Below are 57440 nucleotides of genomic sequence, written 5' to 3' on the forward strand. Positions count from 1 at the left end.
CGAGCCGGATGCCGGCCGCGAGATGTGCCTCGGACTGCTGCGCCAGTACCGGAACGCCGACCTCGTCCACGAGACATTCCCCCTGCTGAACCTCGCCCATATGCTCGTCGCGGGCCTCGTCCCCCGTCTGACCGCCGCTCCCCGGGCCGAGGGACGGCCGTCCGCCGGCCTGCCCGGCATCGGCAGCTACCTCAAGTCGACGTCTGTGGTGCAGGGTTCGTTCGCCGCGCCGGTCGTGCTCTCACCCGGCCCGGACGACCTGCTCTCGGCCACCGGCGTGCGCCTCGTGGGCCGGGCGCCCGGCGCGGTCCGGGTGAGCCTGTGGGAGAACGGTACGTACCTGGCGTCGGCGCCCGTGACGCAGGACGGCGACTGGAGCTGGACACGTCGGACGTGGACGCCGGGCGAGCACAACGTACGCCTCTTCGCCGTCGATGCGCTCGGCTATCAGTCCCCGCGCGCCGACGCGCAGTTCACCGTGTCCGACCACCTCACGCCGGAAGTCGTTCCCACGCGGCCCGGCGCGGCCCCGCCGGTCGTGCAGCGGCCGGAGCCCTACCTCCAAGTGCCGGGAGCCCGGGTCGGGTTCACCGGTTTCGCCACGGGGGCGGCCCGGGTCGGCATCCGGGAGAACGGCGCCGTCCTGGGGGAGTGCGCGGTCGCTCCCGACGGAGCGTGGTCCTGGGCACCGGAAGGCCCCTGGGCCGGGGGACCACACACCGTCGAAGTCTTCTCCATCGGCGCCGCCGACACCGAGTCCCGGCCCGTCGCCGTCACCTTCACCGCCGAATCCTGAGCCCCGACCGCAGCACACCACAGAGCGGAACCCCTCACATGTCCCCAGCAGCACCCGCCGGGCGCAAGCAGCACACCGGCATCGAGTCCTCCGGGACCTTCCCGGTCGAGTACAGGTTCGCGCCCGCCACCAAGGGCAACCGGCACCTCGTCGTCGTCTTCGCCAACTTCGCCGCGCCCCAGGACTACGGCTGGTCCAACGGGGTCTTCGACAAACTGCGCGCCAACGTCCTCTGGATTCGCGACAAGTTCGACGACAACCGCAGTTACTACCTGTGCAGGGGCATGGACTTCTCCCTGGAGCGGTCCGTCCTGGGGCTGATCTCCAATGTCATGCGCGCCCTTGACCTCACCCCCGACCGCGTGACGCTGTGGGGGAGTTCCAAGGGCGGCAGCGCGGCCCTGCACTTCGGTCTGAAGTACGGGTTCCGCAACATCGTCGCCATCGCCCCCCAGTTCGCCATCGGCACCTACGTCCGGGACGTCCACCCCGGCGTCGCCCGGTTCATGCTCGGTGAGGACGTGCCGGAGGAGAACGTGCGGGCCCTGGACGCCCTGATCCCCGACCTGCTGCGCGCCGGCGCGAACCACACGGCCAACATCTATGTCGTGTCCGCCGCCCAGGACGACCAGTACCCCACCCAGATCGAGCCCTACCTGGGCCTGCTCCGCAACTACACCAACTTCAACCTGATCTTCAGCGACTCCCCTCACATCGCCGACCACACCCGGGTCGCGGGGCGCAACGTCCCGCTCCTCATGGGCCTGGCCAACTTCCTGATCGACGGCATCGCCCCCCGCCTGGGCCTGGTGCGCAACGGTTTCGAGGAGCCCGACCGCGACACCTCGGTGCTCTCCTCCTACCTCTCGGCGACCGCGCTCGTGCGCGGCGCGGAGTTCCCCCCGCCCGTGGTGCTCGCCCCCGCCGCGGACGCCCGACTGCACCAGGACGCCGTACGCTTCAGCGGCCACGCCCCCGGTGCGGTACGGGTGAGTGTCTGGGAGCACGGCAAGTACGTCGGCCAGTGCGACGTCGGGCCGGACGGAAGCTGGTCCTGGGAACGGGGACGGCCCTGGAGCCTGGGCAAGCACCCGGTGAAGCTCTACGCGGTCGACGCCTACGGCTACCAGTCGGAGCGGATCGAGCTGACGTTCACCGCGATCGGCGGCCCCGCCCCGGCGCGCGCCGCCGCGCCGGTGATGGACGGCGGGCCCCCGTCGGCGACGACGGCAGCGGCCGCGCCGATGGTGCTGCAGCCCATCGCGCATGAGCAGGTCATGGACGTGCGGGTGGTCTTCACCGGCCTCGCGGCCGGCGCGTCGCGCGTCGGGTTCCGGCTCGACGGCATGCCGTTGGGCGTCACCGAGGTCGACAGGGACGGTGGCTGGACCTGGGACGCGGGCTGGGCATGGGACACGGGCACCCATGTCGTCGATGTCGTCGCCATCGATCCGGCCGGTGTGGAGTCCCCGGCCACCACGGTCCCCTTCACCGTCGCGCCCGCCACGGCCCCCGCCGCCCACCACGGCGGAACCTACTGACCGCCTTCGCGCAGGAGAGGCAGAGAGGTACAACGGAGGAGGGCCCCCGCGCCGCAGCGCCGGGGCCCTCCTGCGTACAGCCGGCCGGTGTTACGCCGGCACGCTTGCCACACCCTGCTCGAGGAACCGCTTGCCGTTCACCCGCTCGGAGACACCCTCGCGGTCCAGGTACGGCGTGATGCCGCCCAGGTGGAAGGGCCAGCCGGCGCCGGTGATGAGGCACAGGTCGATGTCCTGCGCCTCGGCGACGACGCCCTCGTCCAGCATGAGGCCGATCTCCTGGGCCACGGCGTCTAGGACGCGGTCGCGGACCTGCTCCTCGGTGAGGACGGAGTCGCCCTGCTTGAGCAGCGCGGCGACCTCGGGGTCCAGCTCCGGCTTGCCGCTGCCGTAGACGTAGAAGCCGCGCTTGCCCGCCTCGACGACCGCCTTCAGGTTCGGGGAGACCGTAAAGCGGTCCGGGAAGGCCCGGTTGAGGGTCTCCGAGACGTGCAGGCCGATCGCCGGGCCGACCAGCTCCAGCAGCACCAGCGGGGACATCGGCAGGCCGAGCGGCTCGACGGCCTTCTCCGCGACCTCGACCGGGGTGCCCTCATCGATGACGTTCTGGATCTCGCCCATGAAGCGGGTCAGGATGCGGTTGACGACGAACGCCGGGGCGTCCTTCACCAGCACCGCGGTCTTCTTCAGCTTCTTGGCCACGCCGAACGCCGTCGCCAGCGCGGCGTCGTCGGTCTGCTCGCCGCGCACGATCTCCAGCAGCGGCAGGATCGCGACGGGGTTGAAGAAGTGGAAGCCGACGACCCGCTCGGGGTGCTTCAGCTTCGACGCCATCTCCGACACCGACAGCGAGGAGGTGTTGGTGGCGAGGATCGCGTGCGCCGGGGCGACCGCCTCGACCTCGGCGAACACCTTCTGCTTGACGCCCATCTCCTCGAACACGGCTTCGATGATGAAGTCGGCGTCCGCGAAGCCCTCGGCCTTGTCCAGGACACCGGTGACCAGCGCCTTGAGGCGGTTGGCCTTGTCCTGGTTGATCCGGCCCTTGCCGAGCAGCTTGTCGATCTCGGCGTGGACGTAGCCCACACCCTTGTCGACGCGCTCCTGGTCGATGTCGGTCAGCACGACCGGCACCTCCAGGCGACGCAGGAAGAGCAGCGCGAGCTGGGAGGCCATGAGACCGGCGCCGACGACGCCGACCTTGGTGACCGGACGCGCCAGCGACTTGTCGGGGGCGCCCGCAGGACGCTTGCCGCGCTTCTGCACCAGGTTGAACGCGTAGATGCCGGACCGCAGTTCGCCGCCCATGATCAGGTCGGCGAGGGCCTGGTCCTCGGCATCGAAGCCCTTCTGGAGGTCGCCGTCCTTGGCACCCTCGATGATCTCCAGCGCGCGGTAGGCGGCCGGGGCCGCGCCGTGCACCTTGGAGTCCGCGACGAAGCGGCCCTTGGCGACGGCCTGGTCCCACGCCTCGCCCCGGTCGATCGCCGGACGCTCGACGGTGATGTCGCCCTTGAGGACCTGCGCGGTCCACAGCAGCGACTGCTCCAGGAAGTCGGCACCCTCGAACAGCGCGTCGGCGATGCCGAGTTCGAAGACCTGCTTGCCCTTGAGCTGGCGGTTCTGGTTGAGGCTGTTCTCGATGATGACCTGGACGGCCTTCTCGGGACCGATCAGGTTCGGCAGCAGGGCGCAGCCGCCCCAGCCGGGCACCAGGCCGAGGAAGACCTCGGGCAGCGAGAACGCCGGGATCGCCTTGGAGACGGTCCGGTAGGAGCAGTGCAGGCCGACCTCGACACCGCCGCCCATCGCCGCGCCGTTGTAGTAGGCGAAGGTCGGGACCGCGAGGCCGGAGAGGCGCTTGAAGACCTCGTGGCCGCCCTTGCCGATGGCGAGCGCGTCCTCGTGCCGCTTCAGCAGCTCGACACCCTTGAGGTCGGCGCCGACCGCGAAGATGAACGGCTTGCCGGTGATGCCGACACCGACGATGTCACCGTCCGCGGCCTCCTTCTCGACCTGGTCGATCGCGGCGTTCAGGTTCGCCAGCGAGGCCGGGCCGAAGGTGGTCGGCTTGGTGTGGTCGAAGCCGTTGTCCAGCGTGATCAGCGCGAACCTGCCCGCGTTGAAAGGCAGTTCGAAGTGCCGTACGTGGGCCTGGGTGACGACCTCGCCGGGGAACAGCTCGGCAGCACCCTTCAGCAGCTCGGTGGTGTTGCTCACTTGTCCCCCTCGAAGTTCGGGTTCTCCCAGATGACCGTCGCGCCCATGCCGAAGCCGACGCACATGGTGGTCAGGCCGTAGCGGACGTCCGGGTTCTCCTCGAACTGGCGGGCGAGCTGCGTCATGAGCCGCACACCGGAGGAGGCCAGCGGGTGGCCGAACGCGATGGCGCCGCCGTACTGGTTGACGCGGCTGTCGTCGTCGGCGATGCCGTAGTGCTCCAGGAACGCGAGGACCTGGACGGCGAACGCCTCGTTGATCTCGAACAGGCCGATGTCGGAGATCGACAGGCCGGCCTGGGCGAGGGCCTTCTCGGTGGCCGGGATCGGGCCGTAGCCCATCACCTCGGGCTCCACGCCCGCGAAGGCGTAGGAGACCAGGCGCATCTTGACCGGCAGGCCGTTCTCGCGGGCGAAGTCCTCGGACGCGATGAGGGAGGCGGTGGCGCCGTCGTTCAGACCGGCCGCGTTGCCCGCGGTGACCCGGCCGTGCACGCGGAACGGCGTCTTGAGACCGCTCAGGTTCTCCAGCGTGGTGCCGGGGCGCATCGGCTCGTCGGCGGTGACCAGGCCCCAGCCCGTCTCACCGGCCTCTTCGTTGGTGCGGCGCACCGAGATCGGCACCAGGTCCTGCTGGATCTTGCCGTTGGCGTACGCCTTGGCGGCCTTCTCCTGCGAGCGGACCGCGTACTCGTCGGCGCGCTGCTTGGTGATGGTCGGGTACCGGTCGTGCAGGTTCTCGGCGGTCATGCCCATGAACAGCGCCGACTCGTCGACCAGCTTCTCGGAGACGAAGCGCGGGTTGGGGTCCACGCCCTCGCCCATCGGGTGCCGGCCCATGTGCTCGACACCGCCCGCGATGGCGATGTCGTACGCGCCGAAGGCGACCGAGCCGGACACCGAGGTGACGGCGGTCAGCGCGCCCGCGCACATGCGGTCGATGGAATAGCCGGGCACCGACTGCGGCAGGCCCGCGAGGATGCCCGCGGTACGGCCGAGGGTGAGGCCCTGGTCACCGATCTGGGTGGTCGCGGCGATGGCGACCTCGTCGATCTTCTTCGGGTCCAGACCGGGGTTGCGGCGCAGCAGCTCCCGGATCGCCTTCACGACGAGGTCGTCGGCGCGAGTCTCGTGATAGATGCCCTTCGGGCCCGCCTTGCCGAACGGGGTGCGGACGCCGTCGACGAAGACGACGTCCCTGACGGTACGAGGCACGATGGCTCTCCTCCAGGGTGCGGGACGCTGAGCGCTTGCTCAACCTCATGCTACTTATGAGTAACGTAGCTGCACAGTCCCACCCCGGCTAGCGGTGAACGTCACACCGCGACCCCGCCCGGCCGGACGGATCGTGGCGGGAGAACCGCCTACTCCGGGGTGGCGGACAGTACCGCGACCAGCACCGGGGTCACCTGCTCCACCTGCCAGGACCGGGCGCCGTGGCCGGTGAGGGCGGCGGCCACGGTCCGCTCGTCGACGGGGACCGGGGGCTCCCAGCAGATCCGGCGCACGGTGTCGGGGGAGATCAGGTTCTCCTGCGGCATCTCCAGCCGCTCGGCCAGCGCCGACACCCCGGCGCGGGCGGCCGACAGCCGGGCCGCGGCGGCCGGGTCCTTGTCCGACCAGGCACGCGGCGGCGGCGGACCGGTCACCTGCTGGCCCTGCTGGGGCAGCGCCGACTCCGGCAACGCCTTCGCCCGGTCGACCGCGGCCTGCCACTGTTCGAGCTGACGGCGGCCGACACGATGGCCGAAACCGTTCAGCGCGGCCAGCGCGTGCACATTGGCCGGCACCGCGAGCGCGGCCTCCACGATCGCCGAGTCACCGAGCACCTTGCCGGGGGAGACGTCCCGGCGCCGCGCGATCCGGTCCCGCGTCTCCCACAGCTCCTTGACCACCGCGAGCTGCCGCCGCCTGCGCACCTTGTGCATCCCGGAGGTCCGGCGCCAGGGGTCCTTGCGGGGCTCGGCGGGCGGCGCCGCCGCGATGGCGGCGAACTCCTCCAGCGCCCACTCCAGCTTGCCCTGCCGCTCCAGCTCCTTCTCCAGGGCGTCACGCAGGTCGACCAGCAGCTCCACGTCCAGCGCCGCGTAGCGCAGCCACGGCTCGGGCAGCGGGCGGGTGGACCAGTCGACGGCGGAGTGGCCCTTCTCCAGTACGAAGCCGAGCACGTTCTCCACCATCGCGCCGAGGCCGACGCGGGGGAATCCGGCGAGCCGCCCGGCCAGCTCGGTGTCGAACAGGCGGGTGGGCACCATGCCTATCTCGCGCAGGCAGGGGAGGTCCTGGGTGGCGGCGTGCAGCACCCACTCGACCCCGGACAGCGCGGCGCCCAGCTCGGAGAGGTCGGGGCAGGCGACCGGGTCGATCAGCGCGGAGCCCGCGCCCTCGCGCCGCAACTGCACCAGATAGGCCCGCTGGCCGTACCGGTAACCGGAAGCGCGTTCGGCGTCCACGGCCACCGGGCCGGTGCCGGCGGCGAACGCGGCGACGACCTCGGCGAGCGCGGCGGCGTCCGCGACGACCGGCGGAATCCCCTCGCGGGGTTCGAGCAGGGGGGTGGGCGCCGCCGCCTCAGCAGGCCCCGCGTCGGGGGGCGTACCCCCGTTGATGCGCCGGGAACTGTCTGCTGCGGTCTCTTGGGCGTCCGTCACATGCCAAGGGTATCCGCATGGCCGCGCCGCTGGCCTGCACGTTCGACCGACACCCACGCTGACCGGCCAAAATGCGCCGCGCGCGGGCACACACCGCGCGCCGTACGGCGCACCCCGCCCGGCGCGCACGCCGGTGCCCGCCGACGGAACGTTCCGCCGACGGGCACCGGGGGTGAACAGGGCGCGGAGTGGAGGACAGGAAAGGGGGTCAGTGGATGATTCCGGTGCGCAGGGCCACCGCGACCATGCCGGCGCGGTCGCCCGTGCCGAGCTTGCGCGCGATGCGGGCCAGGTGGCTCTTGACGGTCAGCGCGGACAGGCCCATGGAGACGCCGATCGCCTTGTTCGACTGGCCCTCCGCGACGAGGCGGAGCACCTCGACCTCGCGGCCGGACAGCTCGCGGTAACCGCCGGGGTGGCTCGGGGCGCCCGGCGGACGCCGGTGCCCCATTCTGGCCGCGGCGGAGCCGATGGGGGCGGCGCCGGGGCGGGTGGGCAGGCCGATGTTGGTACGGGTGCCGGTGACGACGTAGCCCTTCACGCCCCCGGCGAGGGCGTTGCGGACGGCGCCGATGTCGTCGGCGGCGGACAGGGCGAGGCCGTTGGGCCAGCCCGCGGCACGGGTCTCGGACAGCAGGGTGAGGCCGGAACCGTCGGGCAGGTGGACGTCTGCGACACAGATGTCGCGCGGGTTGCCGATGCGGGGACGAGCCTCCGCGACGGACGAGGCCTCGATCACGTCGCGCACACCGAGGGCCCACAGATGGCGGGTGACGGTGGAACGGACGCGGGGGTCGGCCACGACCACCATGGCGGTCGGCTTGTTCGGGCGGTAGGCGACCAGGCTTGCGGGCTGCTCGAGGAGAACGGACACCAGGCCTCCTGGCTGGGGGGACGGGGCCGGCTTGTGGGGAAGAAGCCGGGAGGAACCGTGCTTTCAAGGTCACAGTCGTCTTCGGCAGCAAACCCGTCCGCCTTTAGAGAATGATCACGATCTAGTGAGTCACAATCTGTGCAATTCGGACACGCGATCGATCATCCGAAGATCGAATCGGCTCCGGGGTGAGGCGATTCGAGTACGGAAAGTGGCCGTATCGACAAAGTGATGGTTCGGGAAGTGATCACAAAGCAACGCCCCGCCGATCCCGGCGGGGCGCTGAGAAGATGATCAGCCTGAGGGCGGCCTAACGGGGCTGCGGACCCCTGCGCTGCGGCAGGGTCACCACCGAGCCGTCGCCCGGCGCGGCCGGGGGCAGCCCGCCGACCTGGGCCAGCAGATCGCACCACGAGGCGAGGTGCGCGGCGGTGTCCGGAACGCCGCCCAGTCCTTCGAGCGGTGTCCAGGAGGCGCGGATCTCGATCTGCGAGGCGGGCGGCCGCTCCGACAGGCCGCCGAAGTAGTGGGAACTCGCGCGGGTGACGGTGCCGCTCGGCTCGCCGTAGGTGAGTCCGCGCGACTGCAGAGCGCCGGTCAGCCAGGACCAGCACACCTCCGGCAGCAGCGGGTCGGCCGCCATCTCGGGCTCCAGCTCCGCGCGTACCAGGGTCACCAGGCGGAAGGTGCCGTGCCAGGCGTCGTGGCCGGCGGGGTCGTGCAGCAGGACCAGCCGGCCGTCCGCCAGCTCCTGCTCACCGTCGAGCACGACGGCCTCCAGCGCGTGCGCGTACGGCGCCAGCCGCTGCGGGGCGGGCGTCGGCTCCACCTCCACCTGCGGCCGCAGCCGCGCGTTCAGCAGCGCCTCCACCGCGCTGCTGAAGGCAGAGGGGACCTCTGGCACCCCGGCTCCCCCTCTCTCCTCCGCCTGCGTGTCCTTCACGTCGTCCATTCCGCCGGTGCCGTCCGACGATCGTCCCTGAGCCGCAGCCATGCGGGGAAGAGTAAGGGGAAGCGGGCCTTCGTGCAGGGCATGACACCCCCCGAGGGCGGCGGCACTTCTGCCGCGCGGACCGTGCGAGACTTGCCGACGTGAGTGCCAACGCGATCCCCACGGGCCAGCAGCCCACAGCGACGTACGACAGCGCCTTCCTCAAGGCGTGCAGGCGTGAGCCCGTGCCGCACACTCCGGTGTGGTTCATGCGCCAGGCCGGCCGGTCCCTGCCGGAGTACCGCAAGGTGCGCGAGGGCATCCCGATGCTGGAGTCCTGCACGCGGCCGGAGCTGGTCACCGAGATCACGCTCCAGCCGGTGCGCCGGCACGACGTGGACGCGGCGGTCTTCTACAGCGACATCGTCGTCCCGCTCAAGGCCATCGGCATCGACCTCGACATCAAGCCCGGCGTCGGCCCGGTCGTCGCCGAGCCGGTGCGCACCCGCGCCGACCTCGACCGGCTGCGCGACCTCACGCCGGAGGACGTGTCCTACGTCACCGAGGCGGTCGGCATGCTCACCCGTGAGCTGGGGTCCACCCCGCTGATCGGCTTCGCGGGCGCTCCCTTCACCCTCGCCAGCTACCTGGTCGAGGGCGGCCCGTCGCGCACGTACGAGAACGCCAAGGCGATGATGTACGGCGACCCCGAGCTGTGGGCCGACCTGCTGGACCGCCTCGCGGACATCACGGCCGCGTTCCTGAAGGTGCAGATCGAGGCCGGTGCCTCGGCGGTGCAGGTCTTCGACTCCTGGGCGGGCGCGCTGGCCCCCGCCGACTACCGCGCGTCGGTGATGCCCGCCTCCGCGAAGGTCTTCGACGCCGTCGCCGGGTACGGCGTCCCGCGCATCCACTTCGGTGTCGGCACCGGCGAGCTGCTGAAGCTCATGGGCGACGCGGGCGCGGACGTCGTCGGCGTCGACTGGCGGGTCTCGCTGGACGAGGCCGCGCGCCGGGTCGGCCCCGGCAAGGCCTTGCAGGGCAACCTCGATCCGACGGTGCTGTTCACCGACCGCAAGACGGTCGAGGCCAAGGCGCAGGAGGTGCTGGACGCGGCCGCCCACCTGGAGGGTCACGTCTTCAACCTGGGCCACGGCGTCATGCCCAACATCGAGCCGGACGCGCTGACCCACCTGGTCGACTACGTCCATCAGGCGAGCGCCCGCTGATCTCTTCCGCTCACCACGCCTGACGGTGCCGCGCCCGCCTGCCGAACAGCAGGCGGCCCGGCTCCGGCGGGGGCGGGGTGCCGGCCTTCAGCGGCCAGGCGAGCAGCATCCCGGCCACGAAGCCGACGACGTGTGCCGCGTACGCCACCGTGCCGGTGCCGGCCTCGACGCCGCGCCCGGAGGAGTACACGGCCTGGAGGCCGAACCAGAAGCCCAGCACGATCCAGGCGGGCAGCCGGAGCGGCAGGAAGACCAGGAACGGGACCAGCACCCACACCCTGGCCTTCGGATACAGCACCAGATACGCGCCGAGCACCCCCGCGATCGCGCCGGACGCGCCGATCAGCGGGTCACCGGAGTCGGCGTTCAGCAGGGCGAAGCCGTAGCTCGCCGCGTAGCCGCAGGCGAGGTAGAAGAGCGCGAAGCGGACGTGGCCCATGCGGTCCTCGACGTTGTTGCCGAAGATCAGCAGGAACAGCATGTTGCCCAGCAGGTGCAGCCAGCCGCCGTGCAGGAACATCGCCGTCACCACCGACAGCGCCGGCGACTTGTCGTACCCCGGCACCCCCATCACACACCCCGGTCCGGCCGCCCCGGCCCCCACCTGCCCGGTCGGCACCAGCTTGGGCAACTGATGGTGGATCATCTCCCGCGGAATGGCCGCGTAGTGGTCCATGAACGCGTGCAACTGACACAGCTGCGCCACATGACTCTCCCCGCCCGCCGCCCCGGCCGCACCGGGCGTCAGCAGAAACACCAGCACACTGGCGGCGATGAGCGCATACGTCACATACGGCGTACGACGCGCGGGATTGACGTCATGGACGGGTATGACCACACAGAAGTAGTGCCCCGGTTGAAGCACGTGAACCCGTGAACAGCACGGGGGCGGCCTGCCGGACAGCGCGCGGTACGTTACCGCCATGTGCATCTCGACCGGCGCCGCCGACTTCTCCGGGACGATCGTGCACTGCGGGCGCCGGGAGCACCCCGAACACGGCCTGATCCATGTGCTCGGCTACCAGAACACTGCCGTGAACCTGGCGCAGGGGCCGAACGCCATGGTGCTGCACCTGCCCGCCGCCGGGCGCCTCACGGAGCGGCACTTCCTCTCGGCCGGGCGCACCGGGGACGTGCTGCAACGGATGGTCGACGCGGTCGGGTCCGCCGCTGTCCGGGACGACGGGATCGCGTGGATGGGCGCGGAGGCGGAGGCCGTTCAGGTCTTCGAACACGACGTGTACACGGTCCTGCTCGCGGACGACCCGGCCGCCGTGCCGGCCGCGCTGGGACGGGTGCCCGCGCATCGGCGGCCCCGGCTCGAACCGGAGCTGCTGCGGTTCTACGCCGAGTACTTTCCCGGTCACACCTTTGTCGTGTGCTGCTTCGACAACGCCGACGCGCAGCGGGCCAAGCCGCTGTTGCTCTGGTATCCGCCTCTCGATCCGGACCGGCTGACCGTCCCCGCCCTGGACTGTCACACCGGCGGGGCGCCGGACCTGGACGCGGACGTGCCGGTGGATCACTGGGTGCTGTTCTCCAGTGATCAGGCGCCCGACGGGTGGGGGGTGCCCGTCGAGTACCCGGCGAGCATGCGGCACCGGCTGCGGACGTTTCTGCCCGGCGCCGTGATGGGCCGGCGGTACGGGGACGGGACGGCGTTGCCGAACGGGGACTTCTCCATCGGGCACCGGGACCTGCTCGACGGCGACCTCGATCACGTCGAGCGGGTGCGGCCGGGGCCGCGCTAGCGGGTCTCGCGTACCTTGCGTACCGCCTTGCGGGCCGCTACCAGGACCGGGTCCCAGACGGGGGAGAAGGGCGGGGCGTAACCGAGGTCCAGGGCGGTCATCTGTTCCACCGTCATGGCGGCGGTCAGGGCCACCGCCGCGATGTCGACGCGTTTGCCCGCGCCCTCGCCGCCGATGATCTGGACGCCGAGGAGGCGGCCGGTGTTGCGTTCGGCGATCATCTTCACGGTCATGGGGGAGGCGTCGGGGTAGTAGCCGGCGCGGCTGGTCGACTCGATGACGACCGCCTCGTACTGGAGGCCGGCCCGGCGGGCGTCGCGTTCGCGCAGGCCGGTGCGGGCGATCTCCAGCTCGCAGACCTTGCTGACAGCGGTGCCCACGACACCGGGGAAGGTGGCGTAACCGCCGCCCACGTTGGTGCCGATGACCTGCCCGTGCTTGTTGGCGTGGGTGCCGAGCGGGATGTACTGCTCCTGCCCGGAGACCAGGTTCAGCACCTCCACGCAGTCACCGCCCGCCCAGATGTCCTCGTGTCCGCGCACCCGCATGGCGAGGTCGGTGAGGAGTCCGCCGTGCGCGCCCAGCGGGAGCCCCGCCTGGCGGGCGAGGTCGGTCACGGGCTCCACGCCGATGCCCAGGACGACCACGTCGGCCGGGTACTCCGCGTCCTTCGTGACCACCGCGCGCACCCGGCCGTCCTCGCCGCTGCGCAGGCCGGTCACCTCGGTGTCGTCGACCATGGTGATGCCCATGCCCTCCATGGCCCGCCGCACCAGCCGGGCCATGTCGGGATCGAGCGTCGCCATCGGCTCCGCGCCCCGGTTGACCACGGTCACCTCGAAGCCCCGGCGGAGCAGCGCCTCGGCCATCTCGACGCCGATGTAACCCGCGCCGACGACGACCGCGCGCCGGCCCTCGGTACGGGTCAGCGTGTCGATCAGCGACTGCCCGTCGTCCAGGGTCTGCACCCCGTGCACCCCGGCCGCGTCCACCCCCGGCATGTCCGGCCGGATCGGCCGCGCCCCGGTGGCGATGACCAGCTTGTCGTACGAGGTCCAGTACTCGTTGCCGGTCTCCAGGTCGTGCGCCCGCACCCGGCGCCCCGACACGTCGATCTCCGTCACCTCCGTGCGCAGCCGGAGGTCGATGTGCCGCTCCCAGTGCTCCTCCGGAGTACGCGCGACGAGCTGGTCGCGGTCCTGGACGTCGCCGCCGACCCAGTAGGGGATGCCGCACGCCGAGTAGGAGGTGAAGTGGGTGCGCTCGAACGCCACGATCTCCAGCTCGTCCGGTTTCCGCAGCCGGCGGGCCTGCGACGCCGCGGCCATTCCCGCGGCGTCGCCGCCGATCACGACCAGCCGCTGAGGCCCTTCACGCATGTCCATGAGAACAAGCTACGGGGCGAGCGGTGCTGACGCGTCGTCACTTGTGCTCGCCGGAGGCCGCCGCGCCGTCCTCCGACACCGGACGCGCCTGCGGCAGCGAGCCCGGAACGGGCGTCGGCGCCGGACGGCGCGGGAGCCGGGGGCGGACCACCCGACGCCACAGGAACACCAGCAGCGCGAGCAGCGCCGCGAACGGCAGCACCGCGCCCACCACCAGCGCGATCCAGCGCAGCATCGTCAGAAACGCGTGCCAGCCGCCCGACAGCGCGTCCAGGAAGCCGGGTGTGTCGTCCCCGGCACTCGGGTGCGCGCCCCTCCCGGCCAGCGACAGGGTGACGGTCGCCAGGCCCGTACGGTCCTTCAGCGACGCCTGCTGGGCCAGCAGCGCCTCCAGGTCGGCCTCCCGGCTGCTCAGCTCGCCCTCCAGCGCGACCACGTCGGTCAGCTTGTCCGCCCGGTCCATCAGCTCCCGGACCCGCGCGACGCTGGCCCGCTGCGACTTGATCCGGCTGTCCACGTCCACCACCTGATCGGTGACGTCCTGCGCCCGCGCGGTGCGCCGCAGCAGCTTGCCGGTGCCCTGGAGCGAGCCGAGCACCTCCTCGTACCGCTCGGAGGGGACCCTCAGGACGACACGGGTGCGCTCGCTGCCGTCGTCGTCCCGCTCGGTGCTCTCCTCGCCGACGTAGCCGCCCGCGTCCTCGGTGACCCGGCGCGCCTTGGCCAGGGCGCCGGGCACGTCCCGCACCTCGACCTCCAGGGAGGCGGTGCGGATGACGCTCGGCGCGAGCCGCGGCGAGCGGCGGGCGGACTTGCCGTCCTCGGCCGCGCCCCGGCCCGCGCCGGGAGCGGCGGTCGGGGCGTCGGCGTAGGAGGACTTGGAGTCGCCGCCCGACTCGCTGCACCCGGCGAGCGCGAGTGAGGCGGTGAGCAGGACCCCGGCCAGGACCCGGACCTGTGTACGCATGTCTGTTACCCCCCGATGAGACGCGGTGCTGTCCCCCCTTAGACGGCCCGGCCTGCGGGAACGATCGCGTTTTCCGGTCGCGATGCGGTCACGGTCCGGTGACGTACCGGGCACCGGGACGCCCCGCGCGGTCTGAGAGAGTGGGGGCATGAGCGCAGCGAGCAAGGGCCATGTCGTCGTCATCGGAGCCGGTGTCGCCGGACTGGCCGCCGCCCACCGGGCGCTCGCGCGCGGCGCGCGGGTGACGGTGCTGGAGGCCACCGACCGGGTCGGCGGCAAACTGCTGCCCGGCGAGATCGCGGGCCTGAGGGTCGACCTCGGCGCCGAGTCCATGCTCGCCCGCCGCCCCGAGGCGGTGGGCCTCGCCCGCGAGGTGGGCCTCGGCGACCGCCTCCAGCCCCCGTCCACCGCGACCGCCTCGATCTGGACCCGGGACGCGCTGCGCCCCATGCCCAAGGGCCATGTCATGGGCGTACCCGGCACCGCCGCCGCCCTGTCCGGCCTGCTCTCCGCCGAGGGCCTGACCCGGATCGAGCGGGACGCCGAACTGCCGCCCACGGAGGTCGGCGACGACGTGGCCGTGGGCGAGTACGTGGCCGCCCGGATGGGCCGTGAGGTCGTGGACCGGCTGGTGGAACCCCTGCTCGGCGGGGTGTACGCGGGCGACGCCTACCGTCTCTCCCTGCGCTCGGCCGTCCCCCAGCTCTACCAGGCCGCCCGCACCCACGACACCCTCGCCGCCGCCGTGCGGTCCCTCCAGGCCAAGGCCGCCGAGGCGGGGCAGACCGGTCCGGTCTTCCTCGGCATCGAGGGCGGCGTCGGCACCCTCCCGCTGGCTGTCGCCGACTCGGTGCGGGCGCGCGGCGGCGAGATCCTCACCCGCACTCCGGTGAGCGAGCTGCGCCGGGACGGCACGGGCTGGCGCGTCACGGCCGGGGACCGCACGCTGCACGCGGACGCGGTCGTGGTCGCCGTACCCGCCCCCGCCGCCTCGGCGCTGCTGCGCGCCGAGGTCCCGGCGGCCGCCGCCGAGCTGGCCGCCGTGGAGTACGCCTCCATGGCGCTGGTCACCCTCGCCTACCGCCGCGCCGACGCGGCCCTGCCCGAGGGCAGTGGGTTCCTGGTGCCGCCGGTGGACGGCCGCACGATCAAGGCCGCGACCTTCGCCTCCCAGAAGTGGGGCTGGGTCGGCGCCGAGGACCCGGACCTCCTGGTGGTGCGCACCTCGGTCGGCCGCCACCACGAGACCGAGATCCTCCAGCGCGACGACGCCGAACTCGTCGGGGTCGCCCGGCACGACCTGCGCGCCGCGACCGGACTGGACGCCGGACCCGTCGCCACCCGCGTCACCCGCTGGACCGACGGCCTGCCGCAGTACCCGGTCGGCCACCACGCGCGCGTGGCCCGCGTGCGCGAGCACATCGCGAAGCTGCCCGGCCTCGTGGTGTGCGGCGCGCAGTACGACGGCGTGGGCATCCCCGCCTGCGTCGCCAGTGCCTACGCGGCCGTCGACCAGCTCGGCGGCGACCTCGCCGGTGTGCGCGAACTGACGGCCAACCCGGTGCAGAGCCTGCACGGCGGAGCGGGAGAATAGGGGGCATGAGTGACGACGCCCCCACCACCCAGCCGGCCCGCATCCCGAACAAGGGCAAGCTGGCCAAGGACCTCAACGAGGTCATCCGCTACACCCTGTGGTCCGTCTTCAAACTGAAGGACGTGCTGCCGGAGGACCGCGCGGGCTACGCCGACGAGGTCCAGGAGCTGTTCGACCAGCTCGCCGCGAAGGACGTCACGGTCCGCGGCACCTACGACGTCTCCGGCCTCCGCGCCGACGCCGACCTGATGATCTGGTGGCACGCCGAGACCGCCGACCAGCTCCAGGAGGCGTACAACCTCTTCCGCCGCACCAGGCTGGGCCGCGCGCTCGAGCCCGTGTGGTCGAACATGGCGCTGCACCGCCCGGCCGAGTTCAACCGCTCGCACATCCCGGCGTTCCTCGCCGACGAGACGCCCCGCAACTACGTCAGCGTCTACCCCTTCGTGCGCTCCTACGACTGGTACCTGCTGCCCGACGAGGACCGCCGCCGCATGCTCGCCGACCACGGCAAGATGGCCCGCGGCTACCCCGACGTGCGCGCCAACACGGTCGCCTCCTTCTCGCTGGGCGACTACGAGTGGCTGCTCGCCTTCGAGGCCGACGAGCTGTACCGCATCGTCGACCTCATGCGTCACCTGCGCGCCTCCGAGGCCCGGATGCACGTCCGCGAAGAGGTGCCGTTCTACACCGGCCGCCGCAAGTCCGTGGCGGAACTGGTGGCGGGGCTCGCCTAGGCGCGCCTGCCCCTGAGCGCGTCCCGGTCCGGGGTGCCGCGCCCGGCCGGCTCGGTGGGGCGCGGCTCCGGGCGCGGGGCGCAGGCGGCGCGGCGGCCCGGCAGACGGCCTTCGAGCAGGTAGGCGTCCAGGTGGGCGTTGACACACCGGTTGGGGCCGCCGCCGATGCCGTGCGTGCCCGCGTCCCGCTCGGTGACCAGCGTGGACCCGGCCAACCGCCGGTTCAGCTCCAGCGCCCCGTCGTACGGGGTGGCCGCGTCCCGCTCGGCCGCGAGGATCAGCACCGGCGGGGTCTCGCCGCGGCCGGTGCGCACGTCGAGCGGAACCTGACGGCGCGCGGGCCAGTACGCGCACGGCAGGTTCGTCCAGGCGTTGTCCCAGGTCTCGAAGGGGGCGGTGCGGGCGAGGCGGGTGTTGTCGCGGTCCCAGACCCGGAAGTCGGCCGGCCAGGGGGCGTCGTTGCACTCCACGGCCGTGTACACCGCGCTGCCGTTCTCCGCCTCGGCGGCCGTCTCCGGGCTGGGCGCGCCCAGCCGGACCAGCGGTTCGGCGTCACCCTTGAGAAAGGCGGCGAGGGCGGCGGCCCGGCTCGGCCAGTAGTCGTCGTAGTACCCGGCCATCAGGAACGTGTTCTGCAGTTGGCCGGGGCCGACCTTGCCGTCCGCCGGGTGCGCCCGGAGCCGGTCGCTCGCGGTGTCGTAGGAGCGCTGGACGGCGGCCGGGGTCGCGCCGAGGCCGTACACGTCGTCGTGGCGGGCCACCCAGGCGCGGAAGTCGGCCCACCGGTCCTCGAACGCGGCCGACTGGTCCAGGTTCTCGCGGTACCAGACCTTCGCCGGGTCCGGGTCCACCGCCGAGTCCAGCACCATCCGCCGTACGTGACCGGGAAAGAGAGCGGCGTACAGGGCACCCACATAGGTGCCGTACGAGGCGCCCATGAAGGTCAGCCGGGACTCGCCGAGCGCGGCCCGCAGGACGTCCAGATCACGGGCGTTGTTGAGCGAGGTGTAGAACTCCAGCCCGCTGCCCGACCGTTCGGCGCAGCCGCGCGCGTATGCCTTCGCCCGCGCGATCCGCTCCCGCTTGTACGCCTCGGTGGGGTGGACCGGGGCGAGCGAGGGCGCCTTGTAGAACTCCTCCGGCTTCTCGCAGGACAGCGGGGCCGAGGGCGCGACCCCGCGCGGGGCGTACCCGACCAGGTCGTAGGCGGAGGCGATGCGCTGCCACTCGGGGATCACGCCGATCATCGGGAAGTTCAGGCCGGAGGCGCCGGGGCCGCCGGGGTTGTAGACGAGGGCGCCCTGCCGGGGCACCTTGCGCTTGCTGTTGGCCGGGTCGCGCTGGGTGGCCGGCATCCGGCTGACGGTCAGCTCGATCTGCCGGCCGCCGGGGCGGGCGTAGTCCAGCGGGACGCGTACGGTGGCGCAGCGCATCCCGGCCGGGGACTCGCCGGGGCAGGCGCCGAAGCCGAGGCCGGCCGCGCGGGCCCGGGCGGCGGCGACGGCGGTGCCGCGCAGCTCGGCCGCGTCCGCCGCGCCGGGGGCGCCGTTGGCCGGGGTCACGGCGAGCCCGGTCAGCAGCAAGGAACCGGCGGCCGAGTACAGGGCGGCAGCTCTCATCGGACATCCCTTCGGTGCGCGGCGGCGATGGCACGGCTGCCATGGCCCGGCGGCGACAGAAGGGATGTTTCGGAAGGGGCCTCGGGAAAGGCAAGTACCGGCACGCGGGTGTCGGCGTCAGTGCTCCCTGTGCGCCCCCGGCGCGTCGCGGTGGGTGAACGCGGCCCGCAGTTCGGGCTCGTTCAGCGCGCGCACGCCCCGCATCGCGAGCCGTATGAGGAAGGAACCCTCGTCGCCGTCCCCGGCCGGACGCCGGGCCACCTCGCCGAGGAGCCGCTGTCCGGCGGGGGAGGCCCAGCGCGGGTACGGGTGCACCTCGACGCGGGCGATGGCCAGGCAGCTCAGGGTGAGGACCAGGGGCAGCGCGAACCACATCGCCATCTGGAAACGCGGCAGGTCAACCGGGGTCGGCATGAGCAGCGCGGTCGTGCCCAGCGCGAGCACCGCCACGGCGGCGGCCCGCACCTGACGCACCCCGGCGGCCACGGTCGTCCCGGTGTCGAAGGGGACCGCCAGCCCGGCCGCGATCAGCCGGTCGGCGAGCCGCTGCACGGCCTCCGTACCGGCCGCGGCCGCCCGCACCGGAGCGATCCGGGACTGTCCCTGCGGGCCGATCGCGCCGATGACGGAACGTTCCATCTCGTCCCGCCCACGCGGGTCCACCACGGTGGCCCAGCCGGTGTGCGCGAGCAGCAGCCGGCGCTGCCGGGCCATCCGGACCATGGCGAGGTCGGCGACGCGCGAGGGGCCGCCGGACAGGAACGCGGTCTCGTACAGCGTCAGATCACGGTCGTGGCCGTGGGCCCGCGCCGCGCGGTCCGCGGCGGTCGCGCGGACGGCGGCGAGGCACAGCCGGGTGCAGGCGATGGCGGCGAAGGCCCAGGCCGGAAGCAGGAGAAGGACCCAGAACATGAGGTTTTTCTATGTCAGCGGACCCTGAAAAACCATGGCTTGTTCAGTATCCGGACAGAGCGTTGCCGGTATGTGACGTTCCGTTTTTCCCGCAGGTGGGGGAGGGGGGTCAGCGCCGCCCCGACAGCACCCGCCTGGCCAGCCGGGCGGCCGGGCCGGGCGTACGGGGGGCCGGGCCCGCGCGATCGAGCCACCACTCCCGCAGCCTCCTGCGTGCCCGCGCGTCCGCCGGGCGGCCCGTCTTGAGGAGCTGGGCGGCGAACTCCAGCGCGTCCTGCCGGTATCCGCCGCGCATCGGCCTGGTGCGCGCGTAGTCGAGGAACGCCTCCCGGTACCCGGCGCCGAGGATCACCGGCAGCTCGGGCGCCACCTTGGCCACCACGTCCGCCCGTTTCGCCGCGAGCGACCGCGCCTGTACGCCCATCCGCCCCCGGTCGAACCCCTCGGGCAACGGCGTGCGCGCCACCAGCGCCGACAGCACGGCCGTCTGCGCGACGGCCACCCGCTGCCGGGCCTCGGCGGAGGCGTCCGGCGGGACGGGCGGAGCCTCGTCGGCCGGGACCCGCGCGGCCCCGCCGCCCTTCCGTACCGCCTCGCCGATGGCGGCCAACTCCCGCTCCAGCTCGGCCGCTTCGGGAAAGTTCTCGTCCCGTTCCAGCAGGACGCCGGGCGGTGTGACGCGGGACGCCAGGTCGGTCAGGATGTTCAGCACCGCAGGCGGCACGGGGTGCGCGTGGCTGTCGTGCCAGACGCCGTCCCGCTCGAAGCCGCCCGCGACGTGCACATAGGCCAGCGCCTCCAGCGGGAGCCGGTCCAGCGCCTCGGCGGGGTCCTCGCCCCGGTTGACGTGGTTGGTGTGCAGGTTGGCCACGTCGATCAGCAGCCGTACGCCGGTCCGCTCCACGAGCTCGGCCAGGAACTCGCCCTCGCTCATCTCCTCGTCCGGCCAGGAGAACAGGGCGGCGATGTTCTCCAGCGCCAGCGGCACCGGCAGCGCCTCCTGTGCGATCGCCACGTTCTCGCACAGCACGTCGAGGGCGTCCCGTGTGCGCGGTACGGGCAGCAGGTGGCCCGCCTCCAGCGGCGCCGAGGCGGTGAGCGGGCCGCCCGCGCGGACGAACGCGATGTGCTCGGTGACCAGCGGCGCCCCCAGCGCCTCGGCCCGCTCGGCCAGCGCCCGCAGCCGCCCGTCGTCCGGCCGCTCGGCACCGCCGAGCCCGAGGGAGACCCCGTGCGGGATCACGGTCACCCCGCGCTCCCGCAACCGCACCAGCGGTTCCGGCAGATGACCGGGGCAGAGGTTCTCCGCGACGACCTCCACCCAGTCGATCCCCGCCATCCCCGCCACGGCGTCCGCGATCTCCGGCCGCCACCCGATCCCCGTGCCGAGTCGCATCCCCGTCCCCCTCCTTCGTCTGCCGGGGGTATGGCCCCGGCGGGGGCGGGTGAACCGCCCGGGCGGGGGGTTCAGAGCAATATTTGAGGTTCGCCGGTCAGCGCAGCGCCGGGTGGTCCGCGACCACCGTGGCCGAGCCGGGAGCGATCTCCGTGAAGCCCGCGTCGCGGACCAGGGGAAGGCCGCTGGTGGTGAGTTCGCGCCAGTGGGCCGGGGTGGCTGTGCGGACGGCGAGGGGGTAGCCGGCGGTACGCCAGGCTTCGCGGGCCGCGTCGGACAGCGCCCACCAGGCGAGCTGGGCGCCGTGGCCGACCTGGGCCATCTCCTTGCCGGCCGACATCTCCAGCTCCGGGTTGAGCCAGAGCACGGGGGCGGTGCGGTCGGGGCCGGCGGGCGGCTCCGGGTCGCCCAGTTCGGTGCCGGAGACCTGGAGCTTGGCCAGCTCCTTGGGCCAGCCGTCCAGCGGGATCGGCGGGAAGACGCGTACCTCGGCGGTGGCGCCGGTCAGTGTGATGCCGGGGAGCTCCTGCGCGCGGCGCCACTCCGCGCCCCGCGCCCGCCGGACCACCTTGCGGATGCGGGCGTCCTCCCAGTCCCGTACCGCCTCGGCCCACTCGCCGTCGCCGCGCGCCCGCTCGTCCCCGAGCAGGACGAGCACGGCGCGTGCGGCGGTCTCCAGCGCGTCGGTACGGGCGGGCGGCGCGCTCTTCTCGATACGTACGACGAGGGGCAGCACGAACTGCGGGGCCTCGTCGCGCGGGGTGGGCTCGGTCTGGAAGGGGCTGTCGCCGGGGGCGGCTGGAACATGGGTCACGTCAGCCAACCCTACGAGCAGTCCGACGCCGGTCAGCGCGGGGTGCCGGACTCCCGGATCAGCTCCGACACCTTCACGAACCGGTAGCCCTTCCTGCGCAGCTCCGGCACCACCGAGCGGACGACCTTCTCGGTCGTCGGGGCGGCGCTGCGGGTGCAGTGCATGACGACCACCGAACCGGGCTTCACCCCGTCCAGCACCTGGCGCACGACCGCGTCGGCGTCCGTGGCGAAGGCGTCGCCGCTGATCACGTCCCACTGGACGGCGGTGACACCGGCGCCGCTGATGGCGCGCAGCGCGTCCCGGTCGTAGCAGCCGCCGGGGAAGCGGAAGTACGGCATGGGGTGCGGCACGCCCGCCTTGCGCAGGGCGGCGTAGGTGCGCTGGACCTCGGTCAGCTGGGCGTCCGGGGCGACGGTCGGCAGGCCGTAGCAGTCGCCGGTGAACGAGTAGTGGCTGTAGGAGTGGTTGGCCACCTCGAACTGGGCGTCGCGCCCGAGGGCACGGGCCTGGTCCGGGTACTCCTCGGCCCAGCGGCCGGTCATGAAGACGGTCGCCGGGACCTTCAGCGTGCGCAGGGCGCCGACCAGACCGGGGTTGTCGAAACGCTCACCGGCGGCGGCGCGGGGCCCCTCGTCGGCGGTCATGTCGGCGTCGAAGGTCAGCGCGACGGTCTTGCCCTTGTCGCGCGGGCCGTGCTCGAACACGGGGGTGAGGCCGCCCGGACCCGGCGCCATGGTGGGGGTACCGGACGGGGACGGGGAGGCGGAGGAGGCGTGGGGCTCGGCGTGCGCCGGGCGCGCCGGCTTGGCGGGGTCCGCGGTGCCGCAGGCGGCGAGGGCCGCGCCTAGGACGCAGACGGCGGTGATACGGCGTGCGAGTGCAATCACCATATGAAAATAGGGCTGTCCAGCTGGTCGTATGTTCACCCACCCACCGACGCGGCGAGAGGGTCACTCGCGCGGCGGGTGGGGTGTCACCTCACCTCGGTGGACGGCTGGTCGAGGATCGCGCCGAGTTCGGGGGTCTTGGTGACGGCGTCGAGGTCCGGTGTCCCGGACAGCGGGACGGGCCCGACGGGCGGTGCCGGCTCCGGAGCGGGCTCCTTCTTCGTCTCCCCGGCCGGGGCCGGATCGCGGGCGCCCCGTTCCAGGAAGTGGAGGAGTTCCACCGGGATGGGCAGGACCAGGGTCGAGTTCTTCTCGGCGGACACCGCCATCACCGTCTGGAGCAGCCGGAGCTGGAGGGCGGTCGGGGTGTCCGACATCTGCTGCGCGGCCTCGGCCAGCTTCTTGGACGCCTGGAGTTCCGCGTCCGCGTTGATGATGCGGGCCCGGCGCTCCCGGTCGGCCTCGGCCTGGCGGGCCATCGAGCGCTTCATGGTGTCCGGCAGGGAGACGTCCTTGATCTCGACCCGGTCGATCTGGACGCCCCAGCCCACGGCCGGGCTGTCGATCATCAGCTCCAGGCCCTCGTTGAGCTTCTCCCGGTTGGACAGCAGATCGTCCAGGTCGCTCTTGCCGATGATCGACCTGAGCGAGGTCTGCGCCATCTGCGACACCGCGAACTTGTAGTCCTCCACCCGCACCAGCGCACTGGTCGGATCGACGACCCGGAAGTAGACCACCGCGTCCACCCGCACGGTGACGTTGTCCCGTGTGATGCCCTCCTGGGCCGGGATCGGCAGCGTGACGATCTGCATGTTCACCTTGTGCAGCCGGTCCACGAACGGAACGATCAGCGTCAGCCCGGGCGAGCGGGGCTCACCGGTGATCCGTCCCAGCCGGAACAGCACTCCCCGTTCGTACTGCTTGACGACACGCATCGCCGCGGCCAGCAGCACGAGACCCATGGCGCCGGCCACCGCTATGAGCGTGATCACGAGCTCCAACATGGTCGCCCCCGTCACCGAGAGGTCCGTTTAATCCCTTACTCAACAGTACGTCCCGTATGTGCGCGGAAGCTATGGCCTGTGGGCAAGGAACCCGTGGACACAGCAGGGGGCCGGGGTGACGGGAACGCTCCCGTCACTCCGGCCCCCTCCGCGTCCAGGCTCAGCCCGCCGGTGTCCCGGCCGGCTGAGCCGCCCCGGCTCCGGACGTCAGCCGTACCGGTTCCGTTCCGTCAGCGCTGTGCCGCTCGGCCCAGTTCTCCAGGGCGGTGCGGCAGGCGTGGTCCAGGTGCAGCAGGCCGGAGAGGTCCAGCCGGACCGGGCGGTCCTTGGGCAGCGCCTCCAGACTGTCCAGTATTTTCGGCAGCCTGAGGAAGGTCGCGTTGCCCGACAGATAAGCGTCCACCGGGCCCGCGCCCTTGTCCATGACGGTGACCTTGATGTGCGACGCCTCCCAGGCGGTCTTGACGATCGCCAGCGCCAGCCCGATCAGCACGCCCTCGAACATGCCGACCGCCACGATGGACAACGCTGTCACCGTGAGTATCAGCGCCTCGCCGCGCTGCTCACGCCACAGCCCCGCCAGCGCCCTGACCGGCACCAGCTTGGCCCCCGAGTAGATCAGGACGCCCGCCAGCGACGGCAGCGGGATGTGGGCGAGGGCGCCCGGCAGCAGCGCCGCGAACAGCAGCAGCCAGACACCGTGCATCACTCGGGACGCCTTGGTCCGGGCGCCCGCCTGCACATTGGCCGCGCTACGGACGATCACCGCCGTCAGCGGCAGCGCGCCGAGCAGCCCGCACACCGTGTTGCCGACGCCCTGGGCGGTCAGCTCACGGTCGTACTCGGTGCGCGGGCCGTCGTGCAGCCGGTCCACGGCGGCCGCGCTGAACAGCGACTCGGCGGACGCGATCAGGGTGAACGCGACGATCGTGCCGAGCACCGCCACATCGGCGAACTCGGCGAAGGCGCTGAGCGGCGGCGGCTGGACGGCACCCAGCAGCCCCTGCACCTCCACCATCGCCACCCGCATGCCGAACACCGGCACGGCCAGCGTGGCGAGCCCGACGGCGGCGAGCGGACCGGGCACCGTACGCACCTTCGACGGGAGGTTCTTCCACCCCACCATGACGGCGATGGTGCCCGCGCACAGCGCCAGCGAGGCCAGCGCCCTGCCGTCGCCGACCGCGCCCGCGAGACCGCGCGGCAGACCGAGCATCTTGTCCAGCCCGGCGTCCGGAGCCTTGGCGGCCATCGCCGGGTACAGCTGGCCGGCCACCAGGACCAGCCCGATTCCGGCCAGCATGCCCTCCACGACCGCCAGCGATATGGCCCGGAAGTACCGGCCGAGCCGCAGCACTCCCATCACGATCTGGAGCAGCCCGGTGGCGAGCACGATCGCGCCCAGCACCGGCAGCCCGAACTCCTTGACCGCCTCGAAGACCAGCACCGTCAGCCCGGCCGCGGGGCCGGACACCTGCAGGCTGCTGCCGCGCAGCACGCCGGTGACGAGACCACCCACGATGCCGGTGACCAGCCCGAGTTCGGCCGGTACCCCGGAGGCGACGGCCACGCCCACGCACAGCGGTAGCGCGACCAGGAAGACGACGAGGGACGCGGCGAAGTCCCGCCGCAGATACGGAACGCGCGATATGTGCCCTTGCCCGGTCACCGGCGCGCTCACAGGGCTTCGAAGGTGTCGGTGTCGGGCCGGTGCGCGCGCACGGCCCCGGTGTGGACCTCGTAGTACCAGGCGTGCAGGGTGAGTGTGCCCTCCGCCGTCCGGCGCTCGACGCACGGGTACGAGCGCAGACGCAGCAGTTGGGTCAGCGCGTGGCACTGCACGCCCTCGGCGACCTCCGGGTCCTCGGCCGCACCGGCCGGGCGCGGGGCGGCGTGCGCCAGCCAGTCGCGCACGGCGGGTACGGCGGTCAGGTCGTCGCCGCGCACGAGCGCGCCGACCGCGCCGCAGTGCGAGTGACCGCAGACGACGATGTCGCGGACGCCGAGCACCTCGACGGCGTACTCGATGGTGGCGGCCTCGCTGGTGGGGTGCTCGGAGGTGTGCGGCGGGACGATGTTGCCCGCGGTGCGCAGCTCGAACAGCTCGCCGGGGCGGGCGCCCGTGATCAGGGCGGGGACGACCCGTGAGTCGGAGCAGGTGATGAACAGGACCTGGGGGGACTGGCCCTCGGCGAGGCGGGCGAACTCCTCGGGGCGCCGGCCGAACGTGCGGGCGTAGTCGATGAGGGGCTGCATGATGGTGGACTCCTCCTGGCGCGCCGTACGGCGCGTCGGGCTTGCACGACTGTGGTGGGGGGAGCGAGCCCGCCCGTCAGCAGCGGAAGACTTGAAGGACTGCCGTGGAATGGGCTCCGGAGGATCTGGTGACACCGGCGTCCGGCGTGCCGGACCGCGTGGGCGGTGCGGGCTCGGCCGGCCGCCGGGATATGAGCGGGCGCTCCGGCGCGGGAGTGGGCGCGGCGCCGCGCTGGCGGTGCCGGTCGGTATGGGCGGCGACCGGCGGCGTCTTGGGACGGCGGGGTTCGCGGGCCAGGTCCACGCCTTCGCCCGCGGGCTGGGCGACGAGGACGATCCCCGGCGCGTCGTTGGCCTTTGCCTCACCGAGCGTATGTGCGGTGGCGAAGGGTCCGGAGGGCGCGAAGAGCTGGAGGGAGAGCAGCGCGACCGCGAAGAGGGCGAGCGCCGCACCGAGCGTCCTGCCTCGGGACATGCGTACCCCCCTGCGGAATCCCACGTCTCTTGCGCGCACCAAGCGTTGGTCAATGAATGGTCAAGAAACACGTTAACCCGGCGAGAGGCTTTGCAGGGTTAACGACGGGTTACACGCGGCAGGAAGCGTGAAAAAAGCGGGTCAAGCGGCTGGAATCAGCCCTTGACCCGCATAAGTTGATGGGATATCAGAAACGGGGCGCCCGGTCTGTTACTCCGTCACCAGAGGCTTGGCGTCGCGCGCCAGCGCGGTGAGCCGGGAGATCGCGCGGAAGTACTTCTTGCGGTAGCCGCCGTTCAGCATCTCCTCGCTGAACAGCTTGTCGAAGGGCAGGCCCGAGGCCAGCACCGGTACCTCCCGGTCGTAGAGCCGGTCGGCCAGCACCACCAGCCGCAGCGCCGTCGACTGGTCCGGCACCGGCCGCACATCGGTGAGGCAGACCGCGCGCACCTCGTCGGTCAGTGCGCCGTACCGGCTCGGGTGCACCCTCGCCAGGTGCTCCAGGAGCCGCGGGAAGGCGTCCAGCGAGGCGCCCTCGGCGCGGTAAGCGGCCTTGGTCACCTGCTCGTCGGTGTACGGCGCCGGGGCCTCGGGCAGGCCGCGGTGGCGGTAGTCCTCGCCGTCGATGCGCAGGGCGCGGAAGTGGGCGGACAGGCCCTGGATCTCGCGCAGGAAGTCGGCCGCCGCGAACCGGCCCTCGCCCAGCTTGCCGGGCAGCGTGTTGGAGGTGGCGGCCAGTGCGACGCCCGCCTCGACCAGCTTGCCGAGCAGGCTGGAGACCAGCACCGTGTCGCCGGGGTCGTCCAGCTCGAACTCGTCGATGCACAGCAGGGCGTGGCCGGACAGTGTCCGGACCGTCTGCTGGAAGCCGAGGGCGCCCACCAGGTTGGTCAGCTCCACGAAGGTGCCGAACGCCTTGCGGGAGGGCTCGGCGGGGGTGGCGTGCCAGAGCGAGGCGAGCAGGTGGGTCTTGCCGACGCCGTAGCCGCCGTCCAGGTAGATCCCGCGCGGGCCGGCCGGGGCCTTGGCCTTCGGGCGGCCGAAGCCGAACAGGCCCCGCTTGCCCTCGCCGGGACGGGCGCCGCCGAGTCCCGCCGCGAAGTCCTCCAGCACGCCCACGGCGTCGGTCTGGCTGGGCTGGTTCGGGTCCGGGATGTAGGTGGCGAAGCGCACCGAGTCGAAGCGGGGCGGCGGCACCATCTCGGCGACCAGACGGTCGGCCGGGACGTGCGGCTCACGCGCGCACAGGGACAGCGGACCGGCGTCGGTCAGCGGGGTGGAGCCGGAGGCTGCGGTGGAGGACACGGTTACCCATGCTAATCGCCATGTCACACTGCACGAATGCGACGCCTGTTCCCTGTGACCGACGAAACAGCAGCTGGGGCCGCCCGCCAGGAGGGTGCCGCGCCGGACGGGGCCGGTGAGTGGAGTCTGGCCGAACTGGCCGCCGTCTACGCCTATCCCGCCTCCGGCGACGGCGGTCCCCGCACCTGGCTGCGGGCCAACATGGTCTCCACCCTGGACGGCGCGGCCCAGCACGGCGGGCGCTCCCAGCCCATCTCCTGCGCGGCCGACATGCGCATCTTCGGCACGCTGCGGGCGCTCGCGGACGTCGTGCTGGTCGGTGCGGAAACGGTTCGGCAGGAGGGGTACCGGCCCGCTCGCGCCCGTACCGAGTTCGCGGCGGCGCGGGAGGCGGCGGGGCAGGGGCCGGCTCCGGCCGTGGCGGTGGTGTCGGGCAGCCTCGACCTGGACTTCTCGCTTCCGCTGTACACCTCGCCGCTGGTCCCGACGGTCGTGCTCACCGGTGCTGACGCGCCCGCCGACCGGGTGGCCGCCGCCGAGCGGGCCGGGGCGCGGGTGATCGTCGCGGGGGAGGGGCGGCGGGTCGATCCCCGACGGGCCGTGGAGGCGCTCGCCGGGCTCGGGTACGTCCGGCAGCTCACCGAGGGCGGGCCGCGGCTGCTGGGGCAGCTGGTCGCCGCCGGGGTGCTGGACGAGCTGTGTCTGACGCTGTCCCCCATGCTCACCGCGGGGGACGCGCAGCGCATCGCGGGCGGTCCCGGTGTCTCCCTGCCGCGCCGGTTCGCGCTCGCGTCGCTGCTGGAGGAGGACGGATTTCTGTTCGGGCGGTACCGCCGGCCCTGAAAACAGCGGAATCTACCGTTCCGTTTAGCTTCCGGGGGGCACACTTAGTCCCGGTGCCTCCCCGTGCGGTAACGAGGCAGGATGGTTTCCGCAGGCCCGGTTCGGGCCAACGGAGGACAGAGGGTCACGAGGACCCTCGAGGGAGAAGAGGCGGCTGGTGTTCACAAGCGTTCTGATGATCGAGAAAGCCCTGACGTCGGCCGACGTGGAGTTCGTGACGACCTTGCACGGGGACGAGCCGGTCTTCTTCCATGTGCTGCTCCAGCCGCGCGGTGACCAGGCGGACCGGCTGCTGCGGGCCATCGACGACATCGCCCTCGGCGAGCTGGACGAGGCCGTGCACGAGGGCGAGACGCCCGAGGGCACGGACGCGCGGGGCGTGGGGGAGAAGGCCCTGGAGGTCTCCCTCCAGGCGCTGCGCGCCGCCGGGAGCCGGGCCGAGGGAAGACTCGTCGAGAACCACCCGCTGGAGGCGCTCAAGTCCCTCGTCGCGGAGGTGGACGCCGACGAGGTCATCGTCCTCACCGACCCCCACTACGTCGAGGAGTTCTTCCACCGTGACTGGGCCTCCCGCGCCCGCCACAAGGTCGGCGTCCCGGTCCTGAAGCTCTTCAGCCACAGCAAGGCGTAGCCCCGCGGAGCCGCGCTCCTCACCCGGCGCGCCAGTGGCCGGGGTGCGGGAGGGGCCGGATCTGCGCATAGGGTGGGCCTCCTCTGGCTCGCTCGTATATGGGAGAAGAACGCATGGCACCCGGCCTTCCTATCGCCATGGACCGACCGCACTTCATCGGGATCGGGGGGGCCGGGATGTCGGGGATCGCCAAGATCCTGGCCCAGCGTGGGGCGCGGGTGGCGGGGAGTGACGCCAAGGAGTCCGCGACCGCCGAGGCGCTGCGGGCCCACGGAGCGACCGTGCACATCGGGCACGCCGCAGGCCACCTCGCCGACGACGCGAGCTGTGTCGTCGTCTCCTCCGCGATCCGGCAGGACAACCCCGAGCTGGCCCGCGCCGCCGAGCTGGGCATCCCCGTGGTGCACCGCTCCGACGCGCTCGCCGCGCTGATGGAGGGCCTGCGGCCGATCGCGGTGGCCGGTACGCACGGCAAGACCACCACCACCTCGATGCTCGCGGTCTCCCTGACCGAGCTGGGCGCCCGCCCGTCGTACGCCATCGGCGGCGACCTGGACGCCCCCGGCTCCAACGCCCTGCACGGCGAGGGCGAGATCTTCGTGGCCGAGGCGGACGAGAGCGACCGCAGCTTCCACAAGTACGCCCCCGAGGTCGCCATCGTCCTCAACGTCGAGCTGGACCACCACGCCAACTACGCCTCGATGGACGAGATCTACGAGTCCTTCGAGACCTTCGCGGGGAAGATCGTCCCCGGCGGCACCCTGGTGATCTCCGCCGACCACGAGGGCGCCCGCGAGCTGACCCGCCGGGTGACCGGTGTGAAGAAGGTGACCTACGGCGAGGCCGAGGACGCCGACGTGCGGGTCCTCAAGATCGTCCCGCAGGGCCTCAAGAGCCAGGTCACCGTGCTGATGGACGGCCGCGAGCTGACCTTCGCCGTCTCCGTCCCCGGCCGCCACTACGCGCTCAACGCCGTCGCCGCGCTCGCCGCCGGCGTCGCTCTCGGCCTGCCCGCCGACGAGCTGGCCCCCGCCCTCGCCGCGTACACCGGCGTCAAGCGGCGCCTCCAGCTCAAGGGCGAGGAGGCGGGCGTCCAGGTGATCGACTCCTACGCCCACCACCCCACCGAGATGACCGCCGACCTGGAGGCCATGCGCGGCGCCGCCGGGGACGACCGCCGCATCCTCGTCGTCTTCCAGCCGCACCTGTTCTCCCGCACCCAGGAGCTGGGCAAGGAGATGGGCCAGGCCCTCGCCCTCGCCGACGCCTCCGTGGTGCTCGACATCTACCCGGCGCGCGAGGACCCGATCCCCGGCATCACCAGCGCGCTGATCATCGAGGCCGCCCGCGCGGCCGGCGCCGACGTCACCGCCGTGCACGACAAGGCGGACATCCCCGAGGTCGTCGAGGGAATGGCGAAGCCCGGTGATCTCGTTCTCACCATGGGCGCGGGTGACGTCACCGACCTGGGCCCGCTGATCCTGGACCGCCTGTCGCAGAAGTAAAGGGGCTGATCCTCATGGCGTACGACGTCGAGAAGCCGGACGAGCAGTGGCGGGCGGAGCTGAGCCCGGCCGAGTACACGGTGCTGCGCCAGGCGGGCACCGAACCCGCCTTCACCGGTGAGTACACGGACACCAAGACCGAGGGTGTCTACTCCTGCCGGGCCTGTGGCGCCGACCTGTTCACCTCGGACACCAAGTTCGCCTCGCACTGCGGCTGGCCGTCCTTCTTCGACCCGAAGGACAGCGACGCGGTCGAGCTGATCGAGGACCGCTCGCACGGGATGGTCCGCACCGAGGTCCGCTGCTCCAACTGCGGTTCCCACCTCGGCCACGTCTTCGAGGGCGAGGGCTACCCCACGCCCACGGACCAGCGGTACTGCATCAACAGCATCTCGCTGCGCCTCACCCCGCAGGAGAGCTGACACCGTCCCCGACGATGCCCACCCGCCGGAAGCGGCGGGTGGGCATCGTCGTTCGTGGGGGGGTGGGGGGCGGTATGAGCGGTGTCACATGATCAGATGAATGGATGGGGCATGGCTGGGTAGCAGCCTCCCGATTCATGGGACCGTCCGGCCGTGGCACGACCACGGGTGTGCGCGCCCGCACCCGGTCCGGTCGCCCTTCCGCGCTGTCCGGGTGGCGTGGCCCGTGCCGACTGGACTCGGCCGGGACGGTCCAGGCACTCCTGCCAACCGAAGGGCGCGCGGCGTTTTGATACGGATAGATTCAGTCACCAAGCGATACTCGGACGGCACGGTCGCGGTCGACCGGCTGTCGCTCGACATACCGGACCGCGCGATCACCGTCCTCGTCGGCCCCTCCGGCTGCGGCAAGACGACCACCCTGCGGATGATCAACCGGATGGTGGAGCCCAGCGAGGGCAGCATCCTCCTCGACGGCGCCGACATCCGGCAGCAGCCCGTCAACTCCCTGCGCCGGTCCATGGGTTACGTCATCCAGAACGCCGGGCTCTTCCAGCACCGCACCGTCATCGACAACATCATCACCGTGCCCCGCCTGCTCGGCTGGAGCAAGGGCAAGGCCCGTGAGCGCGCGGCCGAGCTGATGGAGCGGGTGGGGCTGGACAGTTCGCTCGCCAAGCGTTACCCCTACCAGCTCTCCGGCGGCCAGCAGCAGCGCGTCGGCGTGGCCCGGGCGCTCGCCGCCGACCCGCCGGTCCTCCTCATGGACGAGCCGTTCTCCGCCGTCGACCCGGTGGTCCGCAAGGGACTCCAGGACGAACTGCTGCGCATCCAGGACGAGTTGGGCAAGACCATCGTCTTCGTCACCCATGACATCGACGAGGCGGTGAAGCTCGGCACCATGGTCGCCGTCCTGCGCACCGGCGGACACCTCGCCCAGTTCGCGCCGCCCGCCGAACTGCTCACCGCGCCCGCCGACCCCTTCGTGGAGGACTTCCTCGGCGCCGACCGGGGCATCCGCCGGCTGTCGTTCTTCCCGTCCGACGCGCTGGAGCTGGAGACCGGGCCGATCGTCCCCCTGGACGCCGACGCCACCCGGCTCACCCCCCGCGGCGGCGCCCCTTACCTGCTGGTCACCGACGCCGACGGCCGGCCGCTCGGCTGGGGCGAGCCGGGCGCGCTCACCGCGGGTGCCATCGACACCGGGCGACTCCTGTCGCACGGCAGGCCGTTCCGGCCGGGTACGGACTCGCTGCGCACCGCGCTCGACGGCGCCGTGCTGTCGCCGACCGGCTGGGCCGTGGCCGTCGACGGAGAGGGGCGCGCGGTCGGCGTGGTCTCGCAGGCGGCGATCGGCGAGGCCATCCGCACCGCGCACAGCGAGGACCGTCCGGAGGTGACGGCGGCCGGATGAACGGCTTCTTCGACCTCCCCAGCGACCTCCAGCACAGCTACCTCGGCCTGATCGGCCTGCACCTGCGCGAAGCGCTGCTGCCGGTGCTGGCCGGACTCCTGCTCTCGCTGCCCGTCGCCCAGCTCTGCGCCCGCTTCCGCTGGCTGTACCCGCCGGTCCTCGGCGTCACCACGGTGCTGTACGCGATCCCGTCGCTGGCGTTCTTCGTCATCCTCATCGACTACACCGGGCAGAGCGAGATGACGGTCATGATCCCGCTCGCCGTGTACAGCCTGGTCGTGCTCGTGCCCGCCATCGTGGACGGCGTCCGCTCGGTGCCCCCGGAGACCCTGGCCGCCGCCGAGGCGATGGGACTCGGCGCCGTACGGCGTTATCTCCAGGTGCAGTTGCCCATCGCCGTGCCCGCCATCATCGCGGGCCTCAGAGTCGCCACCGTGTCCAGCATCTCGCTGGTCAGCGTCGGCATGCTCATCGGCAACCAGGGCGCCCTCGGCAACATGCTGAACGACGCCAACCTCTACCACCGGCCGGAACTCGCGGTGAACTCCGTAGTGACGACAGCCCTGCTGGCGATCCTCGTCGACGCGGCGCTGGTGCTCACCCGCAATCTGCTGACCCCGTGGATGCCGAAGAAGGGTGCCGCCCGGTGAACGTCCTGGACTTCGCGCACTCCTTCTTCGCCGACTCCGCCCGCTGGCACGGTTACGACGGCATCCCCACCCGCCTGCTGGAGCACGTCGGTTACTCCCTGGAGGCGCTCGCCATCGCGGCGCTCATCGCGCTGCCCGTGGGGCTGATCGCCGGGCACCTGAGGCGCGGCGGCAACGCCCTGTCGATGGTCGCCACGGCCGGCCGGGCGCTGCCCAGCTTCGGCCTGCTGGTGCTGCTGTTCATCTGGTTCGGCTTCGGCACGCTGCCCGTGATGGTGCCGCTCGTCGTGCTCGCCGTACCGCCCATCCTCGTCACCACCTACGAGGCGATCCAGACCGTCGACCCGTCCCCCGTGGACGCGGCGCGCGGGATGGGCATGACCGAGCCGCGCATCCTGTTCCAGGTCGAACTCCCGGTCGCGCTCCCGGTGATCCTCGGCGGACTGCGCACTGCGGCCGTCCAGATCGTCTCCACGGCGACCATCGCCGCGTACGTCAGCTTCGGCGGGCTCGGCCGGTACATCATCGACGGGCTCTACCAGAAGGACTACGAGAAGGTCGTCGGCGGCGCCACCCTGGTGGCCGGACTCGCCCTGGTGACCCTCCTGGTGTTCTGGGCGCTGTCGAAGCTCACCGTCTCGCCGGGGGTCCGGCGCAGTGGATGACCCCTTCGGCGGGGCGTTCATGCTCCCGACACAAACGGGCGCGATCGAGGCCAATCGGTGACCTCGCTTCCCTTGACTGACAAATCACGAACTGGCTTGGATCAACAGGTGACTTACAACAACCGCATCAGCAAGTCCATCCGGGGGAACCGAGGGGCGGCGCTGGTCGCCCTCGCGGCGGCGACGACGCTGCTTGCGGGCTGTGGCTCCTCCGACGGCAAGTCCGACAACCCGCTGACCGGAGGCGAGGCGAGCGGTGACACCGTCGTCGTCGGCTCCAACAACTTCGCCGAGAGCATCCTGCTCGCCGACATCTACGGCGAGGCCCTCAAGGCCAAGGGCGTCAAGGTCAAGTACCAGCCCAACATCGGCAGCCGCGAGACCACCTACGGTCTGCTGAAGAACGGCTCCGTGACGCTGCTGCCGGAGTACAACGGCGCGCTGCTTGCCTACCTCGACCAGAAGGCGGCCCCGAAGTCGACCGAGGAGACCACCAAGGCCATCGAGGCCAAGCTGGACTCCAAGCTGACCCTGCTGGACCCCTCCCCGGCGGAGGACAAGGACTCGGTCACCATCAACGCGGCCACCGCGAAGAAGTACAACCTGACCGCCAAGTCCTCCATCGGTGACCTCAAGGGCATCGCCAAGGACCTGGTCATCGGCGGCTCCCCGGAGTTCCAGACCCGCCACCAGGGCCTGGCCGGCCTGAAGTCGCTGTACGGCCTGGAGTTCAAGTCCTTCAAGTCCCTGGACGCGGGCGGCCCGCTCACCCAGGCGGCGCTGAAGAAGGACTCCGTGCAGGCCGCGGACCTCTTCACCACCGACCCGGTGATCGCCAAGGAGAAGTTCGTCGTCCTGAGCGACCCGAAGAACCTCTTCGGCTTCCAGAACGTCCAGCCGCTCGTGCGCAAGAACGCGGTGCCGAAGAAGGGTGTCGACGCGCTCAACGCCGTCTCCGCCAAGCTGGACACCAAGGCCCTGCTCGACCTGGACACCCAGGTGCAGGTCCAGCACAAGGACCCGCTGGACGTCGCCAAGGCATGGCTGAAGGCCAACGGCCTCGGCTGACCCCACCGCACCGCACCATCCGGACCGCCCGGCCGACGCCACCGCGTCGCCGAGCGGTCCGCGTGCGCGCGGACGGCGCCGCTCCCTGATCCGGCCTGACCGGCAGGACACCCCCTAGACTGACTGGTCGGACAGCGGCCGATCAGCCGGGACGCGGCGAGGAGGAGAGCAGTGGCGACAGGGCCCGGCAGCGGCCGGCAGGACCCCTCCCCGCAGGTTCTCGCCGAGGCGGCGGCCGCCTTCGGGCTGCTCGCCTCCCCGGCCCGGCTGCACCTGGTCTGGGCGCTCGCCCAGGGCGAGAGCGATGTCACCGGGCTCGCCGAGCGGGTCGGTGGCGCGCTGCCCGCCGTCAGCCAGCACCTCACCAAGCTCAAGCTCGCCGGACTCGTCCGCTCGCGCCGCGAGGGCCGCCGCCAGGTGTACTTCGTCGACGCCGACGAACAGGCCGCGCTCGTGGACGTCGTCCACCTGCTGGTCGGCCGGCTCACCGAACAGACGGCACCCGCCGCCCCGGCCCGCCGCCTGCGCGGACTGTGACCCAAGTGCCGGACACCTCGCTGCGGCTCCTGCGGCGCCTGGAGACCGGCCCGCGCGGACTGACCGAGACCGAGGCCGCCGCCCGGCTGGCCGAGCACGGCGAGAACACCCCGGCCGCCGCACCGCCCGCCCCGTCCTGGCCCCGCCGCTCCGTACGGGCCCTGCGCGACCCGTTCACCGCCGTACTGCTCACCCTCGGGCTGGTGTCCGCGTTCGTCGCCTCCTGGGGCACCGCCGCCGTGATCCTCGCCCTGGTCGCCGTCAGCTGCGCGCTGCGCGCCGCCGGGGAACGCCGCGCCGACCGCTCCCTCGCCGCGCTGCGCGGTCTGGTCACCGGCACCGCGACCGTACTGCGCCGCGCCGGCCGCGCGGACGAGCCGCGCGTCCGCGAGGTGCCGGTCGCCGACCTCGTACCGGGTGACATCGTCCGGCTCGGCCCCGGCGACCTCGTACCGGCCGACGTACGGCTGCTGCGTGCGCGGGGGCTGACCGTGCGGCAGGACACGCTCACCGGCGAGTCCGCGCCGGTCGCCAAGCAGGCGGCCGACGCGCCGAGGCGCTTCGCCGAGTCCCATCTGTGCTTCCAGGGCAGCCATGTCGTCTCGGGCAGCGCCAGCGCCGTGGTGGTGGCGACCGGGGCGCGCACCCGGTTCGGCGCCGCCCAGCGGGTCCCCGCGCGGCGGGGGCCGAGCGCATTCGACAGGTCCGTGCACGGCATCTCCTGGGTGCTGGTCCGGTTCATGCTGCTCACCCCGCCGCTCGTCCTCATGGCGAGCGCCGCCGTGCACGGCCGGGTCCTCCAGACGCTGCCGTTCGCGGTGGCGGTGGCCGTGGGGCTCACCCCCGAGATGCTCCCGGTGATCGTCACCACCTGTCTGGCACGCGGCGCGTCCCGGCTGGCCGACGCCCACCGGGTCGTCGTACGGCGGCTGCCCGCGCTGCACGACCTCGGCGCGGTCGACGTGCTCTGCCTGGACAAGACCGGCACCCTCACCAGGGACCGGCCCGTCCTCGCCGCCGCGCTCGGGCCGGACGGCCGGGACGACCCCGAGGTGCTGCGCTGGGCCGCCGTCGCCGCCTGGTGGGGCCTCACCCTCTCCGAGCTCCCGGCCCCCGACGCCCTGGACGAGGCCCTGCTGAGCGCTGCCGGGCCGGTGGGGGAGGAGTACGACGGGGTCGCCGCGCTCCCCTTCGACCCGGCCCACCGGCTGGCCACCGCCGTGGTCACCGGCGCCCTCGGCCGGCATGTGCTGATCACCAAGGGTGCCGCCGAGGCCGTGCTGGAGCGGTGCGAGCTGTCCGACGCGGAGCGCGGCCGGCTGCTCGGGCTCGCCGCGCGGCAGGCGGAGTCCGGGCTGCGCGTCCTCGCCGTCGCCACCGCCGAACTCCCGGCCCGCATCCGGCCCTACCGTGCCGAGGACGCCCGCGGGCTCACCTTCCGCGGCCTGCTCACCTTCCGCGACGATCTGGCGCCCGGCGCCGCCGGCGCCCTGCGCACCCTGACCGGGCTCGGCGTCGAGGTGCGCGTCCTGACCGGCGACCACCCGGCCACCGCCGTACGCGCGTGCCGGGACCTCGGACTGACGGTGGGGGAGGTGCGTACCGGCGGCGCACCGGAGGCCGCCGGGACACCGGGCGCCGTCACGGTCGTGGCCCGGTGCACGGCCGAGGACAAGGCGCGTGTGGTGGCCGGACTCCGCGCCGCCGGGCACACGGTCGGCTTCCTCGGGGACGGCGTCAACGACGTGCCCGCGATGCTCGCCGCCGACGTGGGCGTGGCACCGCGCGGAGCCGTCGACGTGGCGCGCGAGAGCGCGGACGTGGTGCTCGGCGAGAAGGACCTCGGCGCGCTCGGGCACGCCGTGCTCGCCGGACGGCACAGCAGCGCCAACATCGCCTCCTACCTGCGTGTCACCCTCTCCTCCAACCTCGGCAACGTCCTCGCCATGCTCGCCGCCGGGCTGCTGCTGCCCTTCCTGCCGATGCTCCCGGCCCAGGTCCTCGCGCAGAACCTCTGCTTCGACGCCTCCCAGCTCGCCTTCGCCGACGACCGGCCCGACCCCGAGGCGCTGCGCCGGCCGACCAAGCTGCGGCCGCCCGCCTTCCTGCGCTTCCTCACCGGCTTCGGCCTGCTCAACGCGGTCGCGGACCTCGCCACCTTCGCCGTGCTCCTCGCCCCGCGCAACGGTGCCGGCCTGGGTGGCGAGGCGCTGTTCCACTCGGCCTGGTTCACCGAGAACCTGCTCGCCCAGGCGCTGGCGATGCTGCTCCTGCGCTCCGGGCGCCGCATCGCGGGCGGCCGGCCCGGCCCGGTCGGCTGGGCCTCGGCCGCGCTGGCCGGGGCCGGACTGCTGCTGCCGGCCACCCCCCTGGGCGCGGTCCTCGGGCTGACCGCGCTGCCCGCCGGCCGCTACCTCCTGCTGGCCGCCGTCCTCGTGCCGTACGCCCTCGCGCTGGTCGTGGCGAGGGTGCGCCACGACCGGCGTCAGCCGTAGGTGAGGTTCGCGCAGGGGTTGTCGTCCGCCGAACGCGCACCGTTGGCCACCTCGCTGGGTACCGAGGAGGACGTCGAGGACGGTGTGGGGTCGGTCGCGTACGCCTGGCCGAGGACCACGTTGATCCGGGGCGCGCCGATCTGCTCCAACTGGGCGCCGGGGAAGACCTTGGCCACCGTCCGGGCGCGGTCCGCCATGCCGGGGCCGTACTGGACGACCGTCGCCAGATGGTTCTGGGAGAGCGCGGTGGCCGTACCGGTGACGGTGAAGCCGGACGCGGTCAGCGCGGCCGAGCCCTTGGCGGCGAGGCCGGTCACCGTGGTGCCGTTGTAGACCGCCACGGCGATGCCCTTGCCGGAGACCGGGGCGGGGGAGTGGCCGGCCGGGCCGGGCTTCTTCGCCGCGTGGCCCTTCCCGCCGCTGGCGTCGGCGCCGTCGATCGTACGGTCCGCCTTCAGCGCGGCCCACAGCTCACCGGCGTCCGGCTCCACGACCGCGACCCGCGCGCCCGCGTACCGCCAGGGCACGGTGACGAACTTGGTGTTGTGCAGGTCCACGTTCTTCAGCGACATGGCGAACGACAGCAGCTTGTCGGCGCTGCCCAGTCCGGGGTCGACGGTCATCGACCTGGTCGCCGCGTCGGCCAGCGGCAGCAGCTTGGTCGGGGTGAACCCCTTGTCCTTGACCTCCTTCAACAGGCTGCCGACGAACGCCTGTTGCCGCTTGATCCGCCCTATGTCGGAGCCGTCCCCGATGCCGTGCCGCAGGCGCACGTAGTCCAGCGCCTGCTGGCCCGCGACCCGCTGCTCGCCCTGCCGGAAGAGGAGCGTGCCCCGGCTGGTCCGGTTGGGGTTGAGGTCCTTCTGGTACACGTCGTTGGGCAGGCACACCTTCACCCCGCCGACGACCTGGGTGAGCGCGGCGAAGCCCTTGAAGTCCACGACCACCGTGTGGTCCACGCGGAGGCCGGTGAGCTGCTCCACGGTGTTCTGCGTGCAGGCCGGGTTGCCCTTGTCGGTCTCGCCGACCGAGAAGGCCGCGTTGAACATGGTGTTCGGCTGGGCCTGGGTCCAGCCGCCGGTGGGCAGCTTGCAGGGCGGGATCGTCACCAGGGTGTCGCGCGGTATCGACACGGCCAGCGCGTGCTTGTGGTCGGCGTATATGTGCAGCAGCAGCGTGGTGTCGGAGCGGCCGATGCCGTCCCTGTCGCCGCCGCCCAGCGCCGCGTTGCCGTCGGTGCGCGCGTCCGAGCCGATCACCAGGACGTTCTCACCCTTGGACGAGCCCGCCGGGCGGTTGTCGGAGAGGCCGCCCGCGTCGAAGGTCTGGATGTTGCCGTTGAGCTTCAGGTACACCCAGCCGGCCCCCGCGCCGCCGAGGACCACCAGCGACAGGCAGACGAGGAGCGCCACCCGTGCCCTGCGCGCACGACGGCGCCGCCGGTCCCGCGCGCCGGACCGGGTCCCGCGGCCCGCGTCGCCGGAATCGCCCTGGCTCTCCGGGGAGCCCCGGCCGCCGCCGCGTCGCCGTGACGGTGCCGTCCCCCGGCTGCTCGTGATGCTCATCGCCCGCCCTCTTGTGCCTCTCCCTGGGTTGTACAGTTGCGCAATGTAGCAATCATCGCTGAACAGGCCGGAGGCGCGGGAGCCCCTGGCCGTCGGGAACCGCGTGGGAAAAGGGAGGGCGATCGTGCTCCGTAATGGACTGGAACCCTGGCATCTGCTGGTCGTGGCGATCGTCTTCATCGTGCTGTTCGGCTCCAAGAAGCTGCCGGACACCGCTCGCTCGCTGGGCCGGTCCCTGCGCATCCTCAAGAGCGAGGCGAAGGCGATGAAGGACGAGAGTGCCGCTCCCGCCGCACCCACGCCGGCCGACCCCGCTGTGCGGTGAACTCGGCACGCCCAGGGAGAAGTTCCCGCATCACCTGAAAGAGGGAGAACCCGGCGGCAGGGTGCCGCCGGGTCCGAGGGAAGCCGCTGGTCAGGCGCCGGCGCGCTCCCGGCGCCGCTGTCGTCGGGACACGCGGGCCTCCTGGTCGGGCAGCCAGCCGAAGGCGAGGCAGCTGCCGACGACCCCGAGGAGCAGGCCGACGAAGAAGCCGCCCAGGTTGGACGTGAGCCAGCTGCCCAGCGAGACCAGGACGCCGACGATCGAGTAGAACAGCCGCTGGGCCGGGTTGAAGAGGACCAGCAGCCCGAGCAGCAGCATCAGGGCCGGCAGCAGATAGCCCGCCAGCCCCTGCATGCCGATGTGCATGACGACCTTCAGTGACGCCTTCTCGGTGAGCAGGATCTCGGCCCCGCCCAGCGCGAGCAGCAGCCCGCCCCAGAACGGCCGCCGTCCCCGCCAGTCACGGAAGGCCGCCCGCGCCGTCCGGCGCCCAGGCTCCGCCATCGGCTCAGCAGCCCGAGTCGCTGAAGCCCAGCTTCAGACCGGGCAGCTTGAACACCCCGGCGGTGGTCGCGTAGTTGGTCTGGCGCAGATTGGCGATGTGCACGGTGTCGGCCTGCTGGGAGAAGACGCCGATCGGGCCCCTGGCGTTGGCCTTGTTCAGCGTGCTGGCGTCGTTGCCGATCTCGATGTGGTCGAAGGAGGCGTTGCCCGACAGTTCGGTGGAGTCGGTGGTCAGATCGGTGGCCGTCACCTTCGTCCTGCCCTGGCCCGCCTTGATCAGCAGGTTGGTGCCGCCCAGGTCGACGCTCTGGCACAGCTTGGTGAGGGTCGCGCTCTTGATCGCTGAGGTGACGACGAGCACCTGCCCGCCGGTGTCACCCGCGTTCGGGCTGCCGTCCGCCATGTTGTCCAGGCCGCCGAACTGCTCGAAGCCGGTGCCGTTCAGCTCGGTCGCCGTGACGGTGAAGGGCATGCCGGAGATGGCGAACTGCACACCCAGCGCGCCCTCGGCGGTCAGGATCGCGAGCCCGGCCGCGACAAGGGTGGCGGGGACCGCCAGTACGGCGGCCCGGCGGTACCGGACGCGCCCGCGCCGTACGCCGCCGGCCGGTTCGGGTGCGGGGTTGGGGTCGGTGGACGAGAGGTCCGGGGACGAGGCCATGTCTGCTCCCATGGGCGTAGATCCATGCGGGTTTCAGGTGGCGCGTTGTCCTGGCGCGGACAAGGGCGGCCGCGTGGGCCGCCTCGCTGTTTCCCGGTGGACGCGAGGGCTCTGGCCGGTTACGCGACGGTAGCCTTCTCGGAAGTTACCGCCGGTTACATTGAAGGGTCAAGAGAGTTGTGAAAAGTGGGTGCCGACCCTGCGCAGGTGCGTGCCACTGACCTCCAACTCCCTTGCCGCGTCTTGACGTTGGTGTCACATCAGGTCTACAACTCTGCCTGATCTCCTCGGGACCGTGGCGCCGGGCCCGACCCGCGGCACGCGCCGGTTCCCGGCTTCTCCGGGCGGCCGTCCCGTATACGAAATCCCGCACCTCGCATCGCATCCCGGCGCACCTTGCTCTCCGCCCCCCACCTCGGAAGAGAGGCACCCGCATGCGCACCTTCCTCGCCCTTGCCGGAACCGTCACCGCGCTCACCGTCGCCGTGGCCGTCCCCGCGTCCGCCGACGCGGGCCCCGTCCTCACCACGGGCGGCGTCGGCGGCACCGCCGTGGCCGTCGGCGACACCCTCACCGCGCCGCTGGCCGCCGGCACCTCCGCCACCCTGTACTCCAGCGCGACCGGCACCAGCGGTGTCACCTGCAAGGCGTCCCAGTTCACGGCCCAGGTCACCGGCAACCCGGCGGCTCCGGGCTCCGCCACCGAGTCGGTCACCGGCCACACCTTCGACAGCTCGACGTGTACCAGCAACGTCACCGGGGTCCTCGGCGTCAACGGCATCACCGTCGACCACCTGCCCTACACCGCCTCGGTCTCCTCCGACGGCACTCTCTCCGTCGCCCCGGCGAGCGGCTCGACCATCCAGACCACGGTCAAGCTGCGCACCCTGCTCGGCTCGGTCACCTGCGTCTACCAGGCGCCGAGTCTGACCGGGAAGGCGGACAACGCCGACAACAGCATCACCTTCACCAACCAGCAGTTCAGCAAGGTGTCCGGCTCGTCGCTCTGCTTCGCCAGCGGCTACTTCACCGCCAAGTACGCCCCGGTCACCGACGCGGGCGCGCCGGTGTTCGTCAACTGACGTTCTGCTGCACGCTCGTTCAGCGCCGGCGCAGGCGCGGGACGAGGGCGGCGGCCGCGGTGACCACCAGCACCGCGGCCGCACCGCCCGCCAGTAAGGGAGCCGAGGGGCCCGACTTCGCACGGGTCGCCTCGGCCACCGGCTTGCCGTCGTCCGGCACGGCGGCGTACGAGGAGTCCTTGCGCGGCACGGGAGTCGACGCCTTTGCCGAGGGCGAGGCGGACGCCGGGTGCGAGGCGTGCGCGGAGGGTGTGGCCGCCTTCGAGGCCGGCTTCCTGGTGGGCGCGGGCCGGGTGGCGCCCGAACCGCTCCCCGAAGCCGCGGTCCCGCTCGCCAGCACCACGTCGGAGCACGAGTAGTAGGTGTCCGGCGTGCTGGTGTTCTGCCAGATCGTGTACAGCATCTGACGTCCCGTCCGGTCAGAGGGAAGCGTCGCCTGAAGGTGGTACGCCCCGTTGCTCAGCGGCGGGTTCTTGAACTCGGCGAACGGTCGGTCCGGCAGGTCGGACCACTTCAGCGGCTTCGCCGGGTCGTAGCCGGGCTTGGTCAGGTACAGCCGGAACGAGCCCTCGTGGGCGATCGTGGAGGCGTACGTCAGGGTCAGCCGGGCGCCCGGAGTCAGCCGGGTGGCGGGCCAGTCGGTGCGGGCCAGGTCGAGACCCCGGTAGGCGGGCAGGTTCCCGCTGCACAGTCTGCCGTCCGGAATCATCTGCCGGTCACGGCCGTTGACGTTGGGCACCCGCAGGTTGTCCCACGCGGTGAAGGGGGCGCCGTTCGCCGCGATCGCGGCCCGGCAGGCGGCCGACCGGTTGGCGCTGCCGCCCTGGGGCGAGCAGGCGTAGACCCGGCTGACCGGATCGGTGGGGGCGCCGTGCGCCAGTGCCGGGGCCGCCGTCCACGGCAGCAGCAGGAGAGGGGTCGCGGCGGCGGCCGCCAGAGTGCTCAGGCGGGCGGTCATCCGAGTCATCCGGGACGTCTCCTCGGCGAGGCGGTGGGGGTCTCCGTCCCCAATACGGGTGACAGCACTGGTGTGTTCAGACTCTCAGTCGACCGAAGAAGTCAATTACAGACCGCATCGGCTGTTTCTGCCGCACCCTTCACCGCCCGGAAATCTTCGCGTGAGCGACGCAGTGCACCCGGAAGCCCCCGGAGCCGGATAAAAGCGGAAGGTCCAGTTCACCCCGGACGAGCAGGGGAGGAAGTGTGGAGGAGCGCGGAATCTCGGTGCCTCCCGCGTGACTCCCCTTGCGGCTCGGTGAGTTATCGTATGCGAGGGGTCAAAACAAACCGCGTGTCCCGTTCGTGCAGGAGAGGGGTCGGCCGATGGCGAGGCAGTTGCGCGCTGAACAGACCCGGACGACGATCATCACCGCCGCGGCCGACCTGTTCGACCGGCAGGGGTATGAATCGACCAGTCTGAGCGACATCGTCGGACATGCGAACGTCACCAAGGGCGCCCTGTACTTCCACTTCGCCGCCAAGGAGGACCTGGCGCACGCCATCCTCGAACTCCAGTCGGTGGCCGCCCGGCAGGTGGTTGCCGAGGTCGAGAGCCGGGGCTGCTCGTCGCTGGAGGCGCTGATGCGCGTCACGTTCGCCCTCGCCCGCCTCGCCGTGCACGACCCGGTGCCCCGCGCCGGGCTCCGCCTGGTCACCACCGACCTGCCCATGCGCCCGCCGCTGCGCCACCCCTTCACCGAGTGGCTGGAGTTCGCCTCCCGCAAGCTGCACGGCGCCGTCCGGGACTGCGATGTGCACGCCGAACTGGACGCCGGGATCGTCGCCCACTCCCTGGTCTGTTTCTTCGTCGGCACCAGGGTCGCCGGGCGCACCCTGGAACCGCCCGCGCGGCTGCCCCGCCGGGTCGCCGAGATGTGGTACCTGATGCTCCGCAGCCTGGTCCCGGTGCACCGCCGCCCCCGCTACCTCGCCCTCGCGGCACAACTGGAGCGGGAGGCCAGGGCCGGCTGACCTGCGCGGTACGGTGACGGCATGTCCGACGCCGCCCCCACCGCGCCCGTCATCCGCGCCGACGCACCCGGCTCCTTCCCGCACCGCACACTGGCCGAACGGCACCCCGCGATCATCCGTCAGGTCCGCGCCGGCCTCCCCTACGAGCCCCCGCAGCAACACGCGCTGGACGCCCTGCTGAAGAACTGCACCGAGGGCGTCATCGAACCCCTCCCCGCCGACGCCCCCGACCGCGAGCGCTGGCAGAGCTGGGGTATGGACACCTACGCGGGCCAGTCCTGGTTCGACGTGCCGTGGCTGTGGGCCGAGAGCTACTTCTACCGCCGCCTGCTCGGCGCCGTCGGCTACTTCGGCCCCGGCGCCTGGTGCGGCATCGACCCGTTCCGCCCTTCCAAGACCGGCGAACTCCACTCCGCCGGGACCGACGCCGAGCTGTCCGCCCTCGAGGATCTGCGGGACCGCCCGGCCGACGACCGCGACCGTGCCCTGCTGAGCGGCTCCCTGTGGGGCAACCGCGCCGACCTCAGCTTCCAGCTGTCCGCGGAGGGCGGCGAGCGACGCGAAGCCGCCCCCGGCCTGGTGGCCGACGACAGCGACCTCCTCTGGTCGCTGCTCCCGCCCGGCGGCACCGGCACCCTCTGCCTGGTCGCGGACAACGCCGGCCGCGAGCTCGTCCCCGACCTGCTGCTCATCGCCGCGCTCCTCACCGAGCCCCGCATCGGCCGCGCGGTCCTGCACCTCAAGCCCACCCCGTACTACGTCTCCGACGCCACCACCGCCGACGTGATCGACGCCCTGCACCGCCTGCGCTCGGCGGGCGGTCTGGCGGGGGAGTACGGCGACACGCTCTGGTCGGCCCTGGGCGACGGCCGCCTCGTCCTCCGCGCCCACCCCTTCTCCTGCTCGCCGCTGCCATACGGCGAAATGCCGGACGACCTCCGCGCCGACTTCGCGGCGGCCGGCCTCACCCTGCTCAAGGGCGACCTCAACTACCGCCGCCTGGTGGGTGACCGGTACTGGCCGGCCACCACGCCCTTCGACGAGGTGACCGCCTACTTCCCCGGCCCGGTGGCCGCGCTGCGCACCCTCAAGTCCGAGGTCGTCACCGGGCTCTCCGCGGCCACCGAGGAGGCGCTGGACAAGGCGGAGGGAAGAAAGTGGCTCACCAGCGGCACCCACGCCCTGATCCAGGTCAACCCGTCAGCCGGCCCGGACGGGCAGTGACGCGACACCGTTGGTGACGCCGGAGCCGGACGGCAGCACCGGCCCGGCGAGCCGCAGCTCCGGCAGGGCGCGCAGCACCTCCTCGTGGAGGACGCGCAGTTGCAGCCGGGCGAAGTCGGCGCCCAGACACAGGTGCGGACCCGCGCCGAGGGAGAGGTGCGGGTTGGGCGTGCGGGCGAGGTCCAGGCGGTCGGGGGTGCTGAAGACCTTGGCGTCGCCGTTGGCGGCAGCGAGGGAGACGATGACCCGGTCACCGCGCCGGAAGCGGTGGCCGGCGAGGTCGGTGTCCGTGGCGGCGGTGCGGCGGAGGCTGAGCAGGGGCGGGTGCAGGCGGAGCAACTCCTCGATCGCGGGCCCGAGTTCCGCTGTTCCTTCGCGCAGCGCCCGGTACGCCTCGGGGTGCTGTGCCAGCATCGCGAGTCCGCCCGCCGCCGCGTCGCGCATGGGGGCGAGGCCGGTGGTCAGGAGGAGGGGGACGAGCATGTCCAGCTCGTCGGAGCTGAGCCGGGCGTTGTGGGCCAGCACCGTGGTGAGGTCGTCGTCCGGATAGCGGCGGCGGTGGACGACGAGCCGGCGGGCGTAGCCGGTCGTGTCCTCCAGCGCGTGCGGCCCGGTCCAGCCGGGCAGACGGCGCCGGTCGGCGTGCGGGACGCCGAGCAGGTCGGCCAGGTTGAGCGCGGTGTACGGGTCGGACACGGCGGTGGCGAGGTCGAGGACGCCGTCGGTGGCGCGAGCCGTGTCCAGTGCGCGGGTGAGCAGGGTGCGGGCGCGCTCGCGGGCGGTCGCTGTGAAGCGTTCGACGCGCTCGGGGGTGAGGGCGTCGGCCGTGTGGTCTCTGAGGCGGGTGTGCTGGGGCGGGTCCTGGCGGGACAGCAGCCGTCCCAGGAGCGCGGGTTCGCCGGGCCCGGGGAGGGAGGAGTACGTCACCGGGTCCTGGAGTACGCGGAGGGCATCGGCGTGCCGGGTCACCGCCCAGAAGCCGGGGCCGGGCGGCCGGTCCGCCGTGCCGGGCTCGTCCTGCCAGGACACCGGGGCGGGCGCGTGCGGTAATCGGTGCCGGGGAGGCGGGGAGGGGATCATGGCCCATACCGTGGCCCCGGCCCGGGGGACGGACAAGGGGAGTGACGGCCTCCGGTGCCGGGCTGTCCGGATGTCGTCGGCAGGGCCGGAAACGGGCCACGGGCAGGGGTGTGGCTGTGACGGTCAACGCCACACCGGGCGGTGCGAGTTCCCGGGTTCGGCACTGGTTCACGCGATGGTGTGATCATCCCAGTCGTGGCGGATGGCCCATTTGCCCGGCGGGTAGCCCCCCGCCATGACGCAGCCGTTCGAACTCCCGCACTTCTACATGCCGTATCCCGCGCGGCTCAATCCGCATCTGGACGAAGCCCGTGCCCACTCCACCGGGTGGGCGCGCGAGATGGGCATGCTGGAGGGCTCCGGGATCTGGGACCAGGCCGACCTGGAGGCACATGACTACGGCCTGCTGTGCGCCTACACCCACCCCGACTGCGACGGACCCGCGCTCTCGCTGATCACCGACTGGTACGTGTGGGTGTTCTTCTTCGACGACCACTTCCTCGACATGTTCAAGCGCACTCCGGACCGCGCGGCCGGCAAGGCCCACCTGGACCGGCTCCCGCTGTTCATGCCGCTCGACCCCGCCACCCCCGTCCCCGACCCGACGAACCCGGTCGAGGCGGGCCTGGCCGACCTCTGGGCGCGCACGGTTCCGGCGATGTCCGCGGGCTGGCGCCGCCGCTTCGCCGTGGCGACCGAGCATCTGCTCAACGAGTCGATGTGGGAGCTGTCCAACATCAACGAGGGCCGGATCGCCAACCCGGTGGAGTACATCGAGATGCGCCGCAAGGTGGGCGGCGCCCCCTGGTCGGCGGGACTCGTGGAGTACGCGACCGCCGAGGTGCCCGCCCCGGTCGCGGAGTCCCGGCCGCTCCGGGTGCTGATGGAGACCTTCTCCGACGCCGTCCACCTGCGCAACGACCTGTTCTCCTACCAGCGGGAGGTGGAGGAGGAGGGCGAGAACAGCAACGGCGTGCTGGTGCTGGAGCGGTTCTTCGGCTGCTCCGCCCAGCAGGCCGCCGAGACCGTCAACGACGTGCTCACCTCACGGCTGCACCAGTTCGAGCACACCGCGCTCACCGAGGTGCCCGCCGTGGCGCTGGAGAACGGGCTGCGGCCCGACGAGGTCGCGGCGGTGGCCGCGTACACCAAGGGGCTGCAGGACTGGCAGTCCGGCGGCCACGAGTGGCATCTGCGCTCCAGCCGCTACATGAACCGGGGCGCCCGCTCCGAGACGCCCTGGCGGGTGCCGAGCGGCCCCGGCACCTCCGCGGCCGACGTCCGCGCCCTGCTGGCCTCGGCGGGCGCCGAACGCCTGCGCGCGTACACGCACGTCCCGTACCAGAAGGTCGGGCCGTCGCTGCTGCCCGAATTCCACATGCCGTTCCCGCTGGAGCTGAGCCCGCACGTCGACGCCTCCCGGCAGCACCTCGTCACGTGGTGCCACACCATGGGCATCCTGAGCGAGGGCGTCTGGGACGAGGACAAGCTCGCCGCGTACGACCTCGCCCTGTGCTCCGCCGGACTCGATCCCGACGCCACGCCCGAGGCGCTCGACCTGAGCGCGCAGTGGCTCGCCTGGGGGACGTACGGCGACGACTACTACCCGCTGGTGTACGGCCACCGCCGCGACCTGGCCGCCGCCCGGCTGACCACGGCCCGGCTGTCGCTGTGCATGCCGGTCGACGGTGAACCGGGGCTCGTCCCGGCCAACGCCATGGAGCGCGGGCTCGTCGACCTGTGGACGCGGACCACCGCTCCGATGAGCGTCGAGCAGCGGCACACCCTGAAGGCCGCCGTCGACGTGATGACCGAGAGCTGGGTGTGGGAGCTGTCCAACCACCTCCAGCACCGCGTCCCCGACCCCGTCGACTACCTGGAGATGCGCCGCGCCACCTTCGGCTCCGACCTCACCCTGAGCATGTGCCGGATGGGCCAGGGCCCGGCCGTCCCGCCCGAGGTGTACCGCACCGGGCCGGTGCGCTCCCTGGAGAACGCCGCCATCGACTACGCCTGCCTGCTCAACGACGTCTTCTCGTACCAGAAGGAGATCGAGTACGAGGGCGAGATCCACAACGCGATCCTCGTGGTGCAGAACTTCTTCGGCATCGGCTACCCGGCCGCGCTCGCCGTCGTCCACGACCTGATGACCCAGCGCATGCGGCAGTTCGAGCATGTGGTCGCGCACGAACTGCCCGTGCTCTACGACGACTTCCAGCTCTCCGAGGAGGCGCGGGCGGCGATGGACCACTATGTCCTCGACCTCCAGAACTGGCTCGCGGGCATCCTCAACTGGCATCGGGAGGTCGACCGTTACAAGGCCGAGTGGCTGGGCGGCCGGGCCCACGGTTTCGTACCCGGCCAGGCACCGCGGCGGCTCCAGCTGACCGGCTGACGGCGCCCCCGCGCCCCCGGCGGCCACCGCGAACCCGGTGGTCGCCGTATGCCCCGCGCGTCATGATGGCCGTACGCCCCGCCGCCACGACCACACCCGGAGGCCCGGATGACCGGCAGTACGCCCGCGATCTTCACCGCCGAGGACTACCGCGCCCGTATGGCGCGCGCGACCGGCGCCGCCGCCGAGGCGGGGCTCGGGGGGCTGCTCGTGGCGCCGGGACCGGACCTGGTCTGGCTCACGGGGTACGCGCCCCCTGTCACCGAGCGGCTCACGATGCTGGTCCTCGTGCCGGGCCGTGAACCCGTGCTCGTGGTCCCCGCACTGGAGGCCCCCGACGCCGAGCGGGCCGCGGGCGCCCCCGCGCTCACCCTGCTGAAGTGGACCGACGGCGAGGACCCGCACTCCCTGACCGCCGAGCTGCTCGACCCCAAGGGCGGCGTCGGCGTCAGCGACAACGCGTGGGCGCTGCATCTGCTGGCCCTCCAGCGGGCCCTGCCGGACCTCAGGTGCAGCGCGCTCACCGACGCGCTGCCCATGCTGCGGGCCGTCAAGGACGCGGCCGAGCTGGAGCTGCTGGCCGCCGCCGGGGCGGCGGCCGACGCCGCCTTCGAGGAGATCAGAAAGCTGCCCTTCGCCGGGCGCCGCGAGGACGAGGTGGGGCGCGACCTCGCCGGCCTGCTGCGCCGCTTCGGCCACTCCCAGGTGGACTTCACCATCGTCGGCTCCGGCCCCAACGGGGCCAACCCGCACCACGAGGTCGGGGAGCGGGTCATCCAGCGGGGCGACATGGTCGTCCTCGACTTCGGCGGGCTGAAGGACGGCTACGGCTCCGACACCACCCGCACGGTCCACGTGGGCGAGCCGACCGAGGAGGAGCGCCGGGTGCACGACGTGGTGCGGGCCGCGCAGGAGGCCGGGTTCCGGGCCGTCCGCCCGGGCGCCACCTGCCAGGACGTCGACCGTGCCGCCCGCGCGGTGATCGAGGACGCGGGCTACGGGCCGTACTTCATCCACCGCACCGGGCACGGCATCGGCGTCACCACGCACGAGCCGCCGTACATGATCGAGGGCGAGGAGCAGCCGCTCGTGCCCGGCATGTGCTTCTCGGTCGAGCCCGGCATCTACCTGCCCGGCCGGTTCGGGGTCCGGATCGAGGACATCGTGACGGTGACGGAGGAGGGCGGACGCCGCCTGAACAACACCACCCGTGAGATGGTCGTGGTGGACTGACCAGACCCAGGCAGCCACCTCCGCGACGACCTTCCGGAACGGCGAGACACGACCCATGACCCGGCCACCGACCCCCACCCCGGACACCGTGCGCGCACTGGTCCGCTCGCTGCTCAGGAGCGGTACGGCCCAGGGGCCGGAGGTACGGCCCGTCGCGCCGGAGCACCCGTACACCTGGTGGGTCGGGACCCGGTACGTGCTGCGGCTCGCGCCCGACCGGGAGGCGTCCGTCCGGCTGCGGCGGGAGACGCGGCTCAGGGACCTGGTGCGGCCGCATGTGCCCGTCGTCGTCCCGTCCGGGGTGGCGCACGGCGACTGGACGCCCGGCCTCGCCTGCACGCTCGACGCCCGGCTGCCGGGCGACTACGGCGGCGGGCACGAGGTGTCCGCGCTCGGGGAGGCCGACCTCGCTGGGCTGTTCACCGGGCTGCGGGCGGTCCCGGTGCGGCAGGCCGAGACGCTCGGGGTGCCGCGCGTGGCCCCGCGGTCGCTGGGAGCGCTGCGCCGTATCGCCGCCCACGCGGCCGAACGGCTCGCCGCCGCCGACGAGTTCGACGCGGGGCGGCTGCGCCAGCTCACGCCGTCCGGGGCCGCGCAGCTGGCCGCCCAGGCCGGCCCGGCCGTGCTCACCCACCACCGGCTCACCGAGGAGCACGTGCTGATCAGCGCCGACGGACGGGTCCGCGCGGTCCTCGACTGGACCGGCGCGGCCCTGGGGGACCCCGCCGAGGACATCGCCGCCCTCGCCACCTCCGTCGGCGCCCCCGCCGCCGTCCGCGCCGCCACGCTCGCCGGGTACGGTGCCCGGCCCTGCCTGCGCGGCCTATGGCTAGCCCGCTGCGACACGGTGATCGCCCTGTCGGAGCACCTGGACACCCCGGCGGCGGGTCCCCTGCACGCGGCGCTGCTCCGGGCGTGGGAGCCGATCATGCTGGAGCGGGTCACGGAGCTGAAGGAGGACGAGTAGGGGTGTCGGCGGGGCTCCGGCGCGCGGCGAGCGTCCCCCTGCCGGGCGCCCGCTGCCCCGCCCCCACCGCCGGCGGCAGCCTACGGCTGTGACAGCACCACGCAGGACTCGCGCCGTACCTGAAGCATCCCGTCCGGGCCCGGCGGCTCCACCGTCTCGTCCCACGCGGCCAGGATCTCCAGCTGGCCCGTGCCCAGGGGGATGCCGGCCGGCTCCTTGCCGAGGTTGACCGCGACGCGGATGTCGCCCCGGCGGAATGCCAGCCAGCGGGCGGACTCGTCGTAGGCGACCTTGGTGTCCGCGAGGTCGGGCACGGTGAGGTCGGGGCGGTCGTGGCGGAGGGCGATGAGGCGGCGGTACCAGGCGAGGACGCGGGCGTGGGGATCGCGCTCCGGCTCGGACCAGTCCAGGCAGGAGCGGTCACGGGTGGCGGGGTCCTGGGGGTCGGGCACGTCCTCCTCGGCCCAGCCGTGGGACGCGAACTCCCGCCGCCTGCCCCGCCGAACGGCCTCGGCCAGCTCGGGGTCGGTGTGGTCGGTGAAGTACTGCCAGGGGGTGCCGGCCGCCCACTCCTCGCCCATGAACAGCATCGGGGTGAGCGGCGAGGTCAGGGTGAGCGTGGCCGCGCAGGCCAGCAGGCCGGGGGAGAGGGTGGCGGCGAGACGGTCGCCCTGGGCGCGGTTGCCGACCTGGTCGTGGGTCTGGCTGTACCCCAGCAGCCGGTGCCCGCTCAGCCGGGCCCGGTCCAGCGGGCGGCCGTGGGCCCGGCCCCGGAAGCTGGAGTAGGTGCCGTCGTGGAAGTAGCCGCCGGTCAGGGTCTTGGCCAGCGCGGCGAGCGGGGCGCGGGCGAAGTCGGCGTAGTAGCCCTGGGACTCGCCGGTCAGGGCGGTGTGCAGGGCGTGGTGGAAGTCGTCGTTCCACTGGGCGTGCAGGCCGAGACCGTGCTCGGTGCGCGGGGTGATCATCCGAGGGTCGTTGAGATCGGACTCCGCGATCAGGAACAGCGGGCGGCCCACCTCCTCGCCGAGGGCGTCGACCGACTCCGACAACTCCTCCAGGAAGTGCCGGGCGCGGTCGTCGTGCAGGGCGTGCACGGCGTCCAGACGGAGCCCGTCGAGGCGGTAGTCCCGCAGCCAGGCCAGGGCGCTGTCCCGGAAGTAGGCACGCACCTCGTCCGAGCCGGGCGCGTCCAGGTTCACGGCGGCACCCCACGGCGTCTGGTGCGTCTGCGTGAAGTACGGCCCGAACGCCGGGAGTTGGTTGCCGGACGGGCCGAGGTGGTTGTGGACCACGTCCAGCACCACACCGAGGCCCAGTGCGTGCGCCCGGTCCACGAACCGCTTCAGCGCCTCCGGCCCGCCGTACGGCTCGTGCACCGCCCACGGCGCCACCCCGTCGTACCCCCAGCCGTGCCGGCCGGGGAAGGAGGACAGCGGCATCAACTCGACGTGGGTGATGCCCAGCTCCTTCAGATGGCCGAGGCGCTCGGCGGCCGCGTCCAGCGTGCCCTCGGGGGTGTACGTGCCCACGTGCAGCTCGTACAGCACCGCGCCCGGCAGCCCGCGCCCCGGCCAGTCGGCGCGCCACGCGTACCGGTCCTGATCGACGACCGCGCTCAGCCCGTCCGGGCCGTCCGGCAGGCGGCGCGAGCGCGGGTCGGGCAGGACGGGGCCGTCGTCCAGCGCGAAGCCGTACCGCGCGCCGTCCGCCGCGTCCGCCTCCACCGTCCACCAGCCCGTCCGCTGCGGATCGGGTTCCATCGCCCGCGTGGCGCCCTCGCACTGGAGCGCGACCCGGTCTGCCTGTGGTGCCCACACCTCGAACTTCACGGACGGTTCCCCTTCGTCTGCTCACCGTGATGCAGTCGGTCCATCGTGCCGCGAATTCGATCAATCCGCTTTCGAATCGGGGCTTTCCGCCCGGGTGTCGCGGAAGTGGGCCGCGGCGGGCGCCGGTTGCCTCGTCTGGACACCTCGGGGTGCGCTGCCCGACAATCACGAGCGTGACGTCGTCCTTCGAATTCCCCGTGTATCCCGTACGGGTCTCCGACGCGGAACGCGACAAGGCGCTGCGGGTACTGCGGGACGGCGTCGCCCTGGGCAAGCTGTCGCACGACACGTTCGTGCACCGCATGGAGCTGGCCCTCGCCGCGCGCAGCCCCCGCGAACTCGCCGTGCTCACCGCCGACCTCAAGGACGGCAACCGGCTGAGCCGCGCCCTGTTCGGCACCGTGGAGGCCGTGTCGGGCTTCGGCGTCCGGCTGAGCCGGGCCTGGCGCGCCGAGCGACTGCCCAAGCTGCTGCTGCCCCACCCCACGCACGGCCACCCGCTGCGCATCGGCCGCGACCCGGCCAGCGGGCTCCGGCTCAACCACGACACGGTGTCCCGTGTGCACGCCGAACTCCGGTACCAGGGCGGCATGTGGGTGCTGCGGGACCTCGGCTCGACCAACGGGACCACGGTGAACGGGCGCCGGGTGCTGGGTGCCGTGGCGGTGCGCGAGGGAGACCTCGTCGGCTTCGGCACGGTCTCCTACCGGCTCGCGGCGGACTGACACGCCGGGACCGAACTGGTGGACCTCTGTCCGGCGTCACGGCTGCCGTTCGGGGTCCGAAGGCCGCCGAGGCATGCGCCGAACCGACCGCCATCGATGGCGACCTCGGCCGCCCGGGGGACAGCGACACCCTGTGCCCGCTGAGCTGCGCACCGGTCAGCGCAAGCGCCCACGGCCGCTGGAACGGCCGGCGGACCGATCACGAGCGGACGTACGGCAACGCGTGCGAGCCGCGTGCCGCGACGGGTGACGTGTTCGCCCTGGAGGGCTGACGACAAGGCCGGGTGGCGCCCCCCCCCACGTCCTTCTGCCACCCGGCCGGCCTCGCTCAGACCACGTCGCCCGTTGCGTCCACCCGCTCCAGCAGTCCCACCGGCAGCGCGGAGAACAGCTCCTCCGCGCGCACCTCGCCGGTGAACTCCCGGTCCGGGGCGAGGACGTCCCGCCAGCGGCCGGGCGGCAGCGGGAGGTGGGTGTGGTGCCAGCCGCCCGCCTCCTCCAGGTGCACCGAGAGCCGGGTCACCGCCGTGATCACCTCGCCGGAGCGGGAGAACGCCAGCACATGCTCGGAGGACGGCCCCTCGGCGAGCAGCGGGGCGTACGTGCCCGTGGTACCGAAGATCTCCGGCCGGCGCGCCCGGAGCCGGAGCGCCGCCCTGGTCAGCGCCTCCTTCTCACCGGGCGCGGCCGGCGGGAAGGGCACCGGTCGCCGGTTGTCGGGGTCCACCAGCGCCCGGTACTCGCTCTCCGTCCCCTGGTACAGGTCCGGCACGCCCGGCATCGTCAGGTGCACCAGCGCGGCGCCCAGCACGTTGGCCCGGATGTGCGGCTCCAGCCCCTTGCGGAAGGCGGCCACCCGCTCACCGGGCGGCCCGCAGGGACCGGCGGCGACGAACGCGGCCACCGCGTCCTCGTACGGCGCTTCCTGCTCGGTCCAGCTCGTGTACATGCCCGCCTCGCGGACGTGCTTCAGCAGCGCCTCGCGTACCCGCTCCTCCTCGGCCGGGCCGAGCCCGAACACCGTCTGCCAGGCGGCCCAGGCCAGTTGGCCGTCGGGGACCACCTCCGGTTCCCGGCTCACCTCGGCGAGCAGCTTGGCCCAGCGGCCGGGGCACTCGGTGAGCACGTTCAGCGCCGCCCGGACGTCCGCGCTGCGCTTGGTGTCGTGCGTGGTGACCACCGTGCCGGTGTCCGGCCAGTGGCTCGCCAGCCGGGCGCAGTAGGCGTGGAACTCCGCCGGGGAGACTCCCATCCGGCCCGGATCGCCGCCGACCTCGGTCGCCGACAGCAGCGGGACGTAGCGGTAGAACGCCGTGTCCTCCACCGACTTGGCCCGCAGCGCCGACGCGGTCTGCGCGAACCGGCTGCGGAACTCGGTGAGTTCGGGCAGCGTGCCGTCGTCCGGGCCGATCAGCAGCCCGCGTACCAGGTCGACCGCGTCGGCCTCCTCCGCCACCGCGAACGCCCGCCGGGCCTCCGCAGCCGCCTCCTCGGTGACCACGGCGGCGGCGTCCTCGGAGGTGTACGGCCGGTACACCGGCATCCGGACCAGCAGCTCCTCCAGGGCCGTGCGCAGCGCCCAGGGCGCCCGGTCGCGCAGCGCCAGGTCCGGGGAGGCGGCGCAGACCCGGACCGCCGAGCGGGTGAGCCGGTCGGCCTCGGCGGCCAGCTCGTGGGTGAGCACCTTGTACGCGGCCCGCCGCACCGTGGCGTCCCAGTCACCGCCCCGGTCGAGCTGCGGGGTCGCGAAGGCCCGGTAGTGGGCCTCGAGTTCGGCGGCACCGGCCGGGCCGGTGAACACCCCGTCGATGCGGCGCAGGGCGTCGTAGCCGGTGGTGCCCGCGACGGGCCAGGAGTCTGGCAGCTGCTCCTCGTCGGCGAGGATCTTCTCCACCACCGTCCAGCGGCCACCGGTCGCCTCGTCCAGCCGGGCGAGGTAGGCGTCGGGATCGGCCAGGCCGTCCGGGTGGTCGATGCGCAGGCCGTCGATCACGTCCTCGGCCAGCAACTGGAGGATCTTGCCGTGGGTGGCGTCGAAGACCTCGGGGTCCTCCACCCGTACCCCGATCAGCTCGGAGATGCTGAAGAAGCGCCGGTAGTTCAGCTCGGTGCGGGCCAGCCGCCACCACACCGGGCGGTACCACTGGGCGTCCAGCAGCTCGGGCAGCGGCAGGCCCTCGGTGCCGGAGCGCAACGGGAAGAGGTGGTCGTGATAGCGCAGCAGCTCGCCGTCGGCCACCAGATGCTCGCGCTCGGCACTGATGGGCCCGCCGAGGACCGGCAGCAGCACCTGGCCGCCGCGCGAGGCCCAGTCGATGTCGAACCAGCGCGCGTACGGCGACTCGGGCCCCTCGCGGAGCACCTCCCACAGGGCGCGGTTGTAGCGGGGGGCCATCGCCATGTGGTTGGGCACGATGTCCACCACCAGGCCGAGCCCGTGCTCCCGCGCGGTGCGCGACAGTGACCTGAGCCCGTCCTCGCCGCCCAGCTCCGCGCGCACCCGCGTGTGGTCCACGACGTCGTAGCCGTGGGTGGAGCCGGGGACGGCCTCCAGGACGGGGGACAGATGCAGGTGCGAGACGCCCAGCGACGCCAGATAGGGCACGGCCGCCTCGGCGGCGGCGAAGGGGAACGAGGGCTGGAGCTGTAGGCGGTAGGTGGCCGTGGGCACCCCTGGTCCGGGTCGCACTGAAGTCATGCAGAGCTACGTACCCCGCCTGCCGCTCTTCGTGTCATCCGCCGGGGCATCCGGCCCGGTACGGCCCACACGAACCGGACAGCCGGGGACACGGCGGCTCCCGTGTCCCCGGCCGGGCGCGCTATGCCGGGCGCTGGAGCACGGTCAGGCTGCGGTCCGCCAGGGTGAGGCGCTCACCGGCCGCCACCTTCGGACCCGCGCCCGGCGGCACCCCCTCGGGCCGGGCGGTGTCCACGACCACCTGCCACTGCCTGCCGTGGTCCACCGGCACCAGGAAGTCCAGCGGCTCGTGCGAGGCGTTGAACATCAGCAGGAACGAGTCGTCCGCGATCCGCTCCCCGCGCGGGCCCGGCTCGGAGATGGCGTTGCCGTTCAGGAACACCGCCAGCGCGGAGGCGGGCGCCGAGTCCCAGTCGGCCTGGGCCATCTGCTTGCCCTCCGGCGTGAACCAGGCGACGTCCGACAGCTCGTCCCGGGTGCCCTCCACCGGGCGCCCGTGCAGGAAACGGCGGCGCCGGAACACCGGGTGCTCGCTGCGCAGCCCCACCATCGCGCGGGTGAACTCCAGCAGCGCGGCCCGCTCGTCGTCCCCGTCCGCTTCCTCCAGCTCGGGCCAGTCCACCCAGGAGATCTCGTTGTCCTGGCAGTAGGCGTTGTTGTTGCCGCGCTGGGTGCGGGCGAACTCGTCGCCGTGGCTGATCATCGGCACGCCCTGGGACAGCATCAGGGTGGCGATGAAGTTGCGCATCTGCCGGCCGCGCAGCTCGCGCACCTCCACCTCGTCGGTGTCACCCTCCACCCCGCAGTTCCAGGACCGGTTGTGGCTCTCGCCGTCCCGGTTGTCCTCGCCGTTGGCGTCGTTGTGCTTGTCGTTGTACGAGACGAGGTCGTGCAGGGTGAAGCCGTCGTGGCAGGTGACGAAGTTGATCGAGGCCAGCGGACGGCGGCCGTCGTCCTGGTAGAGGTCGGAGGAGCCGGTGAGCCGGGAGGCGAACTCCGCCAGCGCGCGCGGCTCCCCGCGCCACAGGTCCCGCACGGTGTCCCGGTACTTGCCGTTCCACTCGGTCCACAACGGCGGGAAGTTGCCCACCTGGTAGCCGCCCTCGCCCACGTCCCACGGTTCGGCGATCAGCTTCACCTGGGAGACCACCGGGTCCTGCTGGACCAGGTCGAAGAACGACGACAGCCGGTCCACCTCGTGGAACTGCCGGGCCAGGGTCGCCGCGAGGTCGAAGCGGAACCCGTCGACGTGCATCTCGGTCACCCAGTACCGCAGCGAGTCCATGATGAGCTGCAGCACGTGCGGCGAGCGCATCAGCAGGCTGTTGCCGGTGCCGGTGGTGTCCATGTAGTAGCGCGGATCGTCGGTCAGCCGGTAGTACGACGGGTTGTCGATGCCCTTGAAGGACAGCGTCGGACCCAGGTGGTTGCCCTCGGCGGTGTGGTTGTAGACCACGTCGAGGATGACCTCGATCCCGGCCTCGTGCAGCGCCCGTACCGCCGACTTGAACTCCAGCACCTGCTGGCCCCGGTCGCCCCAGGAGGCGTAGGCGTTGTGCGGGGCGAAGAAGCCGATGGTGTTGTAGCCCCAGTAGTTGTTCAGGC

The 57440-nt window shown here is 72.6% G+C and carries 51 protein-coding genes (2 of these 51 only partly in view); 25 read left to right on the forward strand and 26 right to left on the reverse strand.

The features are described from left to right. Together E5082_RS18455 and E5082_RS18460 are read left to right on the forward strand one after the other, a co-directional pair. A protein-coding gene (locus E5082_RS18455; RefSeq protein ID WP_135792337.1) for a hypothetical protein crosses the window boundary here: on the forward strand, positions 1 to 796 show its 3' portion. It extends 587 nt beyond the left edge of the window; only the last 796 of its 1383 coding nucleotides appear in the window; its start codon lies beyond the left edge, outside the window; it ends in the stop codon at positions 794 to 796. A gap of 38 nt (positions 797 to 834) precedes the next feature. Beyond that, entirely contained in the window at positions 835 to 2337 is a 1503-nt protein-coding gene (locus E5082_RS18460) for a hypothetical protein (protein WP_135792338.1), read from the forward strand. Positions 2338 to 2427: 90 nt separating this feature from the next. On the opposite strand, the gene E5082_RS18465 is transcribed toward E5082_RS18460, so the two are convergent. The 5 genes from E5082_RS18465 to E5082_RS18485 form a co-directional block, all read right to left on the reverse strand. Next, complete coding sequence (locus E5082_RS18465; RefSeq protein ID WP_135792339.1) at positions 2428 to 4557, reverse strand: 3-hydroxyacyl-CoA dehydrogenase NAD-binding domain-containing protein; 2130 nt, start codon at positions 4555 to 4557, stop codon at positions 2428 to 2430. Beyond that, entirely contained in the window at positions 4554 to 5771 is a 1218-nt protein-coding gene (locus E5082_RS18470) for a thiolase family protein (protein ID WP_030802710.1), read from the reverse strand. The genes E5082_RS18465 and E5082_RS18470 overlap by 4 nt, the downstream gene beginning before the upstream one ends. A gap of 149 nt (positions 5772 to 5920) precedes the next feature. After that, positions 5921 to 7207, reverse strand: a complete 1287-nt coding sequence (locus E5082_RS18475) for an HRDC domain-containing protein (RefSeq protein WP_135792340.1) — start codon at positions 7205 to 7207, stop codon at positions 5921 to 5923. Between the two features lie 208 nt (positions 7208 to 7415). Further along, positions 7416 to 8081 (reverse strand): response regulator transcription factor, encoded by a 666-nt coding sequence (locus E5082_RS18480; RefSeq protein WP_031181634.1) that lies wholly within the window; start codon positions 8079 to 8081, stop codon positions 7416 to 7418. A 310-nt stretch (positions 8082 to 8391) separates the two neighbouring features. After that, entirely contained in the window at positions 8392 to 9075 is a 684-nt protein-coding gene (locus E5082_RS18485) for a DUF3000 domain-containing protein (protein ID WP_135792341.1), read from the reverse strand. Positions 9076 to 9173: 98 nt separating this feature from the next. On the opposite strand from E5082_RS18485, the gene hemE reads away from it, so the two are divergent. After that, complete coding sequence (hemE, locus tag E5082_RS18490) at positions 9174 to 10241, forward strand: uroporphyrinogen decarboxylase (RefSeq protein ID WP_135792342.1); 1068 nt, start codon at positions 9174 to 9176, stop codon at positions 10239 to 10241. Positions 10242 to 10251: 10 nt separating this feature from the next. On the opposite strand, the gene E5082_RS18495 is transcribed toward hemE, so the two are convergent. Further along, positions 10252 to 11079, reverse strand: coding sequence for a rhomboid family intramembrane serine protease (locus E5082_RS18495; RefSeq protein WP_135792518.1), 828 nt, complete (start codon positions 11077 to 11079; stop codon positions 10252 to 10254). An 85-nt stretch (positions 11080 to 11164) separates the two neighbouring features. Between E5082_RS18495 and E5082_RS18500 the strand changes: the two genes are divergently transcribed. Further along, positions 11165 to 11992: a hypothetical protein gene (locus E5082_RS18500; RefSeq protein WP_135792343.1), complete on the forward strand. Its 828-nt coding sequence runs from the start codon at positions 11165 to 11167 to the stop codon at positions 11990 to 11992. On the opposite strand, the gene E5082_RS18505 is transcribed toward E5082_RS18500, so the two are convergent. Together E5082_RS18505 and E5082_RS18510 are read right to left on the reverse strand one after the other, a co-directional pair. Beyond that, the gene (locus E5082_RS18505) at positions 11989 to 13371 is read right to left on the reverse strand and encodes an FAD-dependent oxidoreductase (protein ID WP_373310052.1); all 1383 of its coding nucleotides are present in this window, start codon (positions 13369 to 13371) and stop codon (positions 11989 to 11991) included. The two genes, E5082_RS18500 and E5082_RS18505, sit on opposite strands and share 4 nt — an antisense overlap. 43 nt (positions 13372 to 13414) lie before the next feature. Next, a complete protein-coding gene (locus tag E5082_RS18510) occupies positions 13415 to 14344 on the reverse strand; it encodes a DUF4349 domain-containing protein (protein ID WP_135792345.1) in 930 nt (309 codons plus the stop codon). A 148-nt stretch (positions 14345 to 14492) separates the two neighbouring features. Here E5082_RS18510 and hemG point away from each other — a divergent pair, with 148 nt between their 5' ends. Then, complete coding sequence (hemG, locus tag E5082_RS18515) at positions 14493 to 15938, forward strand: protoporphyrinogen oxidase (RefSeq protein ID WP_135792346.1); 1446 nt, start codon at positions 14493 to 14495, stop codon at positions 15936 to 15938. A gap of 5 nt (positions 15939 to 15943) precedes the next feature. Continuing rightward, positions 15944 to 16675: a hydrogen peroxide-dependent heme synthase gene (gene hemQ / locus E5082_RS18520; RefSeq protein WP_135792347.1), complete on the forward strand. Its 732-nt coding sequence runs from the start codon at positions 15944 to 15946 to the stop codon at positions 16673 to 16675. On the opposite strand, the gene E5082_RS18525 is transcribed toward hemQ, so the two are convergent. From E5082_RS18525 to zapE, 10 genes are all read right to left on the reverse strand, one after another. Continuing rightward, complete coding sequence (locus E5082_RS18525) at positions 16672 to 18294, reverse strand: alpha/beta hydrolase (RefSeq protein ID WP_135792348.1); 1623 nt, start codon at positions 18292 to 18294, stop codon at positions 16672 to 16674. The genes hemQ and E5082_RS18525 overlap by 4 nt on opposite strands. Before the next feature lie 117 nt (positions 18295 to 18411). Continuing rightward, positions 18412 to 19206: a TIGR04222 domain-containing membrane protein gene (locus tag E5082_RS18530; protein ID WP_135792349.1), complete on the reverse strand. Its 795-nt coding sequence runs from the start codon at positions 19204 to 19206 to the stop codon at positions 18412 to 18414. Positions 19207 to 19315: 109 nt separating this feature from the next. After that, a complete protein-coding gene (locus E5082_RS18535) occupies positions 19316 to 20602 on the reverse strand; it encodes an MbnB/TglH/ChrH family RiPP precursor modification enzyme (protein ID WP_135792350.1) in 1287 nt (428 codons plus the stop codon). A 97-nt stretch (positions 20603 to 20699) separates the two neighbouring features. Then, positions 20700 to 21416 carry a peptidyl-tRNA hydrolase gene (locus tag E5082_RS18540; protein WP_135792351.1) on the reverse strand — a complete coding sequence of 239 codons (717 nt, stop codon included), beginning with the start codon at positions 21414 to 21416 and terminating at the stop codon, positions 20700 to 20702. Between the two features lie 32 nt (positions 21417 to 21448). Next, a complete protein-coding gene (locus E5082_RS18545; RefSeq protein ID WP_135792352.1) occupies positions 21449 to 22306 on the reverse strand; it encodes a polysaccharide deacetylase family protein in 858 nt (285 codons plus the stop codon). A gap of 86 nt (positions 22307 to 22392) precedes the next feature. Further along, entirely contained in the window at positions 22393 to 23310 is a 918-nt protein-coding gene (locus E5082_RS18550; RefSeq protein WP_135792353.1) for a slipin family protein, read from the reverse strand. A gap of 160 nt (positions 23311 to 23470) precedes the next feature. Beyond that, entirely contained in the window at positions 23471 to 24979 is a 1509-nt protein-coding gene (locus E5082_RS18555) for a SulP family inorganic anion transporter (protein ID WP_135792519.1), read from the reverse strand. A gap of 8 nt (positions 24980 to 24987) precedes the next feature. Next, a complete protein-coding gene (locus E5082_RS18560) occupies positions 24988 to 25566 on the reverse strand; it encodes a carbonic anhydrase (RefSeq protein ID WP_135792354.1) in 579 nt (192 codons plus the stop codon). A gap of 76 nt (positions 25567 to 25642) precedes the next feature. Then, on the reverse strand, positions 25643 to 26041 hold the full coding sequence (locus E5082_RS18565) for a hypothetical protein (protein ID WP_135792355.1): 399 nt from the start codon (positions 26039 to 26041) through the stop codon (positions 25643 to 25645). A 210-nt stretch (positions 26042 to 26251) separates the two neighbouring features. After that, entirely contained in the window at positions 26252 to 27346 is a 1095-nt protein-coding gene (zapE, locus tag E5082_RS18570; protein WP_135792356.1) for a cell division protein ZapE, read from the reverse strand. A gap of 36 nt (positions 27347 to 27382) precedes the next feature. Between zapE and E5082_RS18575 the strand changes: the two genes are divergently transcribed. The 10 genes from E5082_RS18575 to mgtA all read left to right on the forward strand — a co-directional run bounded on the left by E5082_RS18575 (position 27383) and on the right by mgtA (position 37576). Then, positions 27383 to 28189, forward strand: coding sequence for a pyrimidine reductase family protein (locus E5082_RS18575; protein WP_135792357.1), 807 nt, complete (start codon positions 27383 to 27385; stop codon positions 28187 to 28189). A gap of 175 nt (positions 28190 to 28364) precedes the next feature. After that, positions 28365 to 28820, forward strand: a complete 456-nt coding sequence (locus tag E5082_RS18580) for an indole-3-glycerol phosphate synthase (protein ID WP_086693102.1) — start codon at positions 28365 to 28367, stop codon at positions 28818 to 28820. A 113-nt stretch (positions 28821 to 28933) separates the two neighbouring features. After that, a complete protein-coding gene (murC, locus tag E5082_RS18585; protein WP_135792358.1) occupies positions 28934 to 30325 on the forward strand; it encodes a UDP-N-acetylmuramate--L-alanine ligase in 1392 nt (463 codons plus the stop codon). Between the two features lie 14 nt (positions 30326 to 30339). After that, positions 30340 to 30747 carry a peptide-methionine (R)-S-oxide reductase MsrB gene (gene msrB / locus E5082_RS18590; RefSeq protein WP_130336996.1) on the forward strand — a complete coding sequence of 136 codons (408 nt, stop codon included), beginning with the start codon at positions 30340 to 30342 and terminating at the stop codon, positions 30745 to 30747. A 289-nt stretch (positions 30748 to 31036) separates the two neighbouring features. After that, positions 31037 to 32161 (forward strand): ABC transporter ATP-binding protein, encoded by a 1125-nt coding sequence (locus E5082_RS18595; RefSeq protein ID WP_167514095.1) that lies wholly within the window; start codon positions 31037 to 31039, stop codon positions 32159 to 32161. Further along, positions 32158 to 32811: an ABC transporter permease gene (locus E5082_RS18600; RefSeq protein WP_086693097.1), complete on the forward strand. Its 654-nt coding sequence runs from the start codon at positions 32158 to 32160 to the stop codon at positions 32809 to 32811. The genes E5082_RS18595 and E5082_RS18600 overlap by 4 nt, the downstream gene beginning before the upstream one ends. Continuing rightward, the gene (locus tag E5082_RS18605) at positions 32808 to 33476 is read left to right on the forward strand and encodes an ABC transporter permease (protein WP_135792359.1); all 669 of its coding nucleotides are present in this window, start codon (positions 32808 to 32810) and stop codon (positions 33474 to 33476) included. Before E5082_RS18600 ends, E5082_RS18605 begins: the two co-directional genes overlap by 4 nt. A 108-nt stretch (positions 33477 to 33584) precedes the next feature. After that, complete coding sequence (locus E5082_RS18610; protein ID WP_135792360.1) at positions 33585 to 34544, forward strand: ABC transporter substrate-binding protein; 960 nt, start codon at positions 33585 to 33587, stop codon at positions 34542 to 34544. Positions 34545 to 34715: 171 nt separating this feature from the next. Continuing rightward, positions 34716 to 35081 carry an ArsR/SmtB family transcription factor gene (locus E5082_RS18615; protein ID WP_135792361.1) on the forward strand — a complete coding sequence of 122 codons (366 nt, stop codon included), beginning with the start codon at positions 34716 to 34718 and terminating at the stop codon, positions 35079 to 35081. 5 nt (positions 35082 to 35086) lie between these two features. Continuing rightward, positions 35087 to 37576, forward strand: a complete 2490-nt coding sequence (mgtA, locus tag E5082_RS18620) for a magnesium-translocating P-type ATPase (RefSeq protein WP_135792362.1) — start codon at positions 35087 to 35089, stop codon at positions 37574 to 37576. On the opposite strand, the gene E5082_RS18625 is transcribed toward mgtA, so the two are convergent. Continuing rightward, positions 37567 to 39141 carry an LCP family protein gene (locus tag E5082_RS18625; RefSeq protein WP_135792363.1) on the reverse strand — a complete coding sequence of 525 codons (1575 nt, stop codon included), beginning with the start codon at positions 39139 to 39141 and terminating at the stop codon, positions 37567 to 37569. The genes mgtA and E5082_RS18625 overlap by 10 nt on opposite strands. A 124-nt stretch (positions 39142 to 39265) precedes the next feature. Between E5082_RS18625 and tatA the strand changes: the two genes are divergently transcribed. Continuing rightward, positions 39266 to 39466, forward strand: a complete 201-nt coding sequence (gene tatA / locus E5082_RS18630) for a Sec-independent protein translocase subunit TatA (RefSeq protein ID WP_135792364.1) — start codon at positions 39266 to 39268, stop codon at positions 39464 to 39466. A gap of 90 nt (positions 39467 to 39556) precedes the next feature. Here the strand turns inward: tatA and E5082_RS18635 are convergent, their stop codons facing one another. Together E5082_RS18635 and E5082_RS18640 are read right to left on the reverse strand one after the other, a co-directional pair. Further along, complete coding sequence (locus tag E5082_RS18635) at positions 39557 to 39970, reverse strand: DUF6114 domain-containing protein (RefSeq protein ID WP_135792365.1); 414 nt, start codon at positions 39968 to 39970, stop codon at positions 39557 to 39559. A gap of 4 nt (positions 39971 to 39974) precedes the next feature. Beyond that, positions 39975 to 40631, reverse strand: a complete 657-nt coding sequence (locus tag E5082_RS18640; protein WP_135792521.1) for a DUF6230 family protein — start codon at positions 40629 to 40631, stop codon at positions 39975 to 39977. A 434-nt stretch (positions 40632 to 41065) separates the two neighbouring features. Between E5082_RS18640 and E5082_RS18645 the strand changes: the two genes are divergently transcribed. Beyond that, the gene (locus E5082_RS18645; protein WP_135792366.1) at positions 41066 to 41713 is read left to right on the forward strand and encodes a Tat pathway signal sequence domain protein; all 648 of its coding nucleotides are present in this window, start codon (positions 41066 to 41068) and stop codon (positions 41711 to 41713) included. A gap of 19 nt (positions 41714 to 41732) precedes the next feature. Here E5082_RS18645 and E5082_RS18650 read toward each other — a convergent pair whose 3' ends face one another. Further along, on the reverse strand, positions 41733 to 42680 hold the full coding sequence (locus E5082_RS18650) for a lytic polysaccharide monooxygenase auxiliary activity family 9 protein (RefSeq protein WP_135792367.1): 948 nt from the start codon (positions 42678 to 42680) through the stop codon (positions 41733 to 41735). Positions 42681 to 43036: 356 nt separating this feature from the next. On the opposite strand from E5082_RS18650, the gene E5082_RS18655 reads away from it, so the two are divergent. Both E5082_RS18655 and E5082_RS18660 read left to right on the forward strand, forming a co-directional pair. Then, positions 43037 to 43684 (forward strand): ScbR family autoregulator-binding transcription factor, encoded by a 648-nt coding sequence (locus E5082_RS18655; protein ID WP_135792368.1) that lies wholly within the window; start codon positions 43037 to 43039, stop codon positions 43682 to 43684. Between the two features lie 21 nt (positions 43685 to 43705). Then, positions 43706 to 44908, forward strand: a complete 1203-nt coding sequence (locus E5082_RS18660; RefSeq protein ID WP_135792369.1) for a damage-control phosphatase ARMT1 family protein — start codon at positions 43706 to 43708, stop codon at positions 44906 to 44908. On the opposite strand, the gene E5082_RS18665 is transcribed toward E5082_RS18660, so the two are convergent. Beyond that, positions 44885 to 45988: a cytochrome P450 gene (locus tag E5082_RS18665; protein ID WP_135792370.1), complete on the reverse strand. Its 1104-nt coding sequence runs from the start codon at positions 45986 to 45988 to the stop codon at positions 44885 to 44887. The two genes, E5082_RS18660 and E5082_RS18665, sit on opposite strands and share 24 nt — an antisense overlap. 235 nt (positions 45989 to 46223) lie before the next feature. Here E5082_RS18665 and cyc2 point away from each other — a divergent pair, with 235 nt between their 5' ends. The 3 genes from cyc2 (at position 46224) to E5082_RS18680 (ending at position 50583) form a co-directional block, all read left to right on the forward strand. Further along, complete coding sequence (gene cyc2 / locus E5082_RS18670; RefSeq protein WP_135792371.1) at positions 46224 to 48383, forward strand: germacradienol/geosmin synthase Cyc2; 2160 nt, start codon at positions 46224 to 46226, stop codon at positions 48381 to 48383. A gap of 108 nt (positions 48384 to 48491) precedes the next feature. Continuing rightward, on the forward strand, positions 48492 to 49616 hold the full coding sequence (locus tag E5082_RS18675) for an aminopeptidase P family protein (RefSeq protein WP_135792372.1): 1125 nt from the start codon (positions 48492 to 48494) through the stop codon (positions 49614 to 49616). Positions 49617 to 49671: 55 nt separating this feature from the next. Beyond that, a complete protein-coding gene (locus E5082_RS18680; protein WP_135792373.1) occupies positions 49672 to 50583 on the forward strand; it encodes an aminoglycoside phosphotransferase family protein in 912 nt (303 codons plus the stop codon). Between the two features lie 80 nt (positions 50584 to 50663). Here the strand turns inward: E5082_RS18680 and treZ are convergent, their stop codons facing one another. Then, complete coding sequence (treZ, locus tag E5082_RS18685) at positions 50664 to 52412, reverse strand: malto-oligosyltrehalose trehalohydrolase (protein ID WP_135792374.1); 1749 nt, start codon at positions 52410 to 52412, stop codon at positions 50664 to 50666. Positions 52413 to 52585: 173 nt separating this feature from the next. Between treZ and E5082_RS18690 the strand changes: the two genes are divergently transcribed. After that, entirely contained in the window at positions 52586 to 53137 is a 552-nt protein-coding gene (locus E5082_RS18690; RefSeq protein WP_135792375.1) for a DUF1707 and FHA domain-containing protein, read from the forward strand. A 26-nt stretch (positions 53138 to 53163) separates the two neighbouring features. Continuing rightward, positions 53164 to 53409: an SSI family serine proteinase inhibitor gene (locus tag E5082_RS18695; RefSeq protein ID WP_279638112.1), complete on the forward strand. Its 246-nt coding sequence runs from the start codon at positions 53164 to 53166 to the stop codon at positions 53407 to 53409. A 56-nt stretch (positions 53410 to 53465) separates the two neighbouring features. Here the strand turns inward: E5082_RS18695 and treY are convergent, their stop codons facing one another. Then, on the reverse strand, positions 53466 to 55835 hold the full coding sequence (gene treY, locus E5082_RS18700) for a malto-oligosyltrehalose synthase (RefSeq protein ID WP_229918857.1): 2370 nt from the start codon (positions 55833 to 55835) through the stop codon (positions 53466 to 53468). A 121-nt stretch (positions 55836 to 55956) separates the two neighbouring features. After that, on the reverse strand, positions 55957 to 57440 hold the 3' portion of the coding sequence (glgX, locus tag E5082_RS18705; protein ID WP_135792376.1) for a glycogen debranching protein GlgX. Its footprint extends 649 nt past the window's final position; 1484 of the gene's 2133 nt are visible here — the last part of the coding sequence; its start codon lies beyond the right edge, outside the window; its stop codon occupies positions 55957 to 55959.

This window comes from Streptomyces griseoluteus, assembly GCF_004784465.1.
In the GTDB taxonomy this organism is placed as follows: Bacteria; Actinomycetota; Actinomycetes; order Streptomycetales; family Streptomycetaceae; genus Streptomyces; species Streptomyces griseoluteus.

Excerpts from the sequence above, each read along its gene's own strand:
- E5082_RS18460 (WP_135792338.1), top strand. The coding sequence starts at position 835 with ATGTCCCCAGCAGCACCCGCCGGGCGCAAGCAGCACACCGGCATCGAG.
- E5082_RS18485 (WP_135792341.1), bottom strand. The coding sequence starts at position 9,075 with ATGGCTGCGGCTCAGGGACGATCGTCGGACGGCACCGGCGGAATGGAC.
- E5082_RS18500 (WP_135792343.1), top strand. The coding sequence starts at position 11,165 with ATGTGCATCTCGACCGGCGCCGCCGACTTCTCCGGGACGATCGTGCAC.
- E5082_RS18505 (WP_373310052.1), bottom strand. The coding sequence starts at position 13,371 with ATGCGTGAAGGGCCTCAGCGGCTGGTCGTGATCGGCGGCGACGCCGCG.
- E5082_RS18510 (WP_135792345.1), bottom strand. The coding sequence starts at position 14,344 with ATGCGTACACAGGTCCGGGTCCTGGCCGGGGTCCTGCTCACCGCCTCA.
- hemG (WP_135792346.1), top strand. The coding sequence starts at position 14,493 with ATGAGCGCAGCGAGCAAGGGCCATGTCGTCGTCATCGGAGCCGGTGTC.
- hemQ (WP_135792347.1), top strand. The coding sequence starts at position 15,944 with ATGAGTGACGACGCCCCCACCACCCAGCCGGCCCGCATCCCGAACAAG.
- E5082_RS18525 (WP_135792348.1), bottom strand. The coding sequence starts at position 18,294 with ATGAGAGCTGCCGCCCTGTACTCGGCCGCCGGTTCCTTGCTGCTGACC.
- E5082_RS18530 (WP_135792349.1), bottom strand. The coding sequence starts at position 19,206 with ATGTTCTGGGTCCTTCTCCTGCTTCCGGCCTGGGCCTTCGCCGCCATC.
- E5082_RS18535 (WP_135792350.1), bottom strand. The coding sequence starts at position 20,602 with ATGCGACTCGGCACGGGGATCGGGTGGCGGCCGGAGATCGCGGACGCC.
- E5082_RS18550 (WP_135792353.1), bottom strand. The coding sequence starts at position 23,310 with ATGTTGGAGCTCGTGATCACGCTCATAGCGGTGGCCGGCGCCATGGGT.
- E5082_RS18560 (WP_135792354.1), bottom strand. The coding sequence starts at position 25,566 with ATGCAGCCCCTCATCGACTACGCCCGCACGTTCGGCCGGCGCCCCGAG.
- E5082_RS18565 (WP_135792355.1), bottom strand. The coding sequence starts at position 26,041 with ATGTCCCGAGGCAGGACGCTCGGTGCGGCGCTCGCCCTCTTCGCGGTC.
- E5082_RS18575 (WP_135792357.1), top strand. The coding sequence starts at position 27,383 with ATGCGACGCCTGTTCCCTGTGACCGACGAAACAGCAGCTGGGGCCGCC.
- E5082_RS18580 (WP_086693102.1), top strand. The coding sequence starts at position 28,365 with ATGATCGAGAAAGCCCTGACGTCGGCCGACGTGGAGTTCGTGACGACC.
- murC (WP_135792358.1), top strand. The coding sequence starts at position 28,934 with ATGGCACCCGGCCTTCCTATCGCCATGGACCGACCGCACTTCATCGGG.
- msrB (WP_130336996.1), top strand. The coding sequence starts at position 30,340 with ATGGCGTACGACGTCGAGAAGCCGGACGAGCAGTGGCGGGCGGAGCTG.
- E5082_RS18600 (WP_086693097.1), top strand. The coding sequence starts at position 32,158 with ATGAACGGCTTCTTCGACCTCCCCAGCGACCTCCAGCACAGCTACCTC.
- E5082_RS18625 (WP_135792363.1), bottom strand. The coding sequence starts at position 39,141 with ATGAGCATCACGAGCAGCCGGGGGACGGCACCGTCACGGCGACGCGGC.
- E5082_RS18635 (WP_135792365.1), bottom strand. The coding sequence starts at position 39,970 with ATGGCGGAGCCTGGGCGCCGGACGGCGCGGGCGGCCTTCCGTGACTGG.
- E5082_RS18640 (WP_135792521.1), bottom strand. The coding sequence starts at position 40,631 with ATGGCCTCGTCCCCGGACCTCTCGTCCACCGACCCCAACCCCGCACCC.
- E5082_RS18645 (WP_135792366.1), top strand. The coding sequence starts at position 41,066 with ATGCGCACCTTCCTCGCCCTTGCCGGAACCGTCACCGCGCTCACCGTC.
- E5082_RS18650 (WP_135792367.1), bottom strand. The coding sequence starts at position 42,680 with ATGACTCGGATGACCGCCCGCCTGAGCACTCTGGCGGCCGCCGCCGCG.
- E5082_RS18655 (WP_135792368.1), top strand. The coding sequence starts at position 43,037 with ATGGCGAGGCAGTTGCGCGCTGAACAGACCCGGACGACGATCATCACC.
- E5082_RS18660 (WP_135792369.1), top strand. The coding sequence starts at position 43,706 with ATGTCCGACGCCGCCCCCACCGCGCCCGTCATCCGCGCCGACGCACCC.
- E5082_RS18665 (WP_135792370.1), bottom strand. The coding sequence starts at position 45,988 with ATGATCCCCTCCCCGCCTCCCCGGCACCGATTACCGCACGCGCCCGCC.
- cyc2 (WP_135792371.1), top strand. The coding sequence starts at position 46,224 with ATGACGCAGCCGTTCGAACTCCCGCACTTCTACATGCCGTATCCCGCG.
- E5082_RS18675 (WP_135792372.1), top strand. The coding sequence starts at position 48,492 with ATGACCGGCAGTACGCCCGCGATCTTCACCGCCGAGGACTACCGCGCC.
- E5082_RS18680 (WP_135792373.1), top strand. The coding sequence starts at position 49,672 with ATGACCCGGCCACCGACCCCCACCCCGGACACCGTGCGCGCACTGGTC.
- treY (WP_229918857.1), bottom strand. The coding sequence starts at position 55,835 with ATGACTTCAGTGCGACCCGGACCAGGGGTGCCCACGGCCACCTACCGC.